Genomic DNA, 57535 nt, shown 5'->3' with positions numbered 1-57535 from the left:
TTCTGAGCAGGTGCGTTACGCTTTTTTATTTTCAAATTCCTTTTGATCTTCGGCATGATCAGCGCCAAAGCCACCAAGACCGCCGTGATGAGGTTAAGATCCGAAGCTTGTAAGCCAAACATACCTGAGCTAAGTGCAAAAGCTACCGCTAAGCGATACAGCACCGAACCGACAATTACGGCGACGACAGCGACCCAGATTTTACGCCCCGGAATTAGAGTTTGACCCAGAATGACCGCCGCAAGACCAACCACAATAGTACCGACACCAGAAGTGACATCCGCAAAACTGTTAGTTTGAGCAAATAGAGCGCCAGCAAATCCAACAAAACCGTTAGAAAGCGCTAAACAGAAATAGGTATAAAACGCGGTGCTCGCCCCTTGTGCTGCAACCATTCGAGCATTCACCCCCGTTGCACGCAGGCCTAAACCAAAATCACTGTTTAACAGCCTGATCACGAATAGAGCAGAGATAAGAACCAGAACAGCGACCACCAAAGGACGAATAAATACGGGATCGCCTAAGGCTTCAAAGGGAGTCAAAATAGTATCTTCCCCTAACAAGGCAAGATTAGGGCGCCCCATGATGCGGATATTGATCGAAAAGGCAGCAATCATGGTCAATATGGACGCTAAAAGATGCAAAATACCACAGCGAACCGTCAAAAAAGCCGTGACCCACCCTGTCGCAGCGCCAGCGAGAATGGCCAATCCTGTTGCCACCCAAGGGTTAATCCCCGCCACAATTGCGGTTGCTGCAACCGCAGCCCCCATAGGAAAACTACCATCGACACTCAAATCTGGAAAATCGAGCACTCGAAAAGTTAAATACACGCCCAAAGCCACTAAGCCATACAATAAGCCAAGCTCCAAAGCGCCAAAAAAGGCAAAAGCAGACATACATACTCCTTTCTGCTTAAAGAAGTTGGAATACACCAACCCCTTGGAATATACGCTTCCGACTAGGGTTACAGCAGCATTGCTTTAACCCTAGTGATTTGGATATAGCTTATTATTTGGTACTGGTTGCACGCGCAAGAACGGCGTCTGGAATGCTGATGCCTAGCTTATCAGCAGCCGTTTTGTTGATGACAAGATCAGAACCTTTTGCCACTTGAACATCCAGTGTGCCAGGTTCTTTGCCTTCGAGGATGGCTGCAACATAATCTGCCGTTTGTACCCCGATTTGGTAGTAATCAAAACCGAGGCTCGCAATCGCACCGCGATCTACATACGAAGTCGCCGCGCCGAATACTGGCGTTTTCGCTTGGTTAGCAGCCACGATCATGCCTTCAATCGCACTGGCAACGGTGTTATCGATCAGTGCGTAAATCACATCAGATTTCTCTGCAATCGCCTGAGTAGCAGATTGTACATCGGCACTTTTCAGTGCGGTGGCTTCCACCAGTTTAATACCATGCTTTGCTGCCGAGAGTTTGAGCAACTCCATTAGGCTGACGGCATTGGCTTCACCAGGGTTGTACACCACGCCGATCGACTTGACATTTGGTAGGATTTCTTTAATCAGTTCAACATGCTGCTCAACCGGAGACAGATCTGACAGGCCTGTAACGTTTTTACCCGGTTGTTCAAGTTGTTTTACTAGCTTAGCACCAACAGGATCGGTGACGGCGGTAAACACGATTGGAATGGTTTTAGTGGCCGAAACCAGTGCTTGTGCAGTAGGTGTCGCAATACCAACTAATACATCTGGATTTTCACCAACAAATTGACGTGCAATTTGTACAGCAATCGCTGGGTTACCTTGCGCTGTTTTATAGTCAAATTCTAGGTTTTTACCCTCTTCATAGCCTTTGGCTTTCAATCCATCAAGTAGTCCTTGACGTGTTGCATCCAAAGCGGGGTGTTCCACAATTTGTGATACCGCGACTTTGGCTGTTTTGGCCATGATACTCTGAGAGGACAGTAGTGCAGCTCCGGCTAGAACGGCGGTAGCAATGACTTTGCCTGCTTTCATCTTAACTCCTTGATATAAAGCATAGTTTTTATGATGTTGTGTGTGGGTGTAGCTTTAATAGTTTTTATTGGACACTCAAGGTGTCGCTGACAACATTATTACCAGTAACTTTAGGCAAAGGGAAGTAGGATTTAACAGTCAGATAACAGAAAAAAGTGCAGAATTTGGTCAATGTCGAAAATGGAAGTGAAGTTGACTATACCCAAACGACTTCCAGTTGCAGATGACGGTGGGTAAATTAATTCTCATAAGTATAGAGAAGCGATCTGACTGAGGTGAACCAATAAAAGATAATCATAGGGAAGTAAGGTCTACTCTGCTAGAATTCGCTCCCCTCGCAGGGATCAACAAATACATGACTCATATCTGCCAAATCTTGGTATACCTACCCTATTTACCCTTAGGAGCCGATAATAATGATGACCGATCAAGAAAGAATCGAACTACAAAAAAACAATCCATTACACGGCCTTAAGTTAGAAACCTTGCTACAAGAGCTGGTGGATTTTTATGGCTGGGATATTTTAGATACCGCAATGCGCTTTAACTGCTTTCATACCAAGCCTTCGATCGCTAGTAGTGTCAAATATTTAAACAAGACCGAGTGGGCACGAGAAAAACTAGAAAATTTTTATCTCTATCGCTTTAAACGTATGCCTCGCGCTTCCAGTGAAGAGTTTAATCTTCCGCCACGCGCACGCACTTTCCCTCATGGCCTACAGCCGAAAGAACCGATGCAATTAACGGTAGACTCTATTTTAAAATCTCAGGCAAAAGCGGCTTCTGCTCATAAAGAAAGAACGTCCCGCAGCCGCCACTCTCAACGCTAGGTTACTTTGGTCTACTGGGCTAGGTTGCTTTGGCCTAATGTAAGTTTGTGTGGTCAACTATCCGATATCCGTTGGCCACACAAACCCTTTAGATAGAAGGATTAGAACCAGCGTTCTAGTGCAGTATCATCCAACTGACGAAACGCGCGATTCAGCACATGAGCCAGCTCTTTATATCGCGGTTTGCTTTTGATCGGTTCGAGAGCGAAACCGGTCTCGACAACCTTCATATAGAGCTCGCGGTACCAACTGGCTAGCGCGGGAGGCAATTGGGTATTGGCTCGGTTGCCCAGCCACCAAATACCTTGCAAGGGTAGACTCATGGCAAACAAAGCAACCACAATCGCTTGAGGCATGGCTTGGGTATTCGTAAACACCATTTGCGTCAATACGCTGATCGCCGCAACCGCAGGCATGACTTTAATCGCAAAGCGAGTGGCCTTAATCACTCGTTGTTCAGGAAACAGCGGATTTAGCTCTTTGCGCATCGGCCAAATATCCATGTACTTTTGGCCATCTTTTAGGCTATGCACGATGCCGACTTTATTATTCATACCCACTTCCTCGCTGCTCTTTGCTCAACCCACTAAAATTTAGTTGAATGATTCAACAAAAGACGCAAAAATTTGACAAAAGCTAATATTGATTCAAATTTTTTTTGTTATATTTGTCCATTATCGCTATGCTTTGCGGACTCTCAATCTCATTGTTGCCCTTATTTACAATTTAGGCAACGTTGAGACGATTCCTGCACGGATTGCATCGACGATTTATACTGACTTTGTCACGTCTCCACGATACGGAAATTGACGTTTTATTGACCGAGATTAGTGCGCATTCATCGAGGCGTCATCTACTCTTGGTACTGATTTTATCCTAACCGATTATTACAGGTAGTCACTCATGTCTAAGCTGGTTTTAGTTTTAAACTGCGGTAGTTCTTCACTTAAGTTCGCGGTTGTTGACGCTCAAAGCGGTGAACAACATCTTTCAGGTCTTGCTGAATGTTTACACCTTCCTGAAGCTCGTATCAAGTGGAAATTGGACGGCAAGCACGAAGCTCAACTGGGCGAAGGCGCTGCACACGATGAAGCTCTGTCTTTCATCGTTGAAACTATTCTTGCTTCTAAGCCAGAACTGGCAGCTCAACTGAAAGCTATCGGTCACCGCGTAGTACACGGTGGTGAGCAGTTCACTCAATCAGCACTGATCGACGACGCTGTGCTGAAAGGTATCGAAGATTGTGCAACTCTAGCTCCACTGCACAACCCAGCACACATCATCGGTATCAAAGCAGCGCAAAAAGCGTTCCCTGCACTACAAAACGTAGCCGTGTTCGATACTGCGTTCCACCAAACTATGCCTGAAGAAGCGTACCTGTACGCTCTGCCATACAAGCTGTACAAAGAGCACGGCATCCGTCGTTACGGTATGCACGGTACTTCTCACCTGTTCATCGCACGTGAAGCGGCTGAGCGTTTGGGCAAACCAGCTAACGAACTGAACATCATCAACTGCCACCTAGGCAACGGTGCTTCTGTTTGTGCGATCAAAAACGGCCAATCTGTTGACACTTCTATGGGTCTGACTCCACTGGAAGGTCTGGTGATGGGTACTCGTTGTGGTGATATCGATCCTGCGATCATTTTCCATCTGCACGATGCACTGGGTTACTCAGTTGAGCAAATCAACACAATGATGACCAAAGAATCAGGTCTGCTGGGTCTGACTGAAGTGACTTCTGACTGCCGTTTTGTTGAAGACAACTACGGTCAAAAAGAAGAAGCAACTCGCGCAATGGACGTGTTCTGTCACCGTCTGGCGAAATACGTTGCAGGCTACACTGCAAGCCTAGAAGGCCGTCTGGATGCGATCACTTTCACTGGTGGTATCGGTGAAAACTCTGCGCCTATCCGTGAAATGGTTCTGAACCGTCTAGCGATCTTCGGTATCACTGTTGACAGCGCAGCAAACCTGAAAGCGCGTTTCGGCGGTGAAGGTGTGATCACGACTGCTGACAGCCGTATCCCAGCGATGGTTATCGCGACTAACGAAGAGTTAGTGATTGCAGAAGATACAGCTCGTCTGACTAACATCTAATTCGACTTACACTGGCTAACTCAGGTTAGCCAGTGTCATTTAGGGGCTCAGCGTAAGCCTGTCCTGCGTTTGAGCTTTGTCACTTTCAATCTAAGCACCTTAGATTGGTATCAATAGTGTTGAGGTACTTTACCAATGTCCCGTACTATTATGCTTATCCCAATCAGCGCTGGCGTCGGTCTGACTAGCGTGAGCATGGGTCTCCTGCGTTCTATGGAACGTAAAGGGGTTAGCGTTTCTTTCTATAAGCCTATCGCACAGCCACGTACTGGCGATGACCAACCTGACCTGACTTCTACTGTCATGAGCCGCAACAGCGACATTAAGATCGGTGAGCCGATGAGTATGTCTGCTGCAGAAGCGTTGATTGGTAGCGAGAAGATGGACGTTCTGCTAGAAACTGTGGTTGAGCGTTACAATCAGATCAACAAAGATGCAGAAGTGACTTTGATCGAAGGTTTGGTTCCAACACGTAAACACCCTTTTGCTAACCAAGTGAACGCGGAGATCGCCAACACGCTAGGCGCAGAAATTGTTTTCGTTGCCACTCCGGGTACTGATAACCCAACGCAACTGAAAGAGCGCATTGAAGTCGCATGTTCTAACTTTGGTGGTACCAAAAACAAGAGCATTTCTGGCGTTATCATCAACAAGCTGAATGCACCGGTTGATGAAGCTGGCCGTACTCGCCCTGATTTATCTGAAATCTTTGATGATGCTGATAGCGCGACGAAGCAAGCTAACCTTGAAGTGATGCAGATCTTCAACACCAGCCCAATTCGTGTGCTGGGTTGTGTGCCATGGAGCATCGACCTGATTGCCACTCGTGCAATCGATATGGCGAAGCATCTGAAAGCGGAAGTGATCAATCAAGGCGACATCAATACCCGTCGTATCAAGAGCATCACTTTCTGTGCACGTTCTATTCCACACATGATTGAGCACTTCAAACCAGGTTCACTGTTGGTTACTTCAGCAGACCGTCCTGACGTGATTGTGGCTGCCGCACTGGCTGCAATGAACGGTGTGGAAATCGGTGCAGTACTGCTGACTGGCGGTTACGACATTCCGACTGAAATCGTTAACCTATGTAAACCTGCTTTTGATACTGGCCTGCCAATTTTCAAAGCGCAAGGCAACACATGGCAAACTTCACTGAACCTGCAAAGCTTCAGCCTTGAAGTACCTGCTGACGACAAAGAGCGTATCGAATTCATCAGCGAGCACGTAGCAAGCCACATTGACGGCCCATGGGTAGACTCTCTGACTGAAGGTGCACAAGCATCTCGTCGTCTGAGCCCACCAGCCTTCCGTTATCAGCTGACTGAACTGGCTCGCAGCGCGAACAAGCGTATCGTACTGCCAGAAGGTGATGAGCCACGTACCGTGAAAGCAGCAGCTATCTGTGCTGAGCGCGGCATTGCACAATGTGTGCTACTGGGTAACCCAGAAGAGATCAAACGTGTTGCTGCGCAGCAAGGTGTTGAGCTGGGTTCTGGCATCGAAATCATCGATCCAAAAGTAGCTCAAGAGCAATACGTAGCGCGTTTGGTTGAACTACGTAAGAGCAAAGGCATGACTGAAGTGGTGGCGCGTGAACAACTGGAAGATACCGTTGTTCTAGGCACTATGATGCTTGAGCGTAACGAAGTTGACGGTCTGGTTTCGGGTGCGGTTCACACCACAGCGAACACCATTCGTCCACCACTACAAATCATCAAGACTGCGCCAAATGCGTCTCTGGTTTCGTCAATCTTCTTTATGCTGCTGCCTGATCAGGTACTGGTATACGGTGACTGTGCGATCAACCCAGATCCAAACGCAGAACAACTGGCTGAGATTGCTATCCAGTCAGCCGATTCTGCCGCGGCCTTCGGTATTGATCCTCGCGTAGCGATGATCTCTTACTCGACCGGTACTTCTGGTCAAGGTGCTGATGTTGATAAAGTACGTGAAGCAACCCGCATTGCCAAAGAGAAACGTCCTGATCTGATCATTGACGGTCCTCTGCAGTACGATGCTGCGATCATGGAAAACGTAGCGGCTTCAAAAGCGCCTAACTCGCCAGTAGCCGGTAAAGCAACCGTATTCGTATTCCCAGATCTGAACACCGGTAACACCACTTACAAAGCGGTACAACGTTCAGCGGATCTGGTGTCTATCGGTCCTATGCTGCAAGGTATGCGTAAGCCTGTTAACGATCTGTCTCGTGGCGCATTGGTTGACGATATCGTCTACACCATCGCACTGACTGCTATCCAAGCTGGTCAAGAGCAGAAATAAGTTCGAGTCACAGAAATCCATTCTGCTGACAAATAGGCAAAGCCCCCGAAATTCGGGGGCTTTTTTATGTGCTTTATTCATTCATGCCCATATTTCAGCTAATCCGCTCCCGCAGATGTGGGCTGAGCAGATCTAACTGCGGACCAACTGGCACAACTTGAGTTGGGTTGATCATGGTGTGACTAAAATAGTAATGCCGCTTGATATGGTAAAAATCGACCGTTTCTTGGATACCGGGGACTTGGTACAACTCACGCAAATAGCCACTCAGGTGAGGATAATCGGCAATACGTTGGCGGTTACATTTGAAATGCCCGACATACACTGCATCAAATCGAATCAAGGTTGTGAATAAACGCCAGTCGGCTTCGGTAATTTGGTTTCCGGCTAAATAGCGGTGTGTCGCGAGATGCTGGTCAACTTTATCCAACGCCGCAAACAACGCGTCAAAGGCTTCTTCATAGGCTTTTTGTGTGGTCGCGAACCCGCAGCGATATACCCCGTTATTAATATTTGGGTATATAAACTCATTCCACTCATCAATCGCTGTGCGCAGCGCTTGAGGGTAATAATCGGTTTGATTGCCAGTTAACTCATTAAACGCACTGTTAAACATGCGGATGATTTCGGAAGATTCATTACTGACGATGGTGTTCAGCTTTTTATCCCACAACACAGGTACAGTGACTCGCCCTGTATAATCCACTTTCGCATGGGTATAAAGCTGATGAAGTTGGGTGTAACCATAAAGAGGCTCAGGAATACCAAACTGCCATCCGTGTGACATCATGTCCGGACAGACAATCGTCACATCGATATGCTCGGTCAAACCTTTCAGAGCACGAAAAATCAGTGCTCGATGTGCCCATGGGCATGCCAATGAAACATACAGATGATAGCGGCCGGACTCAGGCTGAAACGGCGCACCCGATCGATGTTCGATCCAGTGACGAAACCCAGCATCTTCGCGGACAAACTCACCGTCACTTTGCTTAGTGTCGTACCATACGTCATGCCACTTACCTTTGATCAGTTTGCCCATGTTGCCCCCTTTTCTGCTTCTTTTGGGCATTATAAGTAACTGAGCGGAGGACTTAACCCAAGGCTATTGGCCGTGTTGTTCAAAAAATTCGAATACAAAAAAAGCGCGATCCAAACAAGGAATCGCGCTTGGCCCGTCACAGGCTGAATTTATGCCTCAGCGTATAAACAAGACACTGAGTGAATATCCGAACCTTTGATCACAGGTTTGGTTTTCGCACACTCGGCAGTTGCCTGTGGGCAACGGGTGCGGAACACACAACCTGATGGCGGGTTCATTGGTGAAGGCAAATCCCCTTCCAGCATCTGGATGGTTTTATTGCGCTCCAAATCAGGATCTGGGATTGGCACAGCTGACATCAACGCTTTGGTATAGGGATGTTTAGGGTTAGCAAACAGCTCTTTAGCCACCCCAAGCTCTACCGCATTCCCCAAATACATGACCAACACGCGATCTGAGATGTGTTTTACTACCGAGAGATCGTGCGCGATAAACACCAGACTTAAACCGAGCTCTTTTTGTAGCTCTTTCAGAAGGTTAACCACCTGTGCTTGAATCGAAACATCCAGCGCTGAAACCGGTTCGTCACAGATAATCATCTTAGGTTTGAGGATCAATGCTCGGGCAATACCGATACGCTGACACTGACCACCAGAGAATTCATGTGGGTAACGGTTGATCACGTTAGGCAATAAGCCTACTTTCATCATCATCTCTTTTACCCGATCTTTCACGTCTTGCTTTGAAAGTTCAGGATAAAACGTTTGCAGTGGTTCAGCGATGATATCCCCCACCGTCATCCGTGGATTGAGTGACGCCAATGGGTCTTGGAAAATCATCTGGATTTGCTTACGCGTTGCGCGGCGTTTTACTTCTTGCATGCGGGTCAAATCTTGGCCTAACCACACCACTTCACCGTGAGTCGCTTGTACCAAGCCAATGATGGCACGTGCAAAAGTTGATTTACCACAGCCAGATTCACCGACTACGCCTAGCGTTTCGCCTTCATACAGGCGAACGTTTACACCGTCTACCGCTTTCAGTGTCATCGGTTTGGTCCACGGCCAAGCCGATTTTGGCGTGATGTTGAAGTGGACTTTCAGATCTTTCACGTCCAGTAATAATTTTTTTTCTACGTTCATTTTGTCCAAGCCTCCCAATCAGAAAAACACGCACGTTGACGGTCATTGCCAAACGGCAGCAGAATCGGTGCTTCACGCTTACAGCGATCCGTCACACGGTGGCAGCGCTCTTGGTAAGGGCAACCAACAGGCAAACGCAGCAAGTTAGGTGGGTTACCTGGAATGGTTGGCAACACTTCACCTTCCGAGTCCAAACGCGGGATCGCGCTCAACAGACCTTCTGCGTAAGGGTGGCTTGGGTTATAGAAAATATCATTCACTGAACCGTACTCCATGGTACGGCCGGCATACATCACTAACACTTTGTCACAAGAGCCAGCAACCACGCCCAAATCGTGAGTGATCATAATGATAGCGGTATTGAATTCACGTTTCAGATCGTTCAGCAGCTCCATGATCTGTGCTTGAACGGTCACGTCCAATGCCGTAGTTGGTTCATCGGCAATCAACAGTTTTGGACGGCACAACAGCGCCATCGCGATCATCACACGTTGACGCATACCGCCTGAAAACTCGTGCGGATACATAGTGATACGCTTGCGCGCTTCTGGAATTTTTACCGCTTCCAGCATACGTACTGACTCTTCAAATGCTTCTGCTTTACCCATACCTTTATGCAGCATCAGCACTTCCATCAGCTGATCGCTCACTTTCATGTAAGGGTTAAGTGAAGTCATTGGGTCTTGGAAAATCATGGCGATTTGCTCAGCACGCACTTTATTCAGTTCACGCTCTGGCAGATTGAGGATCTCTTTACCCTCAAATTTCGCGCTACCGGTGATTTTGCCGTTTTTGGCGAGCAACCCCATGATGGCAAACACGGTTTGTGATTTACCTGAACCCGATTCGCCAACAATACCTAACGTCTCTCCCTGTTTCAGAGAGAAATTGAGATCGTTCACTGCGGTAACAATACCGTCTTGGGTAGAGAATTCTACGCGCAGATCTTTGACATCTAATAAACTCATCATTGCTTCCTTTTGATTCTTCTTGGTTTATCTGTCTTTCGGATCGAGCGCGTCACGCAGACCATCACCGACATAGTTAAAACAGAACAAGGTCAATACCATGAATGCAGCGGGGAATAGCAGTTGCCAAATGGCCACTTCCATTGTGTTTGCACCCTCTTGTAGCAGAGCGCCCCAGCTCGTCATTGGCTCTTGTACCCCAAGGCCAAGGAAGGAAAGGAAAGATTCCGTCAAAATCATACTTGGGATCAGCAGGGTTGAGTAAACCGCCACAATGCCCAATACGTTTGGCACGATATGGCGAGTGATGATGTTCCAATTACTCACACCACACACATGCGCCGCTTCGATAAACTCTTTGCTACGTAAGCTCAGGGTTTGACCACGCACGATCCGCGCCATATCCAGCCATGCAATCGCACCGATCGCAACGAAGATCAGCACGATATTACGGCCAAAAAACGTTACCAATACGATCACCAAAAACATGAATGGGATCGCGTAAAGGATTTCCAGAACACGCATCATCACACGGTCCGTACGACCACCAATAAAGCCCGATGCTGCACCATACAATGTGCCAATCAGTACCGCAACCAATGCCCCCATGATGCCAACCATCAGCGAGATTCGGCCCCCAACTAGCGTACGCACAAACAGATCACGCCCTAATGCGTCAGTACCAAACCAGTGTTCAGCAGATGGCGCTGCATGCATTGCATACCAGTCGGTGTCTTCATAGCTGTAAGCTGAAAACATCGGTAGGAAAATTACCGCGAGTGTAATTAACATCAGAACGAACAGGCTAACCATCGCTGCTTTGTTACGCATAAAGCGGATGCGCGCGTCTTGCCATAGGCTACGGCCTTGAATTTCAAGGTTTTGCGAGAAACTTTCAATCGCCGCTAAGTTTTCTTTTTTCGTCAACATTATCTAAGTCCTATTAGTAGCGAATCTTCGGATCGATGTAAGCGAGAAGAATATCGACAATCGCGTTAAACAGAATAAATAGGAAACCGATCAGGATCGTTACCCCCATTACCAGAGAATAATCTCGGTTGAAGGCTGCGTTAACGAAGAGCTTGCCAATCCCCGGCAAACCAAAAATGGTCTCAATAACAACTGAACCCGTGATGATACCGACGAAAGCAGGTCCCATATAAGATACGACAGGCAGCAACGCGGGTTTCAGCGCGTGCTTCACCACGATATAACCGTAACTCAAGCCTTTAGCACGAGCAGTACGAATAAAGTTACTGTTTAGAGTTTCAATCATCGAACCACGGGTAATACGGGCAAAAGTAGCCACATACAGCAGAGACATCCCCAAAACTGGCAGAGCCATATATTTGAAGCCGCCGTCTTGCCATCCCCCAGCTGGGAACAGATTAAAATTGATCGCAAAGATATAAATCAGCACTGGTGCCAATACAAACGAGGGCATCACTACCCCTATCATGGCGGTCGACATAATGGTGTAGTCAACCCAAGTGTTCTGCTTCAAGGCGGCAATGGTTCCAACCGTTACCCCCATGATCACGGTGAAGATGAATGCGGCTAAACCGATTTTCACCGACACTGGCAGTGCACTGGCGATCAGCTCATTCACCGTATAGTCTTTGTACTTAAACGATGGACCAAAATCACCCTGAACGATGTTGGTTAAATAGGTGAGATATTGTTCAGAAACCGGCTTATCTAAACCGTATTTAGCGTTGATGTTGGCCATGACTTCTGGCGGCAAAGGACGCTCTGAAGAAAATGGGTTACCTGGCGCGTAGCGCATAAGAAAGAAAGATATAGTAATCAACACCAACATGGTTGGGATTGCTTCAAATATCCTTTTTGCTATGAATTTAAGCATAAACTCACTCTTTCAATCTGTGACAAGGAAAAGAAAAGACCCTGCATGTGAATTTCACATGCAGTGTCTGTGTTATTTATAGTTTTATGGCTCGATTATTGAGCTTTGATGTAAAGATCTTTCATATAGATCTTGTCTTCCGCGTTGTTCGATGGGTAGCCACCAACTGTTGGAGAAACAAGACGTGATCTTACGTATTGATAGATAGGCGCGATTGGCATATCACGAGCCAATAACTTCTCAGCATCAGCATAGAGTTTTTGACGCTCTTCTTCTGACGTTGAAGTCATCGCTTTTTCTAGCGTCGCATCATACTCAGCACTGTGGTACTTAGAGTCATTCGATGAGTTGCTTGACATCAATAGAGTTAGGAATGAAGAAGCTTCGTTGTAGTCACCACACCATCCCGCACGAGTCGCATCAAAGTTGCCTTGACGACGCGTATCTAGGAACGTTTTCCACTCTTGGTTTTCCAGAGCGATATCAACACCCAATGTCGTTTTCCACATAGATTGAACTGCAGTTGCAATCTTCTTGTGGTTTTCTGATGTGTTGTACAACAGAGTGAATTTCAGAGGATTTGACTTGCTATAACCCGCAGCTTCAAGAAGTTTTTTCGCTTCAGCCACACGCTCTTTCTGCGTCATTTTGCCGTAAGCCGGCATTTCTGGGCTGAATCCTGCTGTGATTTCAGGGGTCAGGAAGTATGCAGGCTTTTGGCCTTGACCTAAGATCGCATCAGAGATGACATCACGATCAATCGCATAAGAGAGCGCTTGACGTACACGAACATCATCAAATGGGGCTTTGGCAGTGTTAAAGCCGTAGTAGTAAGTACAAAGTTGGCCTTGTACTTGTACTGATTCTGGGTGCTCTTTTTTCAGACGTTTGAAGTGCTCAAGAGGCAGTTCGTTGGTGATCTGAATTTCACCCGATAGGAAGCGGTTCATCTCTGCCACTTGGTTTTCGATCGGCAGGTAAGTCACTTTGTTCAGAACGGTATTTTTGTCATCCCAGTATTGAGGGTTACGTTTCAGTTCTAAACGCTCGTTCACGACCCATTTGTCGAGAACATAAGCACCGTTGCCTACGAAGTGTTCAGGCTTAGTCCACTGTTCGCCATACTTTTCTACTGTCGCTTTGTGAACAGGCTTCACCGTAGTGTGGCCCATCATCATCACGAAGTAAGGCACTGGGCTTTCCAGTTCAAACATCAGCGTTTTGTCATCAATCGCTTTCACGCCCAAAGTAGACTTGTCTTTTTCCCCTGCGATGATTTCTTTCGCGTTGATCATCTTGGTGTATTTCATATACCAAGAGTAAGGAGAAGCCGTAGCAGGATCGACAGCGCGTTGGAAGCTGTACACGAAATCCTGTGCGGTCACAGGGTCACCATTTGACCATTTTGCTTCTTTACGGATATGGAATGTAAAGGTTTTGTTGTCTGTCGTTTCCCAGCTTTCTGCTACACCCGGTACCACGTTGCCGTTAGCGTCTTGGTTAACCAAGCCTTCTAGCAGGTCACGAATCACGTTAGATTCAGGAACACCTTCGGTTTTGTGTGGGTCTAGTGACGCAACTTCAGTACCGTTACCACGAACCAGCTCTTGAACAGGAGCAAGTTTGGTACCAGCAGGAACATTCGCTGCAAGAGAGGAAAAAGATGTGGCGGCCACCGCTAGACCAGCACTTAACAGCAGTGCTTGGGTGATTTTGTTCTTATACATGCATAAACTCCAAGTTTTAGTATTGCATCCATGACTTCCATGTCAGGTATTCAGAACGGCTGATTGTTGTCGTTTGTCGTATAAGTTTTAAACAAAAACAACTTACACCTGACAGGGATTGCGGCACACATTAGCAATCATTGAATTAATTTGCCATAAAAATGTCTTAAAAACCGACTATCCTCTTTGGTTTTCTCAGACATCAGTAAAAAACTTCACCACTCGTCATTATCTCTAGTGGATTAGAGCGTGGAAGCTGGCCTAAACAGACAATGTGCCAGATTATCTAGTGCGCACCCAATGTACAGCGTATTATGCTAGATAACTCAGATCTATTTAACATTTTGTACACAAACACACCAACTCTTAATGACAATGCACTGTCTAACACGATAAAAATGTGAGCCAACTCAAACCTACGTTTTAAGCAATCGTTTGGTATAAATCACTGGATTTTGTACCAACGTCCTATACCTTCCTCATTTGTCCCATAAGCGTACATTTTGTTGAACAGAATGGAGGCCATTCATCCACAAAAATAGTGAGTTGGAAAATAATCACCAAGCTGATCAACCATTTTCTATACTTACCTCATTAGTATTAGAAAATGAAAGGCAACAATATGCGCTATGGATGGTTTGGTTTCGTTTGGTTTTTCTCATCGTTAACCTTGGCGTCAACCCTTTCCTTTGGTGTTGTGCCACAACAATCTCCTGAAGAGTTGGCTAAACGTTGGGTTCCTATCCTCGAAAGCCTGTCAAAAAGCACGGGCATGGATGTGGAATTTCGTACTGCAGCAACGATTCCTGAATTTGAACAACGGGTGCTAAAAGGAGAATACGATGTGGTGTATATGAATCCTTATCACTACACCTTATTCCACCAAAACCCAGGATACGTCGCCTTTGCTAAACAGAAAGATCAGAAATTACAAGGTATTATCGTTGTAGCGAAACAAAGCCCGATTCGCTCGATTCAAGAGCTCAATCTCCATACTTTGGCATTCCCCTCTCCTGCGGCTTTTGCGGCAACCATTATTCCTCAAGCCTCATTAATTCAACAAGGCATCAATATTGACTCTAAATATGTCTCATCACACGATTCTGTGTATCTCAATGTGGCAAATGGTTTTTTTATTGCCGGTGGGGGGATAAAACGCACCTTTGATACCGCCCCCAAAGCGGTCACCAATCAACTGCGTATTTTATGGGAGAGCCCCAGTTTTACTCCTCATGCTTTTGCTTACCACCCCAAACTCTCTCATGATCAGGTTGTTACGCTACGAGCCGCGCTACTGAATCTTTCCCAAACCGAGCAAGGAAAATTGCAGCTGCAAGCCATTGGATTTACGGGTATTGAAGCTGCACAAGACAGTGACTGGGATGATATTCGCGCTTTAAACATCCAGACGCTGTCTCATCTGCTGAAGGAATAAGCAATGTCGATACGCTTGAAGACAATGCTCGGTGTGGCCTTGATTGAAGCGATTTTGCTCACCATTTTAATCACGTTCACTCTGAGTTATCTCGAATCCACCAACTATAGTGGATTGCAAAAGCGTGCCCAAACAACCATTACTCTGTTTGCCACCATGGTGAAGAACCCTGTACTTGCCTATGATCTTGCTAGCATTGAATCGGCAGCGACCTTGATGATGTCCAATCAAGACATGGTTTACGTGGCCGTCGAAAATCCACATGGTCAACTACTGGCTTTTCAAGGTAACCGTGAATTATTCGAGGCTTATCATACGATTAATGACCGAGATTTTTCCCAACTACAACCGATCTACAGTATCAATGACCAGATTGAAGTCAGTGGAACTGTCTTTGGAACGGTTTTTATCGGCTTTGACCTTTCCTACCTTGAACAACAAATCGGCCATGCGAGACGTTGGACACTGTTGATCGTGCTTGGCGAAATGGGCCTTGTTGCCTTGTTCTCCTATCTGCTTGGTCATGCCCTAACCCGCCGTTTAACTGAGCTGAAAGTGGCGACCGATCAAATCACTTTTGGTAACCGTGATGTACTACTCGATCTGCAAGGGCATGATGAAATTAGCCGCGTGGCACACTCTTTTCAGCAAATGGTGCAATCACTGCGCCACTCTGAATCAACCATGCGTGATTATCAGCATCAACTTGAGCAGTGGAATTTAGAGCTAGAAGATAAAGTCAATCAGCGCACTGAAACACTTCTAGCTAAAAATCAGCAACTTGAAGAAATGAACACCAAGCTGACTCTGATGAAAGATAAGTTAGTCGAAACCGAAAAAATGATCTCGATTGGCACACTGGCGGCGGGATTTGCCCACGAAATCAACAATCCCAATGGCGCTCTAAAAAGCCATTTACAACTGCTCCAACAAGATTTTCAGCAGTTAAAAAGCGGGTTTGAGTCGATTGACACTATGCTCAAAGAGAGTCCCTATTACGCCCCGTTTTGCCAAACCCAACGAGAGCATTACCTTGACGAGAGCTTTTCGGGCATTGAAGAAAGCTTGAAAGATGCCCTGCATTGCGTTGATCGGATCAAAGTGATTGTCGATAAAGTTCAACACTGTCAAACCCAACCCAATACTCACAATAATCATTGGGTTTCGCCATTGAACTTGCTAGAACAGGCGATCCAAACCAGTGACCTGAGCCAGTGGATTGTTTGGAAAGACAAAGCACCTTATCCACCGATGATTTACTGCCATAGCCATGATGTGATCCGCGCCTTCAGTGCGATCTTACACAACGCTTACCAAGCCTACGCGAAAGAAACGCTTGAGCGGCGGATTGAACTTTCGCTGCGCCATACGGCACAACAGCTGGAGCTTGAAATTACTGATTACGGACGCGGCATGAGTGTAGAAGAAAAACAACATGCTTTTGACCCCTTTTTCACCACACATGACGTAGGCCAAGGTGTGGGTCTTGGATTAACAGAGGCCTACAGTAGCATCAAAAAATACGGGGGAGATATCCAACTTTTCAGTGAACTAGGCCAAGGCACTCGGGTTCTCATCACCTTACCTCTGATCCCAACACCTCCTTAAATACGTCATCTTCTCTAGGCTTAGCCGATGTAAACCGGAATCGGCATGTTCATTTCTTGTTCAAGATCTTTGAGTTTACGCAGTAAAGATTCATTCATCTTGTTTCCTGCGGTGAGCATCAAGCTGCCATTAGGCAGATAAATGTCGCGCTTGATGATCATGCCCGGCCGCACTTCACTGAGGCTCACGCACAACTCCATCCCCTCTTCAATACGGGTTATGGCACTCACAATCGAAATGAAGGCTTCAACCACTTGTGTATCGTAGTAAATCCCAGCTTGTTGACGCAGGTAGCCTTGCGCGCTCTTGGTATGCATACGTCTTGGGTTATTAGAGCCTGAGACAAAGAAATCGTAATCCTTCACCACTTTGATGATTCGAGCCCCTATCGGGATCTGTTCCCCCTGTAAGTGATCGGGTTTGCCGGTGCCGTCATACAGCTCATCCTGGTGTCGAATAATTTCCATCAAAGGCTCAAAACGTTTTATCCGCCCAACGATTTCTGCCCCCAAAATCGGGTTCACATTTGGCGTGATCGGGATATCAGAATCTTGATGAACTTTAACCACTTTCCAATCATTGCCAGATTCACCAATCAACCCAATCTGATGCATCAAGCCACATAAGTAAACGTGACTGGCCACGGTTTCGGGTAATTTGAGCTTGATCGCCACAGACTTGGCTTGGTTAGCAATTCGCTCGGCATGATCGGCAGGAAATCCGGTACGATGCTGAATAATGGCCGTGACCATAGCAAGAATATCTTTGAATGTTTTATTGCGCGAGGCTAGCGAAACTTCTAGCCGTTTATTGGAATCTTGGAGTTCTAAGGTGCGTTCTTGAACTTTCACTTCGAGCTCTTGGTTAAACTCCGCCAGCTTCTGGTTATTCTCAGCTAGGGCTTGGTTAGCGACTTCAAGCTCTTTATTGCGCTCCTCCAACTCAATCGTCAGGCGCTCTTTATCTCGGGTTAAACGATAAAACTCAGCCGCCTTTGCCACAATCAACTTAAGGTTTTCATTATCCCATGGCTTGCTGATGTAAGTGTGTATTCCGCCTGCATTGACCGCTCGAACCGTGGATTGAATGTCAGCATACCCAGTGAGCAATAAGCGCACCGTTTGTGGCTGCATCTCTCGTACTTTCGCCAAGAAGTCCGCGCCGTCCATTTCAGGCATTCGCATATCAGAAATAATGATATGAATAGGATTTTCCTGCAGATACTCCAACGCTTCTGCTCCGTTATCGAAGGTGACTACGTTGTAATCCATGCGCAATACTCGGTTAAGCGCTTTGAGGATATCGTTTTCATCATCCAGCAGCAGAACGTTTAACTTATCATCGTGCGTATTATCCATTTGCATAGCGCCCCCTTTCTTTCTTGAGGTATGTTAGGACATTCTGTGGCGAAATCGCGGGGCTGACTAAATACCCTTGCACCATATCGCATCCCATCTCTTTTAGAATTTGGTACTGTTGTTCTGAATCCACCCACTCAGCAATCACTTGCATCGACAAGGATTTAATGCTGGCAATCATGGCATTCACTATCACACCACTCGAATCCGAGCTCCCTAAACTCTGGATAAAACGACCATCAATCTTCACGACATCAAACGGGATCTCACACAAGTACTCATAACCCGAGTAGCCAGTACCAAAATCATCTAAAGCACAGCGTATTCCTAATAATTTTAGCTTATAAATCTCATGTTTAGCGGCATCAAAATCGGCAATCAGATCATGCTCAGTAATCTCAACCGAAAGCCGAGGCAATGCGGCTTCGGCTTGTTGCTGCTCTGCAGTGTTGAGTAACAAGCGGTAGAAGCTGCCGTCGGTCAACATTGCCCCCGGAATATTGACCCCGATGGTGATGTTTTGCAGGCCATCTTGCTCATCCGTCAAGAAGGTCAAAATATCACGTACCATCACTTCGGTAAGTTCAGGGATCAGATGGTACTTTTCCAAGATCGGAAAAAATCGATCTGGCATCTCATGTGTGCCTTGTTCCATCCATCGTCTTGCTAAGGCTTCAAACGCAATAATCTCACCAGAAATAAGGTGTTTTTGTGGTTGATAAAACGCAACAAAACGGCCTTGCTGTAAATCACGATAAATATTCAGCAACTGTTGGATTTCAAGGCCGTCTTTGGTCTTTCCACACCAATGAACCGACGCCTCATCCAATAAAGGGATAGCGTGAGCAAAAGCCTTGTCGAACGACACTGCCACCTCTGACCAAGATTCAATATCGGTAATCCCACAGCGTGGCGTATGACTCAAACCACTTTCCGATCCTACCTCAAAGCTTACCAAGAGTTTAAATAACGTTTGATACCATGAGGTTGATTGGTGAACGACCCAAAACCAACGCTGGCCTTCTTGGTAAAGGTTATCGGTATCCGGTAATTGGCTAATAAGATGCTGAGTAATCAATGCCTGTTGCGGCTCATCAATCGAAGTCGCAACGTCAATGATCAACACCAGGTAGGGATGATCGGCCAGAGAATGCAGAAGAGATATTTGTTTGTTTAGGGCTTGCAGGGTTTTCAACCCCGAGGTGGCATTAAATTCTTGCTCACGATCTAACTCATTAAAACAATGCATGATGGTTTGTAATAAATAGGCTCGATCCCACGGCTTTAATAAAAATTTGTAGAGATCGCCTTCATTTAATGCCCGCGATAATCCATCCATATCCGCCTGACCGGAGAGAATTAACGACATAATCTGCGGATAACGTCGATTAATCTCAATCACCAAATCCGCACCGTTCATACCGGGCATTCGATAGTCAGAAATCACCATCTGGATTGGGTGCTGCTGCAGGATCTCTAAGGCTTCTTGAGCACAGGTTGCGGTATACAAATGAGAAAAATAAGGGCGCAACTCTCGCTTCAACGCATTGAGTACCGCGGGTTCATCATCGACCAGTAAAATCTCGCGGTTTGCCTGCATCAAGCCCCTCCTTGTGCATGCACCGTTTGCGGCAAAATCACATAGACTCGGGTTCCAACCCCTTGCGTTGAACAGAGCTTAATTTTACCGTGATGTTCTTCGATGATTTCACGTGCGACCGATAACCCTAACCCTGCCCCATCCCCCACTTTTTTGGTGGTAAAAAATGGCTCAAACACTTTCTCCAGATGTTCAGCGCTGATCCCTTTACCATTGTCTTCAATCATCACCTGTACACGCGGAATACCTTCACCAGGCCAACGTACCTCACTGATTTCTATATGAACAATACCCTCATGAGTGGCAGAGACCGACTGCACCGCATTGATGATTAAATTGATAAACACTTGTTGGAGTTTGTTGTAACTCCCCCGAATGTAATAAGGTTTATCCGGTGATGGGTAAATAAACTGGGCGCGGAATTTTAAATCACCAATGATCAATGCCAAAGCGGAGCTCACCACGTCACGCATATCGATCTCAGCCAGATTTTCACTCGTATGCGCATACACATTGAGGCTTGAAACAATATTTTTGATCCGTGATAAGCCTTCTAAGCTCTCCATCAAAATCGCTTCACTGTCTGCAATCATTTCTTGTAATTGCGGGTCGTCTATCTGTTCAATCTGCGGATGTTGCTTGATTTGGGCGACATACTCATTGAGAAAACTGAAATTGCTCATCACAAAACCAAGCGGATTGTTGATTTCATGGGCGACACCAGCCGCTAATTTACCCAAAGATGCCAGCTTCTCTTCTTGCTGAACTTGATGCTTGTCGATCACTGATTTTCGAAACTGCAACATGGAGTAAAGCGCACTTTTGGTCACATCAAACAAGGCGTACAACTCATCACGCTGTTGATGGCTAAACCCATTTTCTGAAGGCTGCATCATCAATAAGAAATAGCGGTTTTCTGCGGTATGAAACTTCACCGCCAATGCACTGTGGCATTCAGGGAAATAATGGGCGTATTCTGCCAACCATACGGCATCATCCCGCACATTCGGCAAGCATCGCCACTCTTCATCTAACAAACCCGAGAATGTTCCATGGTTTTGCGCTACATCCGACCCGCCACTGGTTTGAATAACACGCCAACGTTCATCGGCTTGATGTTCGAGCAACGCAATTTGGCACCCCGGTACAAGATCGTGGATAGTGGTCATTAAACTATCAAACTTTCGTTTGGGTTTTACATTGGAAAACAAGACTTTAAGGAAGGCTAACAACGCAAAAGGAATGTGGCTATCATTTCCTTGCGCCACCATGTTTACACATGAAGTTGGTTGTTTATCGACCATGCTCCACCCCATTTACGCCGCATTAGGATCGGTATGGTTTACCGCTTCCGGAGTCGGATTAATCGGTAGACGGATCACAAACTCACTCCCTTTACCCACTTCACTGGTCACACTGATGGTGCCATGGTGCTTATTGATAATGCCGTAGGAAACCGACAGGCCTAACCCTGTGCCCGATCCAACGGGTTTCGTGGTGAAAAAAGGTTCAAAAATTCGCTCACGGATCTCTTCAGGAATGCCGCACCCGGTGTCTTGAATGCGAATCTCCACAAACTCGGCATTGGCGGCCTGTAAAGTAATGGAAATCGTCCCATCACCATCAATCGCATGACTGGCATTGACCAGAATGTTCAACAATACCTGATTGATCTGCATTGGCTGACAAAACACATCAGGTACACTCGGCGCATAATGCTTTTCTACTGTGATGTTGTATTTAATCTCGTTATTGATGATTTTCAGTGTCGATTCGATACAGTTTTCTAAGTTGGCATATCCCCATTCCGAACGATCAACGTGTGAGAATTCTTTGAGGTTTTTGACGATCGACATCACTCGGGAGGAGCCTTCTAAAGACTCGGTGATCAACTCGGCTGTGTCCTCCAAAATAAAATCAACTTGTCCTTGTTTAAGGATGTTTTGGCACGCCTCAATCAATCCTGCATCCTGACCTTGATCGATGATTTGAATGATATTTTTCAACACTTTTTCTAGGCTGTTGAAATAGTCATTTAAGGTCTGCAAGTTGGAGGTAATGAAACCAACGGGGTTATTGATTTCATGGGCGATCCCCGCAGAAAGCTGACCTATCGACGCCATTTTTTCTGATTGAATCAATTGCCCTTGAGCGTCTTCGAGTTTTTTGATCAGTACCTTTTGCGACTGATGTTCCTCTTCCAGCTTCTGTGAAACGCGCTTTAATTCCAATTGCTGGCTCGCTTGAATCGTCACATCGTAAACACACAGACAAACGTGCTCTATCGAACCATCTTCACTATGGATGGGAACGACTTCGAGATCCTGATACATTTTTTCTTCATCGCCGGAAACCGGACGAGAGCTTTTAAATGGCAAAAGATGAGGCTTCTGCTCCCAGCTACTGAAACTCGAAGATTCAATCACCAAGGCGGTATCGATTTTGCGTTTTAGGTAGTCCGCAGATTCAGGAAACAGATCAAGAATGTTCTTTCCTTGCATGGTTTCCCCATCAAAAATGACACGAGATTCAAAATACTCATTCACTTTGACGATCACATAATCGTTACGCACAATGCACAGCGCAAAAGAGAGCTGATCCAGCAGTTCAGAGAGCAACAAACGACTCTTTGCCATACTCGTCTCCTTACATCAACAGTTCATCGAGATGCGCAAATACCTTATCCAATTCTTTATCTGCAAAACAGATGATGGTTTTCGCCGAAAAAGAGGCTTTCTCAACCAAAAAGTTGATTTCCATAATCAGTGACAACCGCCATTGCAAAATAGGCAAAGGCTGATGATTCGGGTCAAAAAGCACAGGAGGCTGAATTTTGGTTTTCAGCTCAATTTGTTGGCAGAGCCCTTTCAAACTCGCGCCCGAAAGAATGTTGGAAATATCCAAAATACTCTCTTCAATGCTCACTAAGCCGTTCATCATCTCTTTGGAATGGTTCAAATTATTGACCACTTGCTCGCAACCACGACGGCTCATTAAGGTGATCAGTTCACCATCCATCCCGCCATAAAAGGATTGCCTAGTGTAATAATAATCGGTGGCATAGGATTGTAGGGCTTGCATATCCTCTTCGGTCGCCACTCGGATATTGGGAACGGAAATGGTGACATGCAAATTGAGCAAGGTAGCCAACTTACTGGCGGCTCTACCCATTGAGATGTTCATAAATTCCTGCAATGCATCTTTATGATCTGCGGAAAGTACTATGCTCATAGCAACCCTGCCTCATGAAGTGTCTGTTCCAGTTGTGCTGGATCAAGCGGTTTTTGCAAAAAATTCAACGCACCCAATTCCCGGACTCGCTGCTGAACTAAAGGTTGAATATCTGCACTGATCACAATGACTAAGCATTTCGCATCAATATGATGAAAATGTTCCAGCACTTGCATCCCATCCATTTCGGGCATAGTCAGATCCAGAAACATCACATCCGCGAGACCATTGTTATAATGCTCGACCGCTTCTTTGCCATTTTGAGCTTCGGTAATTTCCACATCCCAGTGAGGTGGAATCGCCCGAATAACCGACTTTCGAGACATCTTTGAATCATCTGCTACCGTTAGCCGAATCGCCATACATTCACTCCCTTAACAATGCAGTATTTCACTGACTAATCTGGAAAAAACTGCTCTTCCAGTTCCTTGAGCGCACCCTGTATTGATTCAGGTGTCTTCTGCACAAGCTGTCGGTAATCATTGATTTTCCGACAATTTTCAATTTGATTAGCCAAACATGAAAGACTACCAAGCTGTTCTAAATGTTCGCCGCTAAACGTCGTCAATCTTTGGTTGAGAATGATATCCCCTATACCAATATCGTAGCCCCACATAATCAGTATGTATGCCGATATCACATCGCAATCTGCATAACCGGGTTGTAGTTGGTAGAAATCCACAAACTCTTTTTTACTCGCACCATCTTCTAATAAAAGGATTTTTCCGATCGATGTCAGTAGATTTGCCACAAAAATTCGGTCTTGATCTTGGCGCGAATAACCCAACATTTTGACTAATGCTCTGGCAATCGAACTCGATTTAAACGCACAGTCTGCCACCCATTGATGATCTGCCATGCAATTCGGATTACTCGGGTGAATCGCCAGCAGCGATATGGCAATGGACTCCACCAACACCGCCCCTAACCTTGCAACCGCTTCATGCAAAGAATCGGTATTACGACGAAAACCAAAATAGGAGGAATTAGCAATTTGGATGATTTTGGCGGTCAGTACCGGTTCATGCACGATAGTCTCGGCTATCTCATCCATGCTGCAATTGGGCGAAGAGATCACTTGTTGCAGCTTACGCACTGAATTGGGCAAAATCGGGATCTCTTCCAATGCGCCTAAGCGCCTCCGGCATTCATTATTGAACGGCATTTGATAAAGCCGTTCCATGCATAGAAACAGGTGTTCAAAATCTTCATGGGTGAAAGGTTTCGGTAGGACAAATTGCGCGTAAGTATGGGCTTTTTTCGGTAATTCTTGAGTGGTATCCCCCGTCAGTAACACCCGCAAAGTTTGCGGGCTACGCGAACGCACTTCGGTCAGTAAGGTTTCACCATTTTTACCCGGCATCAGTAGATCGGAAATCACCACACTCGGAGGATCGTCGGTATTCACCACCCATTGTGTGGCATCTTCCACTAACACGACCTCCCAACTCGGTCGCATGCGTCGGATCATCCGTCCAAGCGCTTTAAGCATAAAATCATCGTCATCGACACAGACGACTTTCATGATCTCTGTTGTCATCGACTGCTCACTTTTTGCTGTTCTACATAAATCGCAATCTGCCCTAGCACATCACGACTGCATTGGCATAATTCAGCGATCTTTTTGGCATAGCTGGCATGCCATAATGGGTCTGCCGCGGTTTTCATTTCTAGCTGAAAACAGAGTTCCGATAAGGTGTCACACCCAATAAATCGTGCGGAAGATTTCATACTGTGTACCAAACGATGCAGATCACTCACCGATTGTGTGGCACTGATTTCCACCAATTTCGGTAACTGTACATGCATCGTTTCTTGATAGCTGATGAGCATAGATTCTACGAGTTCGCTTCCCACCATTTTGGCGATCGTAGCAGTGTTAAATGCGGCGCTCGGCTCCATATTTTCGTATTCCAGTGTCAGGGTTGCGATATAAACCAATATCTTAACCACAGTGTAGTTCATTATTAGCCCCATGAACGGCCTTGAAGCACAGTTTTAGTTTTAAAGTTAACAATAAACCTCATACTCAAGGTCTGCTGGATTGCGCATAATCTTGAGTAGGGATCTGCGTCAAGGTTTGCTAGAATGCCGCGTTTCAAAACACCGGAAGCCATATTTTTGGTGAATGGTTGATGCGATTAAGTTATGCCGAACCACGGAGATTTTTTGTTGAATACCCAACAGCTTTCAGCGATGACACCTGCTGATATTGAATGCGCAGCGCAGTTACTTAAGCAAGGCCAACTGGTTGCGATACCGACCGAAACCGTCTACGGACTGGCGGCTGATGCCACCCAGCCGGAGGCGGTGAAGCAAATATTTAGCGCCAAAGGTCGCCCAGCCAATCATCCGTTAATCGTCCATTTAGGTTCGGCAGAACAACTTTCCGAGTGGGCTACCGATATTGCTGATGAAGCCTATCAATTAGCGCAAGCATTCTGGCCAGGTCCATTGACGATGCTGCTGCCTAAAGCGGAGCATGTTTCTCCTGTGGTTACTGGGGGCTTAGACACCATTGGTATTCGAGTGCCGGCTCACCCTGTGTTATTGGAGATTTTAAAAGCCCATCGGCTCGCCGTGGCGGCACCCTCTGCAAACCCGTATAAAAAACTCAGCCCGACGTCAGCCCAGCAAGTGCTTGATGGTTTGAATGGTAAACTCGCCGCAGTCTTGGATGGCGGTGAATGCCAACACGGTTTGGAATCCACGATTGTGGATTTAACCTGTAAACCGTTTCGCGTGCTTCGTGCCGGCCCCATCACGGCGAGTGAATTGAGTGCGGTGCTAGGTCAAGAAGTATTGCAACCGCAAGTTCATCACGTTGCGGTGCCGGGAAATGTCGACAGCCATTACCAACCCAAAACACGTCTGCGCATGATTGACGCCATTGACAATGAACTGGTGACGGCGGGCAATATCAAAATCGCTCTATTGCACCTGTCTGAATTGCAAGCCAGTGAGCAGCGTTTACTTAAACCGATGCCGCAGGATGCCAAAGCCTACGGACAAGCGTTATATCGTTCTCTGGCCGAAGTGGATAAATGGGGCGTAGATGAAATTTGGTTAGAGCGCCCACCGCAAGGTGAAACTTGGCTTGCGGTGCATGATCGGCTACGTCGCGCGGCCAGCTAAGCCAATGCCAACGCCGGGTACAGAGAAAAATTGTGACAATTTTTGTGAGCTCACGCAGCAAACTGGACAACCAAACTGAGATGTCAGCAGATATCGGCTTGGTTTTGTTGAGGTGCATCCCCATTGATGTTCACAAAGCTGGTGAAAAAAACGTGCTTTTCAGTCGTCCTTTCAATAAAGATTGATGCACCGCAATGCGCCAACTCGGCAGCCAGATTAATTAATAGCTTCAGTTTTGAAGCGCCACCGATAGGATTTGTAAGATGTCTGATGTTTCTACCACCGTCGATTTTGCCACCCAAACCGTACAGCCTGTAGTTGAGTCAAGTGGCTCAATTTGGGGTTATGTCGTCGGCGGGATCGTCATCGTGATTGCTGCAGGTTATTTTGGTTTTAGAAAAATCAACAAACCTGCGTTTATGATCAAGCAACTGCGTAAACGCAACCAAAAAGAGATGAAAAAGCACGGCGTGGAAAGCGCGGAAGCTATGGGCGATCTCGACCTCGTGCTGGATGCTGTTGAAGCTTACGCCACTGAGAAAAAAATGAAAGGCACCGAAATGGTGAAATTGCTTGCGCCACTCAATGATGCCAACAAAATCAAAACGGCGAGCGACTTCTATCATGCGATGTCTTACATCGCGAAAAGCATTGATAACCAAGCGTTAGCCAAAAATCTGCTCAACAAATCTAAGCAAGTAAAATCCAGCTCTGCTTTGATGGCGGGTTTGCTAAAACGTGCGGGCATTTAATCTCGACAATCCATACTTCAAGAGCCACCTAAGGTGGCTCTTTTTATTTTTACGGCTTATCCGTTAGCGTTTGTAAGTATTGATATGGCGTGATCCGGTACTGCTGTTTAAAGCGCGCAGAAAACCGAGTCAAAGACTGGTAGCCGCACGCGACGGCAACTTCCATCAACGGGCGTAACTCCTGCAACAAGGCTAGCGCATAGTTCATCCGCACTTCACTCAGCACTTCTCGAAAGCCTGTACCTTCCGCAGCCAAATGGCGAGCCATTGTCGCGCGGCTCATCGCAAAGTGGGTGGCTACCGTTTCGATACTATGTTCATCGCCAGGATTGACACTTAAGTAGCGCGCTAGGCGCTCACGCATCAACGCATTTTCGCTAGGAAAGAGCAGGTGCAGCGCTTTGGCATCACGCAATTGGGCATAAAAACCCAGCACAAATTGTCGCTGTGTTTCTTCACTGAGTGATTTTTGGCTCATCTCGTAAAGCAGCTCGAAGCAATAGGCCAGTGCCGTAGTCACTTTGATTCTCGGCTCTGGATCCGACTCCAACTGGCTTGATTGTGCAATCCACTCTGCAGGTGGGGCTTCATGCAAGGTTAATGTCCGTGAATAGAACTGTGCCTGCTGTGGTACATTCACAAAAGTGAGGTACTGATTGGCTGGTAACATCAGCCAATCAGAGGCATGGAAATTGAGCGTCGTGTCATGCCACCAGAGCTGTTTATGCCCATGCGTTACCCAAATAATCGTGGGGGCATAGATCAAGACATTATGCAGAGGCTGTTTACGTAAACCTTTAAACTGCCCCGTCTGGACGATGACCTTACTCATTGCAATTCCTATTATTCGCTCACATACGTCGCGGTGAGAGTCGCTTGCCCCAATGCATTGGCGCGCAACATAAAACCAACCAGAGCATTAGACGCTCCTTGTGGGAGCTCCATCTTCTCGAAAGGCAGAGCCCATACCGTAAATTGATAACGGTGCATACCGTGGCCTTGTGGAGGGCACGCACCACCAAAGCCGCTAAATCCGTAATCGTTGTTCAGCTCACGAATACCTTTAAGTTGCTTGGCCGCACCACGAGCCACACTATGTTGATCCGCCGCGATATCCACTGCTACCCAGTGCCACCAGCCACTGCCCGTCGGTGCATCAGGATCATAAGTCGTAATTGCAAAGCTCTTTGTGCCTTTCGGTGCATTGTTCCAACTCAGTTGTGGGGACAGATTATCACCGCTACAACCAAAACCATTGAAGGCAAATTGGTTCGCCATGCGTGAACCTTCTTGAATGTCTTGGCTCGTGATGCTCATCATTGGGTTGCTGAGAGCGGGCAGGCTGACCGCTGCAGCGGCGAGTACAGGTAAAAGATGACGTGCTTTCATTGAGATTCTCCTCGTTAAGTTGACGTGAGTAATTTACCGCTTCCCCGCCCCATTATAGGCAACAAAAACACTCAATATTAACCTAATAATAGCCGTTTTTGAGTTTTACGGTTATTTCATTTGTGTTCATCTATAGGAAAATGACCATCATAGGTTGGATGAATAACAGGTTTAACCAGTGCGAAAGCCTAGCGATGTAACTTGTCGCTACTTGCTGAGCACGTCATTATCTCGACCTTATATCTTGCCGGTTTGATGTGGCGAATCAGAACATCACGGTTTTCGTTGACGTGTCACTCTGTGACGAACTCGGCCATTCTTCCCCTGTTCAACGGTTCAACGCCACTTTTATTCTCAAGGTATATGAAACCAAACTTCGGGAACGGTCTCTCTTACTACCTATTCCGAGGAATATAAAAGGATATCAAAATGTTATTGTCTCTTTCTGCTTTCGTTTGGCTGCCGTTGGCGCTTGCTGTCATGGCTGGATTTACCCCTTATCGTCACATCACATGGGGACTGTTGAGCCTCACTTTACTGAGTGCTTTTGCAACAGGGCATTTATCGCGGCTCGGCGGCGTAAGTGCTGGCTTGGGGTTTGTGTTGGCGTATTTTGCGGTTAATAGTTCGGCGCATTGGCGTACCGCAGCGTGGGTTGCTTTGCTGCTCTGGTGTTTAGCCCTATTTCTGCATTGGCTACCCGGGTTTTCTAACCTCAAAGTGCTGGATAAGGTCATCGCCGGTCCACACAGTACACCATTTAGCCTATATCTCAATCTGGATAAACCGTTGGTCTTTTTTGCACTATTGCTCGCCTTTCCTCGCTTACTGGGTAAGACGCAAACCGCAAAGTGGGGAGCCACCCTCGCAACACTCCTGCCCTTATTTGCCTTACTGCCTGTTGCGGTGTGGCTAGGGGCTTTAGCTTATGAATGGTCGTTACCAGAATGGTGGTGGATTTTTGCTATCAATAACCTGCTGTTTACGTGTGTGGCGGAAGAAGCGCTGTTTCGTGGTTTGATTCAGCAGAAAGCACAGCAGCAGTTCGGCACCATTGCGGGACTTTTGATCGCCAGTGCACTGTTTGGTATGGCTCATTTTGCAGGAGGCCCATTACTGATGATCTTCGCCGCCCTTGCGGGACTTGGCTATGGCTTGGTGTTCCATTTTACGGGGCGTCTTTGGGCCAGTGTTGGCGTGCATTTCTTATTTAATTTTGCCCACTTGTTGTTTTTCACCTATCCCATGCTGGCGCGTTAACCGCCCTTTTCCATTTTCCATTTTCCAAATATAGAAAAGCCCAGCCAAATGGCTGGGCTTATATTTAATGAGCGGTAGTTAACTTAGATTTTGCACACCGCTTTCCATGATGCATCAGCGCTCGATGGTGTACTGTTCGTCCACCAGTTCGCTTGCCATACTGAACCGTTGTGGATCAGTTGGTCACCGCCTGCCGCGTGGTCACCACGTGGGAACTCTGGGTACACTTTCAATCCATTCGGGTTGATGCTCGCATCGGCACAAGATTGACCCGCGCCACCTTCGTTACCATTACCGCCTTCAGCTGCACCTTCAAACGCTGGTAGAGTTGGGAAGTCTTTCTTCAAACCAACTGTTTCGTTACCCACGATAAAGCGTACGCCGTTAGCCACGCCAGAGACTGGGGTGTAGTACACCATATCGACACTGTACTCACCGCCCGCAGGGATCGTTTCAGTTGAGCGCAGAGTGACTGAGAGTTTGTGGAACAGCTTTTTCTCACCGTTAACTGAGAAGTTAGTGCCAGTATGACCACTTTCAATCACGTTCAGGCCAGCACCGCTCCAATCTTTTACGATGTCGCCAGTTGACGTTGGCATTAGGAACTCAATCGTAGAACCACCTGGGATCGCAACGTCAGAGTGGTTGGTAAACACCAATTTCGGGTTGATTGGGTAGTTTTGATCACCCTCTGGCCATTCCGTCGTCGATACCGTGACATCAATCACCGAGTCTGGTTGTGGCAGATCGTTGTGATGAATATCCATCGGCTCAGCCGCCGCAAACACTTCATGGGCATAAGAGGTCATGTCAGAACCGATCACGTATTCACGTTTCACCGCGTCATACGAGTAGTCACCCGCCATTTCCCAGATCATCATGCCGCCCAGACCGTTATCAACGATGTAGTCCAGTTTTGGCTTCAGTGAGTCTTTATCTTCAATGCTCAGGAACACTTTTTTGGTGTCGTTCCACAGCCATGCGGTTTGCAGCTCTTGGCTCCACACACGCTCATATTTACCTTCAATCAGGTGTTTCGGGTTGTTTGGATCCATACCCCAAGCAGGGCCGTAACTTGGCATACCCTCAATGCCCAGCTTTTCAGCGTGCATCAGGTTCATCGCATGCCACATTGGCACTACACCCGCTTTGATTTCTTTACCGTTAGCATCCACATCGTGCCAGATATTATCGGTACCTTCTGCACCCCAACCACATACGGTAGTGCCTTCTGGGCATGAAGATTGGTTTGGTTCAACCGCGCGACCCCATAGACCTTTATCGCCGCCGCTGACACCTTGCCAGCCACGGGTGTAGTAAGGAATCCCCATGTTGATTTGGCTTGGTTTAAATGCGCCTCGGAAGAAGTGGTGCGTCCACGCTTGGTTGAGGTAGCCAATGCCTTGGTACTCTTTCGTGCTGTATACACCCCAGCGGTCTAGCTCAACGTCTTTGCCGTCATCAAACAGTGCCGCTTGTGGGCCGACAAATTCGTTCCATGTACCGTGCAAGTCGTAAGACATGATGTTCACGTAATCCAGTACATCTTGCATTGCAAAATCTTGCATGCCACGCAGCAAGTAGCCAGAAGACGGTGACGCGATAGTCAGCATGTAACGACGGCCATCTTCTTCGCCCGCTTTATCCAGCTCTTTGCGCAGTTCGGTCATCATCACCATGTAGTTATCCCACAACTGGCCACGACACTTGTTCGATTGTTCGAAGTCAATCGGGTTACCGGAATCTTTCATTGAAGATGGGTATTCGTAATCGATATCCACACCGTCAAAGTCGTATTTACGGATGAAATCTACCGCCGATTTGTTGAACGCTTTAATGCCTTCCATGTTCACTGAACAAGAAGCCAGATCAGTAGTCATTGGATAGAAACCACCCGTTTCCGCCCAACCACCAACAGAAATCAGCGTTTTCACATCGGGGTACTGTTTCTTAAACTTGCTTAGCAGGTTGAAGTGTCCTTGGTATGGCAGTGAAGGATCCATCTCTGCACCCGGTACATTTTCCCACGTCATTTTAGTCGCAGAATCATCCACTTGCATGCTGAAATCAGACTTGTTGATGCTGGCAAATGCGTAGTTAATGTGGGTCAGTTTTTCCCAAGGCAGATCGCCGGCGAGGTACGCTGGCAGACCGTTTTTACCGGTACGCCATGAGGTGTAGTAACCGATGATGCGGCGTGGGTGATCGTCACCCATACACTCAGTGCCATCTTCACGATAGATCTGTTTAATATCACAGCTTAGGTTGCCCGTGCCCATTTCTTTGGCGTTCACGGTCACCATTGGGGTTTGCGTTTGATGACCTGCTGCATCGTAAGCGATCGCTTCGATGGTGTATTGACCCAAAGCTACCGGAGTCCAAGCCAGTTGATATGGAGCTTGAGTAACACGGCCAATCGAGTTGCCATTCACCAAAAACTCAACTGCGGTGAGATCATTATTTTCGTCTGTCGCATTCGCAGCCAGTGTGGTGACTTTGCCTAAGAATACGCTTTGTCCGTTACGTGGATTGGTCAACTCAATCACAGGTGCAACGGGTACTTCTGGCTCAACGGGTGGATCAATTTCTTCGGCTTTGACGGTAATACGTACGGCTTGCTCTTTTAGCAAACCAGAAGCATCTTCCACGATAGCTTTGATTGAGTGAGCACCCTCACCAGCCGCAATCCAGTTCGCTTGGAATGGCGCTTGCTCAAGCAACGCAATTTGCTCACCATCCACCAAGAATGTGACGGTTTTTACGGTCGTGTTGGTTGCGGTAACGTTAGCCACAATCGCAACAGTTTGGCCTTCAATGAACTCTGCACCTTGAACGGGTGAAGCCAGCTCCAGAGAAATTTCTGGCTGACCCGGTTCGATGTCGCCATCCGTTTCCAGTGCGATCGTGCTTTGTAGCAGGCTCAGGTCAAGCACACCACTTACGCCCAAGGTAAGATCAATGCTTGTGCCTGGCAGCAGTTGCGTTTTTACCCAGCTACCTTGATCAAAGCTTAGCGTTAAGCGGTTGCTAAACACAGAACCTTGCGCATTGCTGCTAAAACTCATGCTCGGGTAAGAGATGCCTTGTGCTGACCAAGAAGGCGTTGAAACGGAAAGGTTGGTGTCGAACACAATACGAGCATCACGCAACTCAACTGGCTGACTGCCATTGTTGGTCAACGTTACTTTGTAGGTATTCCACCATTGGCTTTCCGCACCAACAACAGATGCTTCACTATTGATTGCCGCCTGCGCTGCAGGCATCGCCATTCCCACTGCTAATGCAAGAACGGTTGGCATTAAGGTTAATGCTGATCTTTTCATTATTTCGAGACTTATTTTATTGAACAAATTTTATGTCTCATTATAGAAAGGAAACTATTTCATTCTGATTTCTTCGGATGTAAGCAAATGTAAATATCCTTATACAAATTTAAACGCCATTAAAAAACATTGAAATCAATCAATAATTAAATCTAAAAAACACATCTGAGATCACGGTTCAATAAAAATAATTTCATTACCACTCAATTCATACTTAATGCCAATAAAAACAACCGAAAACCATAACCACTTGCGATAAATAACATTTAAAATCAGGATAGTAGGTAGAGAAAAACCATATAAAACGAAACATTTCATTACATTTAAGCTCAGAAAGCACACAGGAAAGCGCTCTTTATTTCCTAGAAATTAAATTTAAATAAAAAATAGCTCATTATGCTCATACACATCGCATATTAATAACAATGAAATAATTTATACAGCAAGATAATAATGTAAGAAAATTCTCACGAGAATAATTTTTTAAACTTCATAAAATAATATCCGCGCACGTAATTAACGAACCAGAAAATATCTTGTTGTGAGTGTAGTAAATGAAAAAATAAACCCTATAAAAAAGGCACTGTTTCCAGTGCCTGACTAATACTCAATGAGGGGGAAGTATTAGCAAATTTAACCGATTTTTATAGCTTGCCTTCGCTACCACACAGACGGATTTTATCCATCACAACTCGTTTCATCGCCGCTTTGCCGGGTGTGATGTATTTGCGTGGATCATTCGCATCGGGGTGCTCTGCAAAATGGCCTTTTACCGCATCCGCAAAAGCGATTTTCAGCTCCGTCGCGACATTGACTTTGCACACACCGAGCCCAATACAGCGGCGTACCATCTCATCCGGCACCCCAGAAGCACCATGCAGCACTAAAGGAATATCCACTACGGCGCGAATTTTTTCTAAGCGGGCAAAATCGAGTCTCGGCTCCGCTTTATACAGCCCGTGCGCCGTCCCGATCGCCACCGCTAACGAATCAATCCCCGTGCGGCGTACAAATTCAGCGGCAGAGGCAGGGTCAGTCAGCAAGGCATCGGCACTATCCACAATCAGATCGTCTTCTTGCCCACCCAAACGCCCCAATTCCGCTTCAACACTGGCATCAAACCGATGGCAGAGCTGCACAACAGAGCGCACGATCTCGATGTTTTGCTCAAAGGCATAATGCGAACCATCAATCATCACTGAACGGATGCCGTGTTCGACTTTGTTACGGATATCTTGCAGATCTTCATGGTGATCCAGATGCAGCACGAGCGGAATCGAGTGTTTGTGCGCCGCTTCTTTGCAGATGCTGATCAAATAGTCGGTACCCGCGTAATCGTAGGTTCCGGGCGTACCAGCCAAAATGACGGGGGAGCCCATTTCGGAAGCGGTTTCCACCACCACTTGTACGGTTTCGAGGTTATGAATATTGAATGCGGGAACCGCATAACCACCCAGTTGAGCGCGTTTTAACATTTCACGAGAAGAAATTAGATACATAAAACCTCCTGACGATGGGAAACCACGGCGTCAAATACCAGACGACCTTTCACCCACGTTTTTTCAATTGAGAAATCGGAACTGATGGCGACCATAGAGGCGTATTTGCCCACTTCTAAGGTGCCGAGTTGATGTTGAATGCCTAACGATGTGGCTGGAGTGAGTGACGCCATCAGCCACGCTTGCTCAACCGGCAGATTGAGCCAACGTTGAATATTCTTTACCCCATCAAGCAGGGTTAAGGTGCTGCCCGCTAGTCCACCGGACTGAGTAGTGACAACCCCTTGTTGCATTTCGACTTGGTATTCGCCTAAGGTGTATTGCCCATCGGGCATGCCAGTCGCGCACATCGCATCGGTAATGAGTGTCATGCGTGAGCCGCAGCAGCGGTGCGCTACCTCAATTGCCGCAGGATGTACATGGTGACCATCAGCAATCATCTCCACATAACATTCCGGATGTAACAGCCCTGCCCCAACCACGCCGGGATCACGATGATGCAGCCCACGCATACCGTTGTAGCAATGCACTATGCCTTTTGCGCCCGCGTCTAGGGCGAGTTGTACCTGCTCGTAACTGGCATCGCTATGGCCGAGCATGACTTTAACGCCGTGCGCATCGAGATAACGAATGGCTTCAAGCGCGCCAGATTTCTCTGGAGCTAACGCCACTTTGAGCAGTTGGTTATCGCTGTACGAGATCCAGTCATCCAGCTCTTCGAGAGCCAATTCACGAAACCATTGCGTTGGGTGCGCGCCTTTATTCTTTTCGGTGAAATAAGGCCCTTCCAAATACGCCCCTAGAATTTCCGCACCTGCCACGCCATCTTGTTTACTTTTCGCCACTTGAGTTAAGGCGGCGCGAATTTTGGCCACCGGCGCGGTGACGGTAGTAGCGACAAACGCTGTTACACCTAAACTGGCAAAATAAAGTGACAAGGTATTGAGGCTTTCGTGCGTCGCATCCATCACATCGCACCCTTTACTGCCATGCACATGGCTATCAAGCAGGCCAGGCAGCAGATCGACTTGGCCTAAATTCACTGCATCACCATGGCGCTGCACATCATAGGTTTCGATGGCCGTGATCACTCCTGTGTCATCGACCGTGACCACCGCATCGGGTTGCCACTTATCACCATGCAGAACACGCTGAGCACGAAAACGTTGCAGGTTAGATACCATCTTCTTCCACCATTGTGTTGCTCGGTGTCTTTTCTGCCATTTCTGTCGCTAAACAGGTAATGCCTCGGTGCCCGCACTCCAACGCGAGATTACGAAACTCCACCAACGACAGTTCATCTCGCTCAAGCAACATTTCTGCTGCCATCTGCATGTTGGTTCCGGTTACCACTTCAATATCAGCACGCTCTTGGCTAAGCAGCGAAGCGGTGCGAAACGGTGTACCCCCGAGTAAATCGGTGAGAAACACAATGCCATCTCCCGTATCGATTTCGTCCATGGCTTGACGCATGGCGACATCCAGTTGTGGTGTGGTCATCTGCTCAGGAAAATCGATGAAGCGAAACTGTGGCTGCTCACCAATCACCTGATGTACTGCCTGCGCCAATCCGGAAGCAAATGCTCCGTGACCAGATAAAATTACCGCTAGCATATTGGTCTCCTTGATGGGGGTTGGCGTACCAACCCCGTGATTACGGCTATATCTCGTTAAGTTAGAGGAAGCCCATAAAACGTCCGGCTACCCCTAATGTCACCGTGATCGCGATAAGTTTCAGAGGGCTCCAGCCTCGTTTCACCAAGGCATACATGGCTAGGGTGTAAACCAGTGGTAGGAAAGCAGGCATCAATTTATCAATCACATCGGCTTGCAGTTTCACTACCGCATCCCCCGCGGTAATTTCTGCCGTGGTGGAGAGGCGAACATACGTCGCGACCAAAGCACCAATCACCGTCATCCCCACCACGGAAGCGGCATGGCCGACTTTCTTGGTGTTGGCTTTGATCATTGGAATTGCGGCCACCCCCATGCGGTAGGCGTAGTGCGCCAACCCAAAACGCAGACCAAAGTGCACCACGTTAAACAGCACGAAGAAGAACACCGCCCCCATGATGGAGCCTTGCAGCGCAAGGTCTGCGCCAATACCGCCACAAATCGGCAGCAGCGTGAGCCAGAACATGGCATCACCAATCCCGCCCATCGGTGCACCCACCGCAATTTTGGTACTTTGAATACTGTTGATGTTCTGCTTGGAACGCTCCATCGCCAGAACAATGCCCATCACGAAGGTGACCAAGAATGGATGGGTATTGAAGAAACCCATATGCCCTTGCATGGCCTTGGAAAGATCCGCTTTGTTGGTGTGGATTTTTTTCAGCGCAGGCAATAACCCATAGAGCCAGCCAGAAGCCTGCATACGTTCAAAGTTGAATGAGGCTTGCAATAAAAGTGAGCGCCACGCCATGGTGTTGATGTCGGCTTTGGTTAGCTCCGCACCAATCGCTTTATTCGCATACTCATCCGCCGCCACACCGGGAGCCGGTCTGACATCTGGATTCACATTACCTATATCCATTGATTTGATTGCATTAGATTCCATCTTCAAGATCCTCAGTTTTCGCAGTCACTGCCGTCGGTTCGGATTTGCGCATAAAGTCGATAATCGCCATCGCTGTCGCAGCAGAGGCAATCGCCAAAATCGGCAGTTGTAGCCATGCAGCGGCGACAAAACCCAAAATGAAATACGGGATGTAAGCGTTTTTCATCATGATCTTCATCAGTACCGCGAAACCAATCGCAGGCATGATGCCGCCCGCAACGCCTAAGCCATCAATCAGCTCTTTCGGCAAAGTGGAAACCATGGTTCCCGCATGTTCAGCGCCAAGGTAAATTGGTAAGAAAGCACAGAGGAAATAGAACGTGCCGAGCACCGCCAACGCAAAATAGTTGACGCGTTCAATGCCATCGGTATCGGCGTTTTGAGCGTACTCATCGCACTTCGACATCACCGCAGACATGGCAGAGAACAGCAAGGTAATGCCCATTTGAACCGCAACCGCAAATGGTACGGCAACCCCAACCGCCACATTGGGCTCAACCCCCGTGGTGATCGCGAATGTCGTGCCGACGATAGTGCCGATGATAACGTTAGGTGGCTGTGCACCCGCCAACGGGGCTAAACCCATCCAGATCAGTTCTAAGGTACCGCCGACCAAAATACCGGTTTGCAGATCGCCTAAGATTAGACCCACGATTGGCCCGAGTACGACAGGCCGGTGGAAGTGTGTAAGGCCATTGAACAGGTCAAGACCAGCCAGAAAGGCCAGTATGCCCAACATCAACGCCTGAAAGAGTCCTATTTCCATGATAGATGTCCTTTTATCAGAGTAGAGTGAAGAGATCGGTTGCACTTTCTGTTGGAACGCCTTGAATCGTGCAGCGAACCCCGAGTGCTTTAAGTTGTTGAAAATCCGCCACGTCTTCGGCATCAACCGAAACCGTTTTAGAAATCTGCTTTTTGCCGTCGGCGTAATGCATGTTGCCAACGTTAATGGCTTGAATCGGTACGCCCCCTTCAACTAGACGGCGAAAATCGCGCGGAGTGCGGCACACCAAAAGGATGCGCTGACGGTCCGAGGCTTTGTGAATGGTGTCGATGGTCTTTTGCACCGTCCAAAAACGGATGGCGATCCCATCGGCCAGTACCATTTCCATCAGGTTTTGCTGAATCGTGTCTTCCGCCACTTCATCATTGGCGACCACCACGATATTGGCATCGGCAAAGCCCACCCACTGCACACCCACTTGGCCGTGCACTAAACGTTCATCAATTCGACTGAGTACAATATTCGGCATGATCATTTCCTTATTGATTCAAAACAGGTTGCTGTGGGTAGGGATAAATCGTGACACCTTGCACGACACGGTTAACTTCGCCGGTTGGGCATGGGTTATCAGGACCCAAACCAAGCTGGAGCGATTTTTCAAACGCCAACATTTGGCAAAACAGGATGTAAGGGAAACAGAGCCAACGATCGCCACGACCTAAGTGTCCGAGTTCAAAAACGTCATCTTCGTTGAGTGGGGTTTCGGTCAAGGCGATATGGCGCAGCGCTTGGTTATCGCGGCGAATTTCGCGCAGTAAATCCAGATCGTATTGACGGGTGTAGTCGTCACTCGACAGCAGTTGAATAACCAGCGCCTTGTGATTGATGGCAAATTTAGGCCCGTGACGAAAACCGAGTGAGGAATCAAAAGCCGTCATCACTTTGCCGGCACTCAGTTCTAACGATTTGAGTGACGCCTCGCGTGCCAATCCAGCAAAGCCACCACTGCCAAGCACAATCAGGCGTTCATAAGGCAGTGCCGCCAACTGTTTAATCGCTTCAGGCCACTGCACGAGTTTGCTTTCGCACAATTCCGCCGTGGCTTGAATCGCGTTTTGAGCAGATTTCCCCAGCAGTGTCAGTGTCGCCATCAACATGCAGCTAAAGCTGGAAGTCATGGCAAAACTTTTGTCATTTGATCCTTCTGGCATCAGCACACATAAGGCACGCTTGGCTTGCTGAGCGTAACGCGATAACGCTCCTTCGCCATTGCAGGTTAAAAACAGGTGATAGCACTCTTTGACCCGTTGATCCGCCAAGGCCACCGCGGCTACACTCTCTGGGCTATTGCCGGAGCGTGCGTAGGAAATCAGCAAGGTCGGACGATCCGCATCCAGATACAGCTCAGGGTTAGAAACCAAATCCGTCGTCGGGATTGATTCCATTTGAAAATTCAATTCAGGTTGTAAAAACGGCACGGCCGCATCGCCAACAAAGGCTGAAGTGCCAGCACCGGTCAAAATAATGCGCAAATCATCACGCTTTAATAGCGGAGCCAGAAAAGCCTCAATGCTTGCCGCCTGTTGCTGCAAATTCTCGGCTAAAGCGCGCCACAATACGGGCTGATGAGAAATCTCTTTTGCCGTATGGGTCGCGTTATGCTCGGCAAGCCAAGCGGATGAATAACCTAAAAAAGTTGTCATTAAATCGTCTCCTTACAAACAGCTGCATTGCGGTAACAGGCCTCGGAATAGAGCTGAGTGACTTCCATAATTTTGTGAACGATGATCTCAGCGGGATGATTAGCGATGTGCTGCTGCGCAATCGCCCGAGCCTGATTCGGCAGGTATTGGCTTAACAAAGTGGTCGGTAATGGTTTTTCAATCAGATGCTCAAACAGTGCTTGCTGCGCCGTTTGCACTTCAGGGTGCGTCCAGTAGTAACGAATGCGGTCACTCAGGCTGTAGTTACAATCCAGAAATTGCTGGTGCCCTTTGCTTTGATAGTGGGAGCGCCAATAATTCGGCTGCTCATGCATCACTTGCTCAATGGTGTCACGCAGGTGGGAGGCTTGATGTACACCTATCCACTCTTTTTCAGCGGCATCTAAGGCAAACAGCGCTTCACGTACCGCGAAAGTCAGCGCGGGACCGACTTTCAAAATCGCGAAGTGATCGCGAATAAGCTCATGGTATGCCTGCGGGTTTTGATAATCGGTCGAGTGCGCTTCGAACACCAAATGCGGTTGGCTTTCAATCATCTTGCTCAGCGCTTGGGCTTGAGTACTTTGGTAGTGATGCACTTGGTGATGATCAAACTCCACGCCCGGCTGTACCACTAAACCAATCACCCGAGGCCACACATAACCTAACCCCAAATCACTAAAGGCTTGGTGATGCGCACCTAAGGTTGCGAGCGCTTGCTCTGGCTGAGTGACTTGCAGCTCATGGTCTTGCAAAGATTCCAAAGCCCCACCCGGCGTCGGCACTTCAGTACCAATCACATACACAGGTGCTTCACCGCCACGGTTTTTCCATGCTTGTTCAGCCACCATGCACAGCTGCGCGGCACGCTCGGCCATCATCGCTTCGCTCAACGGCAGCTCATCGCCTTCACAAGCCATAGAACAGTCGAGATGAATTTTGCTAAACCCTGCACTCACGTAGTCATGAATCAGTTGTGCAGAATATTCCATTGCCTGTCTCGCTGGCAGATGCTGCCAGCAGTTGGGGCCAAGATGGTCACCGCCCAAAATCATCCGTTCTCGCGGAAAATCCAAACGCGCTGCTAAGGTGAAGACATAATCCGCAAACGCTTGGGGCGTCATCCCTGTGTAACCGCCAAACTGATTCACTTGGTTGGAGGTTGCTTCAATCAACACCAACTGACCATCGCGAGCCGCTTGTTTGATCGCCGCTTCCAACACCAACGGATGCGCCGAACATACCGAGTAGATGCCCTTAGCTTGGCCTTGTTTATGTTGCTGAATTAAAGAGAGTAGCGTTTTCATGAGCGGTCCTAGTTCAACTTACGGTGTGAGGAAATTTGGTCAGCGAGGATGACGTGCACCCCCATCTCAAGCAGTGCCTGATGAGTCGCTGGCGGAATATGGCTGTCGGTCACCAGCACATCGATCTGGCTTGCCGCACGGATCATGCAAAAGCTTTTGCGACCAAACTTGCTGGAATCGGTCACGGCAATTACCTGTCGCGCCACATCGCACATCGCTCGATTTACTTGGGCTTCATGGTTATCTGGTGTGGTGATGCCCGCTTGCAGGTCAAACCCATCCACGCCTAAAAACAACTTATCAAACAGGTAAGAGCGAATTTGCTGCTCACCGTGATGCCCCGTTAACGAGCAAGAAGCGCGGCGTAAACTGCCGCCAATCACATGCAGTTCCACATTGTCGTTGTGGCTAAGTTGGTATGCGGTGTTGAGCGCGTTAGTCATCACCACCAATTTTTTCTGGGTCAGATGCTGCGGCATCAAAGCAATGGTGGAACCCGAGTCGAGAATAATCGCTTCACCATCACCAATCAGTTGCGCTGCCGCGAAAGCAATCATCTGTTTGATATCGCGGTTTAACTGATCTTTTCGGTATAGCGGCTGGTCAAACGCGAAATTAGGGTTCAGGTTCGCGCCTCCGTAACAACGAAAAACGCAGCCTTCTTTTTCCAAAAGATTAAGGTCATGACGGATGGTGACCGCAGAAACATTGAAGGTCAGAGCGAATTCATCCACTTTCCCCGTACCGTGTTGCACGATATGGGACATGATTCGTTGTCGACGTTCTGCGCTGGTCATCATTTCTCTCCCCTTTCGCTACCTTTCGGTTAGCCTGCTAAAGCTTTCGCTTCCTTGTGTTTTTATTTAATCAGGGGCAGATTGAGAAAAATGAAAGCCAGATCACAGCCAAAAACCTTTCGATTTGGGTGTGAAAACCCTTTCACTTTGCAGAAAGTGAAAGCAGTAACTTTCAATAATTGAATGAGAAAAACGGCTTAATCGATGGAAATTAAAGGAAAGCAGGGAAACGAAAGTGAAAGGCAAAGCACTGATCAAAAAAGCAGCGAAATTTCAGATTGTGACCTGCGCGAGATCACACTTTAGGAAAGAGGGCTAAAAAACATCCTCGCTAACCGAGGCAAAATGCAGAGATGATGTCGTCATCAGAACGTCTTTAACATGCATCAACAATGCGAACATCCACTCCCATCGCGGTCAATTCACGTCGATAATCTTCAGGCATCCCACTATCGGTGATCAACATGTCGAGCTGCTCTGGGCGTGCAATCAAACAGAAACTTTGCCGATTAAATTTTGAAGAGTCGGTCACCGCAATCACCATCTGTGCCGCTTCAACCATTCTACGGTTAATACTCGCCTCACCCGCATGGGGTGTCGTCACGCCCGCCAGCTTATCGAAACCATCAACACCCAGAAACAGTTTATTAAAACGAAACTGCCCGAGCAGCGCCTCACCTGATTCACCGTGTAACGAATACGAGTTTTTGCGCATGAGCCCTCCAGTCACAATCACCTCAATGTTGTCGTGATTGGCCAAGTGATAGGCAATGTTGATGGCGTTGGTCATGACTTTGAGCTGTTTTTTATCGGTGAGATGAAAAGCGATTTGCTCGGTAGTTGAGCCAGAATCAAGGATCAGCGTGTCACCATCTTCAACCAAAGAAGCCGCATACGCCCCCAACTGGCTTTTGATATCCTGATTGAGCTGCTTTTTATCTTGCAGCGGTTGGTCAAACGCAAATTGTGCATTGATCAGCGCACCACCGTAGCAGCGGGTGACACAGCCTTTTTTCTCAAGAATATTCAAATCATGGCGAATCGTAACTTCCGACACCTGAAACTGCTCAGCAAAATAATTCACCGAACCACTTTGGTGGTGCTGAATGTATTTCAGAATCGCATCTCTACGCTGGGTCGAGGTCATAGTATTGATTTTAGATAAGATTGAGGTGCAATAAGTTTACCAGTTGAATAAGAGTGGCACTACGCTCTGCGCCTCATTCAGCGAGGTTGTGCCACACTTTCCCAACGTTATTCCTGAGTGCGATTAGGCAGCCAAAATGAGATCAGCGTCGTCAGCACTAAAAATCCGAAAGAGACCCACAAACAAGCTGCCAGCCCCCAAAGCTGGAAGACCCAGCCGGATAATATCGTGCCGATTAAGCGCCCCATCGCATTCGCCATGTAGTAGAAGCCGACATCAAGCGACACGCCATCGTCTTTGGCGTAGCTGACAATCAGGTATGAATGCAGTGAAGAGTTCACCGCAAATACCGCGCCAAACAGCATGAGTCCTCCGATGATCACCACTTCTGGATGCCACTGTAGCTGCACACCGTAAGCAATCAGCCCCGTTACCGACGACAGTGCCAATGCCCAGCCAATAGCGGCTCGCCCTGCTGGTGGATGCTCCGATTTACTGCCCGTGATTTTGGGCGCGAATCCTTGAATAACGCCGTAGCCAATCACCCAAAGCGCCAGAAAACCGCCCACAGCACTGTGATCCCAACCAAACACGCTGCCTAAATAGATAGGCAGTGCGATGACAAACCACACATCGCGCGCGCCAAACAGAAATAGCCGTGCCGCCGACAGGATGTTCACACTCGCCGATTTAGAGAAAATATCGGAAAACTTCGGCTTGTTCTTGGCCTTGCCGAGATCGGATTTCAAGCTCATCAGGCTGCCAATGAAAACCAATACCAACAAAGCCGCCATAGCAGCCACCGCATACTGGAAACCGATCAAAGATAACAACGCGCCGCCCAAGAAGAATCCAGCGCCTTTTAAGGCATTCTTTGACCCCGTCAAAATCGCAATCCACTTAAACAACGCGCCTTGTGCATTTTCTGGCACTAAGGTTTTGATGGCGCTTTTGGCACTCATCTTATTGAGATCTTTCGCGATGCCCGACATGGCTTGCGCGGCCATTACCCAAGGAATGGTCAACCAGCTTGCCGGCACTGCCAGCATCAAAAGTGCGATGATTTGCAAACCAAGCCCGATGTTCATGGTGCGATTCAGCCCAAGCCGAGCCCCAAGCCACCCGCCAATTAAGTTGGTCACCACACCAAAAAATTCATAGAACAGAAACAGCGAGGCAATCGCTAAGCTGGAATAGCCTAAATCATAGAAATAGAGCACTACCAACATACGCAGCGCCCCATCAGTCAGGGTAAAGTTCCAGTAGTTGAACGTCACAAGCATGTACTGACGAACATGGGCATTCAGTTGGGACAACATAAACACTCTCTTAAAAAGAGCCGCTTATGCGGCCCTTGATCTGGTTATGGTTTGACGATTTGGTGCACGTACTGCACTTGCACTTCTTTGGTAAATGCTCCCGGCCTTAATGCTTGCACCTGAGTAATGATGCTTTCCAGCGGCCAGCCTTTTTCCAGCAGCAGATGTGCGGCCAGTAAGCCAGTACGACCAGAACCGCCCATGCAATGCAAAGCGACTTTTTCACCGCGGCTGAGGGCCTGATGCAAAGCGGGTGAGCACTGTTGCCAATCTTGCGCAAAGGCGGCATCCGGCGCGCAATCATCTTCAATCGGCGCGTGAAACCACTGTAATCCGGCTTTTTCGACTTCCGCTGGTAGCTCACCCACGCCATGCAGCTCCATTTCTTCATGGCTCAGCGCCGTAACAACTGCCGAAACCCCTTGCGCTTTCAGTTGGGCAATGCTTTCCGACAGTGGTGTGCCTTTGGTTCCCGGACAAGGCGTGAGCACTAAGCTCGCCTGATTTTCTGCTATTGGTAATTCCCAAGTTGGATGCGTCATTTTTACTACTCCTTATGCCAAACCGACTTTACGAACCAATTCCGCGGTACGCGTGGCGTAACCCATTTCGTTGTCATACCAAGCGTAGATTTTCACCATTCGCTTACCAACCACCATGGTGGAGAGCGCATCCACAATCGTTGAACGTTGATCGCCTTGGTAATCAATCGACACCAGTGGACGCTCTTCAAAACCCAGAATGCCTTTAAGCTCGTTTTCTGAGGCTTGTTTTAACAGCTGATTGATCTCTTCCACCGTCGTATCACGCTGCACATCAAAAATGATGTCGGTTAACGAGGCATTCGCCAACGGTACACGTACGGCGTGCCCATCAATTTTGCCTTTCAGATCCGGGAAAATTTCGATAATCGCTTTGGCAGAACCGGTGGTTGTGGGAATGAGGCTCATACCGCAAGCACGTGCACGGCGTAAATCTTTATGCGGTGCATCCAAAATGGTTTGCGTATTGGTTAGGTTATGGATGGTAGTAAAAGAGGCTTGCGCGATACCCAATTTTTCGTGGATCACTTTCACCACTGGAGCAATACAGTTAGTGGTACAAGAAGCGGCAGTGACAATGCGATGTTGCTCAGGATTGAAGATGTGATCGTTCACCCCGACCACGATATTGGCAATCCCCTCTTCTTTGACAGGCGCTGAAACGACGACGCGTTTTACTCCTTGTGCCAAATACTGGTTCAAGAACTCGCCTTTACGATGCTTACCCGTGGCCTCAATCACCACATCACAGCCCGACCAATCCACCGCATCAATCGCTTTTTCTTGTGTTGCGCGAATGCGTTTGCCGTTGATCAGGATCGCATCCGCTTCACTGCTCACGGCATGGTGCCAACGACCTTGTATCGAATCGAACTCCAAAAGGTGTGCCAATGTTGCAGCATCGCCCGCCACATCGTTGATCTGTACAAATTCAATCTCAGGCCAATCAAACGAAGCTCTTAAAGCCAAGCGCCCAATACGACCAAATCCATTAATTCCGACTTTAATTGCCATCTTCCTTTTCCTTTAAACTTGTTTTTATCCCTTCCCAACTAAGCAGCCATCTTGGCTACAACGCCAAGCCATTGGGGATAACTCAACTTGGTTCTTTACACACAGCACTGAGGACGAGAGGTCATCTCGGCGAGGCGCTGAATATCTTGCTGGTATTCTTGTTTAAGACAGTTGGATTCCACCAACCCTTGGATCTGCTTGCGCATCCATCCAGGCAGTTGATCGGAAATACGATAAAACACCCACTGCCCCTGACGGATATCGACCACCACGCCGCTGGCACGCAGCAACGCCAAATGGCGAGAAATTTTCGGCTGACTCTCATTCAAGGCTTCGGTGAGTTCAGCCACACAAACCTTCTCTTCCCGAGCAATCATCAGTAAGCAGCGCACCCGCGTTTCATCGGCGAGTAATTTGAAAAACTGGTGGGGTAACATAATCAAACTCCAATACATATGGATATGCAGATATCTTATTGGAGAAAAAATCGATGTCAATCAGTGTTTGATGTATTGGATAAAAAATCATTCAGGCTAGAAAAATGAGTAGAACCGAGGGTAGGAAGTAGCAATAGCTTAGACTAGGTCAACTTATCCCTTGAACAAGGAAGCTCACAGAATTATTGGGGAAGAATTGGATTTTTTAGAACGTCAGATGGGCGGAGGCCCCAGCCACATCCCGGCACACACATCATCCGCTGTGGCTGCTTCCTTCCGGATCTGACCAGGTTCACGAACTAGTGTTGCGGGAGGACCAGGGCCTCCATCGATTTGAGTTTGGATTGTCTCCAAAGCGGGAGCGATTATTAAACATCGACATGGGCAATGCAAGCGATAATCCTCATTTAAACTTGCATCCCCGACTGACCGACCATCATTTCACCATTTTGACTAAATGATGTGTAATCTTTTTACCTTCGGGTCTGATTGCAATGGTTGGTGTGTCGATTCGGCTTTCGCGCGATACATCTCAATATCGGCTTGATGCATTACCTCATTGAGAGACTGTGTTCGTTCACGGTTTTTGGCAACACCAATGGCAACCGAGACTTCAAAGCTAACGTCACGTTCTGCATCAACAAACATAAACCGCTCACATTGGGCTTGTACATACTCAAGGCGTGCAACAGAACATTCACCAATCAAGATAAATTCATCACCACCGATACGATAACTGCGGCCTCGCCAAACATTCTCAATCCGTTGTGATAGTTGTTTTAAGACCTTGTCACCCACTTCATGTCCGTATTGATCATTGATCGATTTGAATTTATTGACGTCAAGATACACTAAGGTCAATCGAGGCGATAAACCACGTCGATAGCGATTATATAAAGCGCGTCGGTTACGTAGTTTCGTTAAATTGTCAGTATGCGAAATGCCATGTAGGTAAAAAGCCACCATGAATAAGGCTAATAATGCCAAGGCAAACAACCACTGGGTACTACGCTGATATTTTTTTTCAGCAAGCAATGTAGCTCGCCAGTTCGGTTGGTAGTCATACGTATGAATAATTTGTTCGGTATTAAGCATTTTGATCGCACGCGAGAAAAGAGGGGCAAGCGTTGCGCCTAATGGATTTTTAGAAAATCCAATCGCAATATCATATTGATAGAATGCGCCAATCATGGTGTCTTCAACAATCGGGAGCATCTCTTTAGACTCACGAAGCAGCAGATTAAAATTCGCCCGGTTGAGCACGATATAATCGACTTCTTTGTTTAATAAGGCTTGCAACTTTTCTTGCTGATTCGAGTAAGTAAACAGCTTTTTGTTAGGCAACATTTGCTGCAGTAATTCTTCGAAGAAGTCGTCGTTGATTACGCCAATTCGCTCGGTAACAAGTTCAGAAACATTGCTATAAACATCATCTTTATAATGCTCTCGCTTGACCAAAATCGCCTCAGGGTGGTAGTAGCTTTCACTAAAATAGGCGAAGTTTTTGCGCTGTGGTGAAATAGTCACAGGAGCAAGAATATCAATTTTTTTCTCTTGTAAATCAGCAAACATGCTCTCCCATGTTTCTTGCCCATGGCTCACCAATTCACATTTGAGCAGCAACATTTCACAGGCTTGAAATACAACATCAGCACTGATCCCGCGTACAGAACCATCTGGTTGATAAAGTGCATATTGAGGGTTGTTTTCAAGTTTAACGCGCAATACACGCTGCACGTTGAGCCCACTATCGACAACCGCTTGGCGTAATGCTTGTTTGCGGATATCAAATTGATATCTTTGAATCGATTCACGCAACAAACGTTGCACATAAGCGGAGTGCGCGTATTGCTGAATATCGTTCAATAGTTGAAGGTGTTTACCTTTGGGGGCAATGATCGATACAGGCTGAATCGGAACTTGATCATTCAGCAGTTGAGCATCCACCCCCTTCAATAACATGGGTTTTAGTTGATTGATCGCATCAATGACACCATCCACACGACGACTTTCTAACAGAGCAACCGCTTCTTGATGGCCCTGGTATTCAATTTGCTGGATATAGGGATAGTGTTGACGAACTAAATCACCATAAATCGTCCCTTTGGGAATGCCAAGCATGCGAGTTTCGTTGAGGCGTAGCCCGCCATAGCTGTAGAGATAGGTATACTCAATATTGGTGGGACTTGAAAAATCAAACCGTTGAGCACGCGGCTCCGTGTAGGTTACGTTGGCGGCAAAATCGGCCTGACCGGATTCTATTGCCATCAAGATATGGTTAAAACTGGGATAGTTAACGTACTCAATCTCAAGGTTAAAATGGTACGCGATCGAGTCAAACAAGACTCGCGTCACCACATCATCCGCTTCTGTGGCAACAACATAAGATTGGGGTGCAGCCAAAACGTTCGCTGAAATTACGAGCCATCCGAGGAGGAGCAAGACAAAGCGACAAAATACATTACACAGCATAGACGTTGAATATTAGATGTTATTTTTTACCGCGCATTTTACCGTAAATACCCCTACCTCACTATCAACTTTAGGTAATAAACTTCATAAAACTGGTTAATTTATTTTCACAAAGTCATGCTAAAGAACAATGCAACATCACCCCGTATAAGGTTCACAACAATCCTGAACAAGGCAAATCAGGTCACTGTTCATGCGCTTCTTCGGTACTTTTTAACACATAATCCGTTGTCCATGCGGTGGCTAAAATGCAAATCCACACCACAAATACCGGATTAGGTACGTCAGTTTCTGGTGAGACCACTAAAGCGGCAAAACTGACGCAAGGTAGGCTCCAGCCAAGCAATGTTCCCCAGTTCAACTCGGCCGTGGTTTTGCGTACCAAAGACTCACACGACGCAATCACCCCTGTGATCAATAACGCTAATTCTACTGCATAAAATTGCTCTGCCACCCAAAGCGGAATAACCAAAACTAACGCCCACCAGCTATGTGAGTGGTTAGGCTTCCAGCCCCGTGCGGCCCACCAAATTAGCATCACCATGACAATCTGTACCACCGTTACCATCGGTGAACCTTCCAGTTTGCCGGCAGATTGGGTTACCATAATCCCCACTTGCAAGGTGAGAACGATCAATCCACTCACCAAGATGACGCCCCAATGACTACGTGTAGAAAATGCAACCATTAGTAGCGGGATCAATACCCATTGACCAACCGAAAGCGCGACAGGTTGCATCGGCAAGGTAAAACCAAAAATACCGATCGCAATCAGCATGGCAATGCTGGAAAATCCAGATTTGGGCAGTAACCAGAGCGCGGGGATCAAAAATGCGATGATCGGAATATCGCCTTCGCTTAGTCCTGCCACATGTGCAGCAGCAATAGCGAAGAGTGTTGCAGTCAAAAATTGTAAGGCAGACAGTATCATGCCAACTCCCTATACCTATCCTTGGTAAATTTGTTGCGGGCTTTTGTATTATGGACCAGTTTTTACAACAGATCTTTGTCGTGATTCACCAAATTCCAGTTGGTAAGGTATCCACCTATGGTGCGGTTGCCAAAATGGCCGGTTATCCGGGCTACGCTCGGCATGTTGGTAAGGCACTTGCCAATCTGCCAGATGGCAGCCAACTACCTTGGTATCGAGTCATCAACAGCCAAGGGAAGATTTCATTGCAGGGAAACGATTTTATTCGCCAGCAACAACGTTTGTTGGCAGAGGGTATTGAGGTGAGCGAGGCAGGGAAAATATCGCTACGAAAATACCAATGGCAGCCCTAACGCTGCCATTGGTTGAATGCATTGGTTTTACAAATGCAGCTATTCGCTCTGTACGCCGACGAGCATCATCTGTACTTGTTTGGTGGCATCCGTATCGGTGATCACGCCGTAATGGGTATCGGTGATAAAGCGCAATTTACCATCCACCTCAATGCGAGCACTTACACTGTAGCTGTGGCTCGCTTTAATTTTGCTGCTGTCATACGCTAAGTTGAACTCTAGCGGTACTTGCATACCATTAGTGATAAAGTTCTGTTTTGCGATAACGGTTGCAGGCGCATCCGCTAACGAGACATCTTGTAGATAAACCGCCACTACCGCATTATCAGGCAGAGCAATACGTTCGCGGTACGCCACGCTCCCAGTAATAGATTGAATTTTGTCTTGTTCTTTAGGGGCAGATTCATTCATTTGGCAACCTACGAGTAAAGAACCAAACAGAACAGAGATAACAACAAGTAGAACCTTTTTCATAGGGCCTCATTACCTAATGGAAATAGCAAATTAAGAAACACGTGGATTATATGCTGCACGGATATCTGTGTCATTGGACAGCGAGATTATTGACAAATATCTGACTAACATCACAAAATTATCAAAACACTGAAAAAGGATCCTAGGTAAATGAGTAAACCGTTAGACGAACTATTAAGCCTGCTGCAATTGGAGAAACTGGAAGAGGGACTTTATCGGGGAGCCAGCGAAAACTTGGGTCTTCCTCAAGTGTATGGTGGACAGGTGATCGGTCAAGCACTGTCTGCGGCACGTTACACGGTAGAATCTGACCGCACTGTTCACTCTTTCCACAGCTATTTTCTCTATCCCGGAGATCCAGAGAAACCGATCATTTACGATGTAGAAAACTTGCGAGATGGGAGAAGTTTCAGCACTCGTCGTGTCAAAGCCATTCAAAACGGCCGCCCTATTTTCTATCTGACCGCCTCTTATCATGGCGATGCGCCCGGCTTTGAACACCAAAAAACCATGCCAGAGGTTCCGGGGCCAGAAAATTTTGCTTCAGAATCCGAATTGGCGGCGCAAATTGCTCATTTCCTACCAGAAAAATTGCAGAAAGCGTTCTGTGGTGAAAAGCCAATTGAGATGCGACCAGTCACAGTCATCAATCCATTGAAACCGCAAAAAGCCGAGCCGAAACAGTATTTGTGGATCCGATCCAATGGCAACATGCCGGCAGATCAGCTTATCCATCAATACCTGCTCGCTTATGCTTCTGACTGGGGATTTTTGGTCACCGCCTTGCATCCCCATGGCGTTTCGTTAATGACGCCGAAATTCCAAGTCGCAACGATTGACCACTCCATCTGGTTCCACCGCCCATTTAAGATGGATGACTGGTTGCTGTTTGCGATTGAAAGCCCGACGGCAAGCAATACTCGTGGTTTAGTGCGTGGTGAGATTTACGATCGTCAAGGCAACCTTGTGGCCACTGCGGTGCAAGAAGGCGTAATGCGTTTTCTTGACTAAATAGTCACGCTTACAGAGGCAATTGAGTGGTGTATTTCAGTGACTCCATCGCAAAGGTGGAAGTCACTTTATTCAATCCCTCGATGCTGTTGACCAATTTTTTGTAAAACTGATCAAAACACTGCATATCTTTGACCTGCACCTTCATCATGTAGTCGTATTCCCCGGCCATGCGATAAAACTCCATCACTTCAGGAAACTCTTCCACCGCCGTCACAAAGCGGCAATACCATTCATGGGAGTGGTTATTGGTGGTCACCATCACAAACGCCGTGAAAGAGAGTTCGAGGGCTTGGGCATCCAGCAGAGCTACCCGCTCGCGAATCACTCCGCCCTCTTCCATTTTTTTTAAGCGCTTCCAGCAAGGTGTAGTGGTTAAGTTCACCGCTTCGGCTAATTCATTGAGCGAGACGGTGCAGTCTTGTTGCAAAATTGCCAAGATTTGCCGATCAATTTTGTCGAGCAACATACAAACCACCTTATTGGGAGAAAAATTTTCTCTCAAACTACAAAAGCATAGGCAAAATAGCAAAGTTTTTCTCTCCTACCCTAGCTAAACTTATTTCATAACCTAAGGGAGAAACTGAATTATGTGTACCGACCATCAGTGGATTAACAGCGCAATTCGTAAAATTGAAGCAGACTACCAACGCTCTGCCGATACCCATCTGATTAAACTCGATTTACCTTGCGTCTCTGGCGTCGATATCTATCTGAAAGATGAAAGTACCCACCCCACCGGTTCTCTCAAGCACCGCCTCGCCCGTTCACTGTTTTTATATGGACTGTGTAATGGCTGGATTGGGCCAGAAACTACCATTATTGAATCCTCATCTGGCAGCACAGCGGTTTCTGAGGCTTACTTTGCCCGCCTACTTGGCCTACCGTTTATTGCGGTGATGCCCAAATGCACGGCGCGGAAAAAAATCGAACAGATTCAGTTCTATGGTGGAAAGGCACACCTTGTGGATCGCTCCGATCAGATTTATGCAGAATCTCACCGTCTCGCGAAAGAGTTGAAAGGCCATTATATGGATCAGTTCACTTACGCGGAACGCGCCACCGACTGGCGAGGCAACAGCAACATCGCTGATAGTATTTTTAGCCAAATGCAGATGGAACAACACCCCGTTCCGAGCTGGATTGTGATGAGCCCAGGAACCGGCGGCACTTCTGCCACTATCGGCCGCTTCATTCGCTATCAGCAACACAATACCAAACTGTGTGTAGTTGACCCTGAAAACTCGGTTTTCTACGACTACTACCGTACTCGCGATGCGGCATTAACCCGCAATTGTGGAAGCAAAATTGAAGGCATTGGCCGCCCAAGAGTCGAGCCAAGTTTTATTCCTGATGTGGTGGATGAAATGCGCGCCATTCCCGATGCTGCCAGTGTGGCCACCATTTACTGGTTGGAGAAAATTCTTGGCCGTAAAGCAGGGGCTTCCACCGGTACTAACCTGTATGGCGCACTGCAACTGGCGTGTGAAATGAAGCGCCGCGGCGAGCAAGGTTCGATTGTCACTCTACTGTGCGACAGTGGTGAACGTTACCTTGACACTTACTACAACCCTGAATGGGTCAAAAACAATATTGGCGATTTGAGCGAATACCTGCACAAATTGGAGACATTCTCCGCGACAGGCTGCTTGGATTAAACCTTCTCACGCCATCCAATAAAAAACGCGCTTAGGGTCACTAAGCGCGTTTTTATTCATTAGAACTCCGTTGTGGAAACCAACATTACACTAATGGACGTTGGCCTCGGCTGATCAATTTCAGCAACACATTGTCGGCGGCATCACCGGCCACCCCAGCCAATTTATCGGCCAGCTTTTTCTTCTGCGTGTAACGCAGCAGAAGCACGGTTTTGTTTTTGCACGCTTCAACAATCAAATCATCGGAAGTCTGAATCTCATCCACCAAACCCAGAGCTTTAGCTTGTGTACCAAACCAGTGTTCGCCGGTTGCGACTTTATCAAGATCCAACGCAGGACGATGATCACGAATAAAGTCTTTAAACAGTTGATGCGTTTCTTCGAGCTCTAATTTGAACTTGTCACGCGCTTTATCGGTGTTTTCACCAAACATAGTTAGCGTACGTTTGTATTCACCCGCAGTAAGTTGTTCAAACTCGATATCGTTCTTTTTCAGCAGTTTATGGAAGTTTGGTAACTGAGCCACCACACCGATAGACCCGACAATCGCAAATGGCGCACTGACGATTTTATCGGCGATACACGCCATCATATAACCGCCGCTGGCCGCGACTTTATCGACTGAGATGGTCAGAGGTAACCCTGCAGCTTTGATACGATCAAGCTGTGAGGAAGCCAAGCCGTAACCATGCACCATGCCACCACCGGTTTCCAAGCGCAGTAATACTTCATCACCGGCTTGTGCCACCGCCAAAATCGCACTGACTTCTTCACGCAGTGAAGCGACTTCTTTGGCATCGATGCTGCCATGAAAATCGAGCACAAACAGATGCGGTTCGCGTTTGCTTTCCAATTCGCCTTCTTTTGCCGCTTGTTTAAGCGACTTTTCACGACTTTTCTGTTCTGCTTTTTCTTTCTTCTTTTCTGCCTTATCACGCGTTTTTAAAAAGGCGTCGTCATGCAGATAAGATTCTAAACGCTCAACGGTCTCTTTGTGCTGCTCGGTCAGATCGGTGATTTCCAGTTCACCTTTGGCCGCTCCACTGCGTCCACCCAGCGATTTAACCACCACCAGCACTGCCACTAACGCGACTACCACAGTCACAATCTTGGCCAAAAACAGGCCGTAATCTAACAAAAACTCCAAGTGACTCATCCTTCTTCAATGCGAATTGGTGTATTGTAACCACCTTGTCACGAAGACTTAAAGCAAATCCTCTTCCCTGTTACATTCTCCGCGAGGTTAACAAGAAAAAACCGCGGTGTATCAATAGGAAGAACCAAGAATAATAAGGAATGTAAGACGTGAATTATTCAGTCTCAGCAGATGCCCTGAAAGAGAAAGTGATTTTAGTAACAGGTGCCGGTGACGGCATCGGTAAACAAGCGGCGATCAGCTTCGCGGCACATGGCGCTACCGTGATCCTACTCGGTCGCACCGTGAAAAAGCTCGAACACACTTATGATGCGATTGAAGCTGCAGGTTACCCAACCCCCGCCATCGTACCTCTAGATATGAAAGGGGCGACCAAACAAAACTATCTGGATATGGTGGACACCATTGAAGAGCAGTTTGGTCGTTTGGATGGCGTATTACACAACGCCAGCCTGCTTGGCGTGCTCAGCCCTTTTGATCAAATTGGCGAAGACAGCTTTGATGACGTGATGCAAGTGAACGTGAAAGCGCAGTTTTTAATGACTCAAGCACTACTGCCTTTGCTGCACAAATCGGCCGATGCTCGTATTGTGTTTACCAGCTCAACCGTAGGTCACATTGGCCGCGCTTTCTGGGCGACTTACGCGATATCTAAATTCGCCACCGAAGGCATGATGCAAATTCTGGCCGATGAACTGAGTGATAGTACAATTCGTGTCAATGCGATTAACCCAGGGGGTACTCGTACCGGAATGCGCGCGAAAGCTTACCCAGCGGAAGATGCAGACAAGTTAAAAACGCCGCTCGACATCATGCCTCTCTATTTGTACCTGATGGCACCAGAAGGCCGAGAGGTTCATGGGCAATGTATTGATGCTCAACCGAAGAAATAACGCGGTTTAGTTTTGGCTTTCGTTCAAAGACAAACGCCTTGTAAATAGCAAGGCGTTTTTGTTATCTAACATCACCATCGACGAGGAAAAAGCTTAATCTCGGCTCATCAGCACAATGTGATCTTCCCAATCGATCACATCCACTTCATAGACGATTTTACCGCGCACACTTTCATCGGCGGCATGCATGGCGTCTTTAGACCCCGTCAGCAAAGGGTGCCACTCCGGAAGTGTTTGACCACTGCCAAGCAAACGGTAGGCACAGGTATCGGGCAACCAGTTAAATTCATCAATCTTGTCACGGGTGAGTTTTAAGCACTCTTCACCCGAACTAAAGCGATTGGGGTAATCTTTACAAGAGCAGGTTTCGCTATTGAGCCAGCTACACGCCACATTGGTGTAGTAGATTTCATCCGTATCTTCATCCATGAGTTTGTGCAGGCAACATTTACCACAGCCATCGCACAGCGATTCCCATTCGGCTTCGGTCATTTGATCTAAGGTTTTGCTTTGCCAGAAGGGTGTACTCATTGCATTGTCTTACGGTTAATCAATCGGGGGGACGATTTATACTCTTTGCGCTGCCAAAGTGCAAGGAGAGAGCAAGTCAGTGCATCCTATTGTGCTTTCTGTTAGGATGGCCGCCCATTTTTCCAGCGCAAAGAGTTCATGATGGATTGTCGACTAGGCTGCGGTGCTTGTTGTATCGCACCAAGTATTTCTTCACCCATTCCCGGTATGCCGCACGGCAAACCTGCTGGAGTGCGCTGTGTTCAGCTCAATGACGATAATCTGTGCAAGCTATTTGGTCGCCCTGAGCGCCCAAAGGTGTGCCATGATTTCAAAGCCTGCCCTATCGTTTGTGGAAAAACCAACCAACAAGCATTCGATAACTTGACTGAACTTGAACGGTTAACTTGAGCGTGATGCTGATTGAGCCATGCTCATGAGCATCCTAAACCAAGATAAAACAATGCCGCTCGATGAGCGGCATTGTGAATGTAGAGGCTGAGTTAAAACAGCTTATGCCGGCCTAGCAGCGAGTGCGACAACGTCGTGCCATCCACCAACTCAAGTTCGCCCCCCACAGGTACCCCGTGGGCAATTCGGCTCGCCGTCACTTCATGTTCACGACACAGCTCCGCAATGTATTGCGCAGTGGCTTCACCTTCCACCGTCGGATTCGTAGCGAGGATCACTTCACTGATGTCTTTACGCTGTAGGCGATAATCCAGAGTATCCAAACCAATATCGCTCGGACCAATACCATCGAGTGGTGACAGGTGACCCATCAGCACAAAATAGCGACCAGAAAACTGACCGGTAGCTTCCAACGCAGCAATATCTGCCGGACTTTCGACTACACACAACTGACCATTTTCTTTACGCTTAGGGTTGCTACAGATGTGGCAAACATCCTGCTCGGTAAAGGTTCGACACTCCTGACAATGACCGATTTCGATCATCGCTTGACTCAGTGCCTCAGCCAGTTGTATACCGCCTTTACGATCGCGCTGTAACAGATGGAATGCCATACGCTGCGCTGATTTTGGGCCAACGCCCGGCAAGCAGCGTAATGCTTCCATCAAATGTTCCAGCATGTGACTGGTACGCATAAATTCAGCTCAGATTAGAATGGCATCTTCATGCCCGGTGGCAGTTGCATTCCACCGGTGACTGAAGCCATTTTCTCTTTTTGCGTCTCTTCGATACGACGAGCGGCATCATTGAATGCGGCAGCAATCAGATCTTCCAGCATCTCTTTGTCGTCTTCCATCAGACTTTCATCGATGTTGACACGGCGTACGCTGTGGCTACCTGTTACGGTCACTTTCACAAGGCCAGCACCGGATTCACCGGTCACTTCCATGTTCGCGATCTCTTCTTGCAGCTTTTGCATACGCTCTTGCATTTGTTGGGCTTGCTTCATCAAGTTGCCCATTCCGCCTTTACCAAACATCTTTATCTCTCTGGTTATCGTTGAATGTTTCACATAGTGTGGGGGTGAGACACTTCGGTTTCAACCCCAGTTAAATTGGTCGTACGCTGTCGCTATCCAACTGCGCATTAAACCGGCGCTCAATATATTGCACGTGGGGATCGGCTTGTAAACTGTGTAATGCTGACGTCAGCTTCTGCTGATAGAGGCGCTCACGCAGTTCAAGCGGTGTTTCGCCCCCTTGCCCTACGGTAATACTTAGAGTGCAAGACTCACCAAGCACTTGATTCAACGCTTGTTCTAGCTCTTGCTGCGCTTTCTCATTGTGCAGATGCGCATGACTTGGACGCAACGTCAAAGAAATCTGATCACCTTGACGAACAAAGGATGAATTCAACGCTAATTGCTCGACCATTTTGGCGGTATCTAACCGTTGAACGAATGCCGACCACGCGTCTTGCGCGATGGCTTCTTCAATCAATTTCACCACCATTTCTGGCGTTTTTTCATGCTCTAACGCTTTCTTCAGTTGCGTCGGTGTGACTTCACTTTTCACCGCGACTTCGATGGGT

At 47.4% G+C, this 57535-nt stretch carries 56 protein-coding genes and 1 other RNA gene (2 of these 57 running past the window's edge); 13 read left to right on the top strand and 44 right to left on the bottom strand.

The genetic code is table 11. The features are described 5' to 3' along the window. Both MKA69_RS09300 and MKA69_RS09295 read right to left on the bottom strand, forming a co-directional pair. Window positions 1–899, bottom strand: partial view of an ABC transporter permease gene (locus MKA69_RS09300; protein ID WP_095458918.1) — the 5' portion only. 46 nt of this gene lie to the left of the window's left edge; the window shows 899 of its 945 coding nt (coding positions 1–899); its start codon is at window positions 897–899; its stop codon lies off the left edge, out of view. A 112-nt stretch (window positions 900–1011) separates the two neighbouring features. Next, complete coding sequence (locus tag MKA69_RS09295; RefSeq protein WP_158120509.1) at window positions 1012–1977, bottom strand: ABC transporter substrate-binding protein; 966 nt, start codon at window positions 1975–1977, stop codon at window positions 1012–1014. A gap of 419 nt (window positions 1978–2396) precedes the next feature. Here MKA69_RS09295 and MKA69_RS09290 point away from each other — a divergent pair, with 419 nt between their 5' ends. After that, window positions 2397–2807: a VF530 family DNA-binding protein gene (locus MKA69_RS09290; protein WP_000131943.1), complete on the top strand. Its 411-nt coding sequence runs from the start codon at window positions 2397–2399 to the stop codon at window positions 2805–2807. 101 nt (window positions 2808–2908) lie between these two features. Here the strand turns inward: MKA69_RS09290 and yfbV are convergent, their stop codons facing one another. Next, window positions 2909–3361 carry a terminus macrodomain insulation protein YfbV gene (gene yfbV, locus MKA69_RS09285; RefSeq protein ID WP_001060897.1) on the bottom strand — a complete coding sequence of 151 codons (453 nt, stop codon included), beginning with the start codon at window positions 3359–3361 and terminating at the stop codon, window positions 2909–2911. Window positions 3362–3710: 349 nt separating this feature from the next. On the opposite strand from yfbV, the gene MKA69_RS09280 reads away from it, so the two are divergent. Further along, the gene (locus MKA69_RS09280) at window positions 3711–4907 is read left to right on the top strand and encodes an acetate kinase (RefSeq protein WP_055050529.1); all 1197 of its coding nucleotides are present in this window, start codon (window positions 3711–3713) and stop codon (window positions 4905–4907) included. 135 nt (window positions 4908–5042) lie between these two features. Further along, entirely contained in the window at window positions 5043–7190 is a 2148-nt protein-coding gene (gene pta / locus MKA69_RS09275) for a phosphate acetyltransferase (RefSeq protein ID WP_305847895.1), read from the top strand. Window positions 7191–7284: 94 nt separating this feature from the next. On the opposite strand, the gene MKA69_RS09270 is transcribed toward pta, so the two are convergent. The 6 genes from MKA69_RS09270 to MKA69_RS09245 form a co-directional block, all read right to left on the bottom strand. Next, window positions 7285–8232, bottom strand: coding sequence for a glutathione S-transferase family protein (locus tag MKA69_RS09270; protein WP_055030949.1), 948 nt, complete (start codon window positions 8230–8232; stop codon window positions 7285–7287). Between the two features lie 149 nt (window positions 8233–8381). Beyond that, window positions 8382–9374, bottom strand: a complete 993-nt coding sequence (gene oppF / locus MKA69_RS09265; protein WP_001100189.1) for a murein tripeptide/oligopeptide ABC transporter ATP binding protein OppF — start codon at window positions 9372–9374, stop codon at window positions 8382–8384. After that, window positions 9371–10342, bottom strand: coding sequence for an ABC transporter ATP-binding protein (locus MKA69_RS09260; RefSeq protein WP_000054403.1), 972 nt, complete (start codon window positions 10340–10342; stop codon window positions 9371–9373). The genes oppF and MKA69_RS09260 overlap by 4 nt, the downstream gene beginning before the upstream one ends. 27 nt (window positions 10343–10369) lie before the next feature. After that, the gene (oppC, locus tag MKA69_RS09255; RefSeq protein WP_055030948.1) at window positions 10370–11272 is read right to left on the bottom strand and encodes an oligopeptide ABC transporter permease OppC; all 903 of its coding nucleotides are present in this window, start codon (window positions 11270–11272) and stop codon (window positions 10370–10372) included. A 13-nt stretch (window positions 11273–11285) separates the two neighbouring features. Next, entirely contained in the window at window positions 11286–12206 is a 921-nt protein-coding gene (oppB, locus tag MKA69_RS09250) for an oligopeptide ABC transporter permease OppB (protein WP_009355309.1), read from the bottom strand. A 95-nt stretch (window positions 12207–12301) separates the two neighbouring features. Then, window positions 12302–13933: an ABC transporter substrate-binding protein gene (locus tag MKA69_RS09245; RefSeq protein ID WP_305847894.1), complete on the bottom strand. Its 1632-nt coding sequence runs from the start codon at window positions 13931–13933 to the stop codon at window positions 12302–12304. 622 nt (window positions 13934–14555) lie between these two features. Between MKA69_RS09245 and MKA69_RS09240 the strand changes: the two genes are divergently transcribed. Then, window positions 14556–15368, top strand: a complete 813-nt coding sequence (locus tag MKA69_RS09240; protein ID WP_055034375.1) for a phosphate/phosphite/phosphonate ABC transporter substrate-binding protein — start codon at window positions 14556–14558, stop codon at window positions 15366–15368. 3 nt (window positions 15369–15371) lie between these two features. Next, window positions 15372–16976: an ATP-binding protein gene (locus tag MKA69_RS09235; RefSeq protein ID WP_305847893.1), complete on the top strand. Its 1605-nt coding sequence runs from the start codon at window positions 15372–15374 to the stop codon at window positions 16974–16976. Between the two features lie 20 nt (window positions 16977–16996). On the opposite strand, the gene MKA69_RS09230 is transcribed toward MKA69_RS09235, so the two are convergent. The 8 genes from MKA69_RS09230 to MKA69_RS09195 are packed head-to-tail and all read right to left on the bottom strand — an operon-like array spanning window position 16997 to window position 25067. Continuing rightward, window positions 16997–18340, bottom strand: a complete 1344-nt coding sequence (locus MKA69_RS09230) for a response regulator (protein WP_055028663.1) — start codon at window positions 18338–18340, stop codon at window positions 16997–16999. Next, on the bottom strand, window positions 18327–19934 hold the full coding sequence (locus MKA69_RS09225) for an EAL domain-containing protein (RefSeq protein ID WP_305847892.1): 1608 nt from the start codon (window positions 19932–19934) through the stop codon (window positions 18327–18329). Before MKA69_RS09225 ends, MKA69_RS09230 begins: the two co-directional genes overlap by 14 nt. Then, window positions 19934–21238 carry a sensor histidine kinase gene (locus tag MKA69_RS09220; protein ID WP_258462726.1) on the bottom strand — a complete coding sequence of 435 codons (1305 nt, stop codon included), beginning with the start codon at window positions 21236–21238 and terminating at the stop codon, window positions 19934–19936. Before MKA69_RS09220 ends, MKA69_RS09225 begins: the two co-directional genes overlap by 1 nt. A gap of 12 nt (window positions 21239–21250) precedes the next feature. Continuing rightward, window positions 21251–22570, bottom strand: coding sequence for a sensor histidine kinase (locus MKA69_RS09215; RefSeq protein WP_055034373.1), 1320 nt, complete (start codon window positions 22568–22570; stop codon window positions 21251–21253). A 10-nt stretch (window positions 22571–22580) separates the two neighbouring features. After that, window positions 22581–23165: a chemotaxis protein CheC gene (locus MKA69_RS09210; RefSeq protein WP_000029434.1), complete on the bottom strand. Its 585-nt coding sequence runs from the start codon at window positions 23163–23165 to the stop codon at window positions 22581–22583. Further along, on the bottom strand, window positions 23162–23527 hold the full coding sequence (locus tag MKA69_RS09205; protein WP_001007803.1) for a response regulator: 366 nt from the start codon (window positions 23525–23527) through the stop codon (window positions 23162–23164). The genes MKA69_RS09210 and MKA69_RS09205 overlap by 4 nt, the downstream gene beginning before the upstream one ends. 35 nt (window positions 23528–23562) lie before the next feature. Further along, window positions 23563–24705, bottom strand: a complete 1143-nt coding sequence (locus MKA69_RS09200; RefSeq protein WP_305847891.1) for an HDOD domain-containing protein — start codon at window positions 24703–24705, stop codon at window positions 23563–23565. Next, window positions 24702–25067: an Hpt domain-containing protein gene (locus tag MKA69_RS09195; protein ID WP_305848236.1), complete on the bottom strand. Its 366-nt coding sequence runs from the start codon at window positions 25065–25067 to the stop codon at window positions 24702–24704. Before MKA69_RS09195 ends, MKA69_RS09200 begins: the two co-directional genes overlap by 4 nt. A gap of 246 nt (window positions 25068–25313) precedes the next feature. Between MKA69_RS09195 and MKA69_RS09190 the strand changes: the two genes are divergently transcribed. Then, the gene (locus MKA69_RS09190; RefSeq protein WP_305847890.1) at window positions 25314–26300 is read left to right on the top strand and encodes an L-threonylcarbamoyladenylate synthase; all 987 of its coding nucleotides are present in this window, start codon (window positions 25314–25316) and stop codon (window positions 26298–26300) included. Between the two features lie 263 nt (window positions 26301–26563). Next, window positions 26564–27052 (top strand): hypothetical protein, encoded by a 489-nt coding sequence (locus MKA69_RS09185; RefSeq protein ID WP_001286333.1) that lies wholly within the window; start codon window positions 26564–26566, stop codon window positions 27050–27052. A gap of 49 nt (window positions 27053–27101) precedes the next feature. On the opposite strand, the gene MKA69_RS09180 is transcribed toward MKA69_RS09185, so the two are convergent. Both MKA69_RS09180 and MKA69_RS09175 read right to left on the bottom strand, forming a co-directional pair. After that, window positions 27102–27884 carry an AraC family transcriptional regulator gene (locus MKA69_RS09180; protein ID WP_000048778.1) on the bottom strand — a complete coding sequence of 261 codons (783 nt, stop codon included), beginning with the start codon at window positions 27882–27884 and terminating at the stop codon, window positions 27102–27104. A gap of 11 nt (window positions 27885–27895) precedes the next feature. Then, the gene (locus tag MKA69_RS09175) at window positions 27896–28441 is read right to left on the bottom strand and encodes a YbhB/YbcL family Raf kinase inhibitor-like protein (protein WP_305847889.1); all 546 of its coding nucleotides are present in this window, start codon (window positions 28439–28441) and stop codon (window positions 27896–27898) included. A gap of 429 nt (window positions 28442–28870) precedes the next feature. On the opposite strand from MKA69_RS09175, the gene MKA69_RS09170 reads away from it, so the two are divergent. Beyond that, on the top strand, window positions 28871–29701 hold the full coding sequence (locus MKA69_RS09170; RefSeq protein ID WP_305847888.1) for a CPBP family intramembrane glutamic endopeptidase: 831 nt from the start codon (window positions 28871–28873) through the stop codon (window positions 29699–29701). 83 nt (window positions 29702–29784) lie between these two features. On the opposite strand, the gene MKA69_RS09165 is transcribed toward MKA69_RS09170, so the two are convergent. The 18 genes from MKA69_RS09165 to MKA69_RS09080 form a co-directional block, all read right to left on the bottom strand. Next, window positions 29785–33000: a glycosyl hydrolase family 18 protein gene (locus MKA69_RS09165; protein ID WP_305848235.1), complete on the bottom strand. Its 3216-nt coding sequence runs from the start codon at window positions 32998–33000 to the stop codon at window positions 29785–29787. 668 nt (window positions 33001–33668) lie between these two features. Further along, complete coding sequence (locus MKA69_RS09160) at window positions 33669–34523, bottom strand: tagatose bisphosphate family class II aldolase (protein ID WP_000280882.1); 855 nt, start codon at window positions 34521–34523, stop codon at window positions 33669–33671. Next, the gene (gene nagA / locus MKA69_RS09155) at window positions 34514–35707 is read right to left on the bottom strand and encodes an N-acetylglucosamine-6-phosphate deacetylase (RefSeq protein WP_305847887.1); all 1194 of its coding nucleotides are present in this window, start codon (window positions 35705–35707) and stop codon (window positions 34514–34516) included. The genes MKA69_RS09160 and nagA overlap by 10 nt, the downstream gene beginning before the upstream one ends. Next, on the bottom strand, window positions 35697–36137 hold the full coding sequence (agaF, locus tag MKA69_RS09150; RefSeq protein ID WP_000881638.1) for a PTS galactosamine/N-acetylgalactosamine transporter subunit IIA: 441 nt from the start codon (window positions 36135–36137) through the stop codon (window positions 35697–35699). The genes nagA and agaF overlap by 11 nt, the downstream gene beginning before the upstream one ends. 61 nt (window positions 36138–36198) lie before the next feature. Then, window positions 36199–37083: a PTS N-acetylgalactosamine transporter subunit IID gene (gene agaE / locus MKA69_RS09145; RefSeq protein WP_305847886.1), complete on the bottom strand. Its 885-nt coding sequence runs from the start codon at window positions 37081–37083 to the stop codon at window positions 36199–36201. Further along, the gene (gene agaW / locus MKA69_RS09140) at window positions 37073–37849 is read right to left on the bottom strand and encodes a PTS N-acetylgalactosamine transporter subunit IIC (RefSeq protein WP_032469404.1); all 777 of its coding nucleotides are present in this window, start codon (window positions 37847–37849) and stop codon (window positions 37073–37075) included. Before agaW ends, agaE begins: the two co-directional genes overlap by 11 nt. A gap of 16 nt (window positions 37850–37865) precedes the next feature. Then, window positions 37866–38339, bottom strand: a complete 474-nt coding sequence (gene agaV / locus MKA69_RS09135) for a PTS N-acetylgalactosamine transporter subunit IIB (RefSeq protein WP_089071591.1) — start codon at window positions 38337–38339, stop codon at window positions 37866–37868. 10 nt (window positions 38340–38349) lie between these two features. After that, the gene (locus MKA69_RS09130) at window positions 38350–39513 is read right to left on the bottom strand and encodes an SIS domain-containing protein (protein WP_305847885.1); all 1164 of its coding nucleotides are present in this window, start codon (window positions 39511–39513) and stop codon (window positions 38350–38352) included. Further along, window positions 39513–40820: a D-tagatose-bisphosphate aldolase, class II, non-catalytic subunit gene (locus tag MKA69_RS09125; RefSeq protein ID WP_305847884.1), complete on the bottom strand. Its 1308-nt coding sequence runs from the start codon at window positions 40818–40820 to the stop codon at window positions 39513–39515. Before MKA69_RS09125 ends, MKA69_RS09130 begins: the two co-directional genes overlap by 1 nt. Before the next feature lie 8 nt (window positions 40821–40828). After that, complete coding sequence (gene agaR, locus MKA69_RS09120) at window positions 40829–41617, bottom strand: transcriptional repressor AgaR (RefSeq protein ID WP_055031953.1); 789 nt, start codon at window positions 41615–41617, stop codon at window positions 40829–40831. 376 nt (window positions 41618–41993) lie between these two features. Next, a complete protein-coding gene (agaR, locus tag MKA69_RS09115) occupies window positions 41994–42764 on the bottom strand; it encodes a transcriptional repressor AgaR (RefSeq protein ID WP_000204843.1) in 771 nt (256 codons plus the stop codon). A gap of 107 nt (window positions 42765–42871) precedes the next feature. Then, entirely contained in the window at window positions 42872–44083 is a 1212-nt protein-coding gene (gene arsJ / locus MKA69_RS09110) for an organoarsenical effux MFS transporter ArsJ (protein WP_305847882.1), read from the bottom strand. Window positions 44084–44127: 44 nt separating this feature from the next. Continuing rightward, window positions 44128–44625: a cyclin-dependent kinase inhibitor 3 family protein gene (locus tag MKA69_RS09105; protein ID WP_095457018.1), complete on the bottom strand. Its 498-nt coding sequence runs from the start codon at window positions 44623–44625 to the stop codon at window positions 44128–44130. Between the two features lie 12 nt (window positions 44626–44637). After that, window positions 44638–45639, bottom strand: coding sequence for an ArsJ-associated glyceraldehyde-3-phosphate dehydrogenase (locus tag MKA69_RS09100; protein ID WP_055031956.1), 1002 nt, complete (start codon window positions 45637–45639; stop codon window positions 44638–44640). A 95-nt stretch (window positions 45640–45734) separates the two neighbouring features. Then, complete coding sequence (locus MKA69_RS09095) at window positions 45735–46076, bottom strand: metalloregulator ArsR/SmtB family transcription factor (RefSeq protein WP_000936745.1); 342 nt, start codon at window positions 46074–46076, stop codon at window positions 45735–45737. 225 nt (window positions 46077–46301) lie between these two features. Then, window positions 46302–46398: signal recognition particle sRNA small type (gene ffs, locus MKA69_RS09090), an RNA gene on the bottom strand. Window positions 46399–46529: 131 nt separating this feature from the next. Further along, complete coding sequence (locus MKA69_RS09085) at window positions 46530–48548, bottom strand: GGDEF domain-containing protein (RefSeq protein ID WP_305847881.1); 2019 nt, start codon at window positions 48546–48548, stop codon at window positions 46530–46532. A gap of 184 nt (window positions 48549–48732) precedes the next feature. After that, window positions 48733–49479, bottom strand: coding sequence for a hypothetical protein (locus MKA69_RS09080; protein WP_305847880.1), 747 nt, complete (start codon window positions 49477–49479; stop codon window positions 48733–48735). A gap of 50 nt (window positions 49480–49529) precedes the next feature. Here MKA69_RS09080 and MKA69_RS09075 point away from each other — a divergent pair, with 50 nt between their 5' ends. Continuing rightward, window positions 49530–49832: a DNA base-flipping protein gene (locus tag MKA69_RS09075; RefSeq protein WP_305847879.1), complete on the top strand. Its 303-nt coding sequence runs from the start codon at window positions 49530–49532 to the stop codon at window positions 49830–49832. 39 nt (window positions 49833–49871) lie between these two features. On the opposite strand, the gene MKA69_RS09070 is transcribed toward MKA69_RS09075, so the two are convergent. Continuing rightward, window positions 49872–50306 carry a YbaY family lipoprotein gene (locus MKA69_RS09070; protein ID WP_305847878.1) on the bottom strand — a complete coding sequence of 145 codons (435 nt, stop codon included), beginning with the start codon at window positions 50304–50306 and terminating at the stop codon, window positions 49872–49874. Between the two features lie 150 nt (window positions 50307–50456). Between MKA69_RS09070 and tesB the strand changes: the two genes are divergently transcribed. Further along, the gene (gene tesB, locus MKA69_RS09065) at window positions 50457–51317 is read left to right on the top strand and encodes an acyl-CoA thioesterase II (RefSeq protein WP_305847877.1); all 861 of its coding nucleotides are present in this window, start codon (window positions 50457–50459) and stop codon (window positions 51315–51317) included. Between the two features lie 10 nt (window positions 51318–51327). On the opposite strand, the gene MKA69_RS09060 is transcribed toward tesB, so the two are convergent. Then, on the bottom strand, window positions 51328–51783 hold the full coding sequence (locus tag MKA69_RS09060) for an Lrp/AsnC family transcriptional regulator (protein ID WP_170938086.1): 456 nt from the start codon (window positions 51781–51783) through the stop codon (window positions 51328–51330). Window positions 51784–51907: 124 nt separating this feature from the next. Here MKA69_RS09060 and MKA69_RS09055 point away from each other — a divergent pair, with 124 nt between their 5' ends. Further along, window positions 51908–52975, top strand: a complete 1068-nt coding sequence (locus tag MKA69_RS09055) for a PLP-dependent cysteine synthase family protein (protein ID WP_000337328.1) — start codon at window positions 51908–51910, stop codon at window positions 52973–52975. A gap of 85 nt (window positions 52976–53060) precedes the next feature. On the opposite strand, the gene sohB is transcribed toward MKA69_RS09055, so the two are convergent. Further along, window positions 53061–54122 (bottom strand): protease SohB, encoded by a 1062-nt coding sequence (gene sohB, locus MKA69_RS09050; RefSeq protein ID WP_305847876.1) that lies wholly within the window; start codon window positions 54120–54122, stop codon window positions 53061–53063. Window positions 54123–54280: 158 nt separating this feature from the next. Between sohB and MKA69_RS09045 the strand changes: the two genes are divergently transcribed. Continuing rightward, window positions 54281–55024, top strand: coding sequence for a YciK family oxidoreductase (locus MKA69_RS09045; RefSeq protein WP_055028679.1), 744 nt, complete (start codon window positions 54281–54283; stop codon window positions 55022–55024). A gap of 93 nt (window positions 55025–55117) precedes the next feature. Here the strand turns inward: MKA69_RS09045 and MKA69_RS09040 are convergent, their stop codons facing one another. Further along, window positions 55118–55555 (bottom strand): YcgN family cysteine cluster protein, encoded by a 438-nt coding sequence (locus MKA69_RS09040; RefSeq protein WP_055028680.1) that lies wholly within the window; start codon window positions 55553–55555, stop codon window positions 55118–55120. A gap of 141 nt (window positions 55556–55696) precedes the next feature. Between MKA69_RS09040 and MKA69_RS09035 the strand changes: the two genes are divergently transcribed. Next, window positions 55697–55945, top strand: a complete 249-nt coding sequence (locus MKA69_RS09035; RefSeq protein ID WP_055064451.1) for a YkgJ family cysteine cluster protein — start codon at window positions 55697–55699, stop codon at window positions 55943–55945. A gap of 92 nt (window positions 55946–56037) precedes the next feature. Here MKA69_RS09035 and recR read toward each other — a convergent pair whose 3' ends face one another. From recR to dnaX, 3 genes are all read right to left on the bottom strand, one after another. Beyond that, the gene (recR, locus tag MKA69_RS09030) at window positions 56038–56640 is read right to left on the bottom strand and encodes a recombination mediator RecR (RefSeq protein ID WP_304572043.1); all 603 of its coding nucleotides are present in this window, start codon (window positions 56638–56640) and stop codon (window positions 56038–56040) included. A gap of 14 nt (window positions 56641–56654) precedes the next feature. Then, window positions 56655–56984: a YbaB/EbfC family nucleoid-associated protein gene (locus tag MKA69_RS09025; protein ID WP_000467103.1), complete on the bottom strand. Its 330-nt coding sequence runs from the start codon at window positions 56982–56984 to the stop codon at window positions 56655–56657. 70 nt (window positions 56985–57054) lie between these two features. After that, a protein-coding gene (dnaX, locus tag MKA69_RS09020; RefSeq protein WP_305847875.1) for a DNA polymerase III subunit gamma/tau crosses the window boundary here: on the bottom strand, window positions 57055–57535 show its end. The gene runs 1604 nt beyond the window's last position; only the last 481 of its 2085 coding nucleotides appear in the window; the start codon falls outside the window, past its right edge; its stop codon occupies window positions 57055–57057.

It is taken from the genome of Vibrio sp. AH4, from assembly GCF_030710545.1.
GTDB lineage: Bacteria > Pseudomonadota > Gammaproteobacteria > Enterobacterales > Vibrionaceae > Vibrio > Vibrio metoecus.
Note: the sequence above shows the minus strand (reverse complement) of the source record. Positions and strands in the feature narration are given on the sequence as shown.

What these genes read in the sequence shown, in the direction of transcription:
- MKA69_RS09270 (WP_055030949.1), bottom strand. Translation starts at nt 8,232, where the DNA reads ATGGGCAAACTGATCAAAGGTAAGTGGCATGACGTATGGTACGACACT.
- MKA69_RS09240 (WP_055034375.1), top strand. Translation starts at nt 14,556, where the DNA reads ATGCGCTATGGATGGTTTGGTTTCGTTTGGTTTTTCTCATCGTTAACC.
- MKA69_RS09295 (WP_158120509.1), bottom strand. Translation starts at nt 1,977, where the DNA reads ATGAAAGCAGGCAAAGTCATTGCTACCGCCGTTCTAGCCGGAGCTGCA.
- MKA69_RS09280 (WP_055050529.1), top strand. Translation starts at nt 3,711, where the DNA reads ATGTCTAAGCTGGTTTTAGTTTTAAACTGCGGTAGTTCTTCACTTAAG.
- agaW (WP_032469404.1), bottom strand. Translation starts at nt 37,849, where the DNA reads ATGGAAATAGGACTCTTTCAGGCGTTGATGTTGGGCATACTGGCCTTT.
- MKA69_RS09185 (WP_001286333.1), top strand. Translation starts at nt 26,564, where the DNA reads ATGTCTGATGTTTCTACCACCGTCGATTTTGCCACCCAAACCGTACAG.
- MKA69_RS09040 (WP_055028680.1), bottom strand. Translation starts at nt 55,555, where the DNA reads ATGAGTACACCCTTCTGGCAAAGCAAAACCTTAGATCAAATGACCGAA.
- MKA69_RS09290 (WP_000131943.1), top strand. Translation starts at nt 2,397, where the DNA reads ATGACCGATCAAGAAAGAATCGAACTACAAAAAAACAATCCATTACAC.
- MKA69_RS09230 (WP_055028663.1), bottom strand. Translation starts at nt 18,340, where the DNA reads ATGCAAATGGATAATACGCACGATGATAAGTTAAACGTTCTGCTGCTG.
- MKA69_RS09235 (WP_305847893.1), top strand. Translation starts at nt 15,372, where the DNA reads ATGTCGATACGCTTGAAGACAATGCTCGGTGTGGCCTTGATTGAAGCG.
- MKA69_RS09075 (WP_305847879.1), top strand. Translation starts at nt 49,530, where the DNA reads ATGGACCAGTTTTTACAACAGATCTTTGTCGTGATTCACCAAATTCCA.
- oppC (WP_055030948.1), bottom strand. Translation starts at nt 11,272, where the DNA reads ATGTTGACGAAAAAAGAAAACTTAGCGGCGATTGAAAGTTTCTCGCAA.
- pta (WP_305847895.1), top strand. Translation starts at nt 5,043, where the DNA reads ATGTCCCGTACTATTATGCTTATCCCAATCAGCGCTGGCGTCGGTCTG.
- agaF (WP_000881638.1), bottom strand. Translation starts at nt 36,137, where the DNA reads ATGCTAGCGGTAATTTTATCTGGTCACGGAGCATTTGCTTCCGGATTG.
- MKA69_RS09055 (WP_000337328.1), top strand. Translation starts at nt 51,908, where the DNA reads ATGTGTACCGACCATCAGTGGATTAACAGCGCAATTCGTAAAATTGAA.
- agaV (WP_089071591.1), bottom strand. Translation starts at nt 38,339, where the DNA reads ATGCCGAATATTGTACTCAGTCGAATTGATGAACGTTTAGTGCACGGC.
- MKA69_RS09070 (WP_305847878.1), bottom strand. Translation starts at nt 50,306, where the DNA reads ATGAAAAAGGTTCTACTTGTTGTTATCTCTGTTCTGTTTGGTTCTTTA.
- MKA69_RS09215 (WP_055034373.1), bottom strand. Translation starts at nt 22,570, where the DNA reads ATGGCAAAGAGTCGTTTGTTGCTCTCTGAACTGCTGGATCAGCTCTCT.
- MKA69_RS09170 (WP_305847888.1), top strand. Translation starts at nt 28,871, where the DNA reads ATGTTATTGTCTCTTTCTGCTTTCGTTTGGCTGCCGTTGGCGCTTGCT.
- MKA69_RS09125 (WP_305847884.1), bottom strand. Translation starts at nt 40,820, where the DNA reads ATGAAAACGCTACTCTCTTTAATTCAGCAACATAAACAAGGCCAAGCT.
- MKA69_RS09245 (WP_305847894.1), bottom strand. Translation starts at nt 13,933, where the DNA reads ATGTATAAGAACAAAATCACCCAAGCACTGCTGTTAAGTGCTGGTCTA.
- MKA69_RS09095 (WP_000936745.1), bottom strand. Translation starts at nt 46,076, where the DNA reads ATGTTACCCCACCAGTTTTTCAAATTACTCGCCGATGAAACGCGGGTG.
- MKA69_RS09160 (WP_000280882.1), bottom strand. Translation starts at nt 34,523, where the DNA reads ATGTATCTAATTTCTTCTCGTGAAATGTTAAAACGCGCTCAACTGGGT.
- agaE (WP_305847886.1), bottom strand. Translation starts at nt 37,083, where the DNA reads ATGGAATCTAATGCAATCAAATCAATGGATATAGGTAATGTGAATCCA.
- MKA69_RS09105 (WP_095457018.1), bottom strand. Translation starts at nt 44,625, where the DNA reads ATGACGCATCCAACTTGGGAATTACCAATAGCAGAAAATCAGGCGAGC.
- MKA69_RS09130 (WP_305847885.1), bottom strand. Translation starts at nt 39,513, where the DNA reads ATGACAACTTTTTTAGGTTATTCATCCGCTTGGCTTGCCGAGCATAAC.
- MKA69_RS09260 (WP_000054403.1), bottom strand. Translation starts at nt 10,342, where the DNA reads ATGAGTTTATTAGATGTCAAAGATCTGCGCGTAGAATTCTCTACCCAA.
- tesB (WP_305847877.1), top strand. Translation starts at nt 50,457, where the DNA reads ATGAGTAAACCGTTAGACGAACTATTAAGCCTGCTGCAATTGGAGAAA.
- yfbV (WP_001060897.1), bottom strand. Translation starts at nt 3,361, where the DNA reads ATGAATAATAAAGTCGGCATCGTGCATAGCCTAAAAGATGGCCAAAAG.
- MKA69_RS09220 (WP_258462726.1), bottom strand. Translation starts at nt 21,238, where the DNA reads ATGGTCGATAAACAACCAACTTCATGTGTAAACATGGTGGCGCAAGGA.
- MKA69_RS09225 (WP_305847892.1), bottom strand. Translation starts at nt 19,934, where the DNA reads ATGCAGGCAAACCGCGAGATTTTACTGGTCGATGATGAACCCGCGGTA.
- arsJ (WP_305847882.1), bottom strand. Translation starts at nt 44,083, where the DNA reads ATGTTGTCCCAACTGAATGCCCATGTTCGTCAGTACATGCTTGTGACG.
- nagA (WP_305847887.1), bottom strand. Translation starts at nt 35,707, where the DNA reads ATGGTATCTAACCTGCAACGTTTTCGTGCTCAGCGTGTTCTGCATGGT.
- MKA69_RS09205 (WP_001007803.1), bottom strand. Translation starts at nt 23,527, where the DNA reads ATGGCGATTCGGCTAACGGTAGCAGATGATTCAAAGATGTCTCGAAAG.
- oppB (WP_009355309.1), bottom strand. Translation starts at nt 12,206, where the DNA reads ATGCTTAAATTCATAGCAAAAAGGATATTTGAAGCAATCCCAACCATG.
- MKA69_RS09100 (WP_055031956.1), bottom strand. Translation starts at nt 45,639, where the DNA reads ATGGCAATTAAAGTCGGAATTAATGGATTTGGTCGTATTGGGCGCTTG.
- MKA69_RS09175 (WP_305847889.1), bottom strand. Translation starts at nt 28,441, where the DNA reads ATGAAAGCACGTCATCTTTTACCTGTACTCGCCGCTGCAGCGGTCAGC.
- agaR (WP_055031953.1), bottom strand. Translation starts at nt 41,617, where the DNA reads ATGACCAGCGCAGAACGTCGACAACGAATCATGTCCCATATCGTGCAA.
- MKA69_RS09035 (WP_055064451.1), top strand. Translation starts at nt 55,697, where the DNA reads ATGGATTGTCGACTAGGCTGCGGTGCTTGTTGTATCGCACCAAGTATT.
- agaR (WP_000204843.1), bottom strand. Translation starts at nt 42,764, where the DNA reads ATGACCTCGACCCAGCGTAGAGATGCGATTCTGAAATACATTCAGCAC.
- MKA69_RS09025 (WP_000467103.1), bottom strand. Translation starts at nt 56,984, where the DNA reads ATGTTTGGTAAAGGCGGAATGGGCAACTTGATGAAGCAAGCCCAACAA.
- MKA69_RS09195 (WP_305848236.1), bottom strand. Translation starts at nt 25,067, where the DNA reads ATGGAGCCGAGCGCCGCATTTAACACTGCTACGATCGCCAAAATGGTG.
- MKA69_RS09190 (WP_305847890.1), top strand. Translation starts at nt 25,314, where the DNA reads ATGCCGAACCACGGAGATTTTTTGTTGAATACCCAACAGCTTTCAGCG.
- MKA69_RS09180 (WP_000048778.1), bottom strand. Translation starts at nt 27,884, where the DNA reads ATGAGTAAGGTCATCGTCCAGACGGGGCAGTTTAAAGGTTTACGTAAA.
- MKA69_RS09210 (WP_000029434.1), bottom strand. Translation starts at nt 23,165, where the DNA reads ATGAGCATAGTACTTTCCGCAGATCATAAAGATGCATTGCAGGAATTT.
- MKA69_RS09085 (WP_305847881.1), bottom strand. Translation starts at nt 48,548, where the DNA reads ATGCTGTGTAATGTATTTTGTCGCTTTGTCTTGCTCCTCCTCGGATGG.
- MKA69_RS09200 (WP_305847891.1), bottom strand. Translation starts at nt 24,705, where the DNA reads ATGACAACAGAGATCATGAAAGTCGTCTGTGTCGATGACGATGATTTT.
- MKA69_RS09165 (WP_305848235.1), bottom strand. Translation starts at nt 33,000, where the DNA reads ATGCCAACCGTTCTTGCATTAGCAGTGGGAATGGCGATGCCTGCAGCG.
- MKA69_RS09080 (WP_305847880.1), bottom strand. Translation starts at nt 49,479, where the DNA reads ATGATACTGTCTGCCTTACAATTTTTGACTGCAACACTCTTCGCTATT.
- oppF (WP_001100189.1), bottom strand. Translation starts at nt 9,374, where the DNA reads ATGAACGTAGAAAAAAAATTATTACTGGACGTGAAAGATCTGAAAGTC.
- recR (WP_304572043.1), bottom strand. Translation starts at nt 56,640, where the DNA reads ATGCGTACCAGTCACATGCTGGAACATTTGATGGAAGCATTACGCTGC.